Below are 48,769 nucleotides of genomic sequence, written 5' to 3' on the forward strand. Positions count from 1 at the left end.
ACACTCCTATTCATCCCCCTGCGCGCGTCCATCGGAGTGGGCCACCCACCTATCAACGACCACACCCGCGGCGGAACGAATTGCCCCGTCCATGGGCGCGGCGGTGGCTACGGCTAGGGTGTCCGACCCATTGCGACAACTTGCGTCGAATAGAACATATGTTCGATACTGGCGACCATGCGTGATGACGGCCCGCGTTGGCATCCCCAACTCCTTGCGCGCGAGACCTCGCCGGCTCGTTGGGTAATGCTGGATGCCCGCGATCAGGTAGCGGGAACGATCGAGCTGCGCCGCACGGATGACGGGCCACGTTACCGGGTAGAAGTAGCCGGCGGCGAGGTGCTCGGCTGGGCGACGTCGCTCAAGACGGCCACGGAGCGTCTGCACCGCGTCATCATCTCCGCGAACGTGCCCGGCGGCGGCATCAACGGGTCATGACCGTCGACGAGACATGAGGGGCGGCGCGTGGTACAGGTTTGGTCTCCGATGTCGCAGCTGCAGCGCTCCCCAGAGAAGGGCGTGTGGTTCATCTTCGACAGAAGCAAGCGGATCGCGATCGTGCGACTCGTGGAGGTGCATGGGCGGAAGCTGCTGCGCTCGGTGACGTTCCACGATGACCCGGCTCAGCGGCAACTGATCGGCTACTTTCCCGAGGACGCGATGAAGCTTGCGGTCGAATGCACCTGGTCGGAGTACGTCAAGCAGACCGGTCCGTCGACGAGTAACCGGAAGTAGGTCACACGGATCGAACGTGCAGGAGTGTCCAACCCTCGGGAACGGCGGCGCGTAGGCCGCTCATGTCGGGTGCTTCGATCTGTCTGGCACCGTCGCGTCGCGCGAACGTGCCCGTCGCTGCGAGAAGCGTGGTGCCGTTGGACATCTTCACGGCCGCGGACGTCATCTGGGGCACCTTCCTTGTCGGGGCGCATGTCGCACCAGTGATCGTCATCGTCCACGACGACGACCGGGGCCATGCTGTAGCCGAGTCCTTCCGTCACGTACTCGCGTGCGCGACGGCGTAGTCCGCCGGTCTAGGTGGCGACCAGCTCTTCAAGTCGTGGTGGAGGTCGAGGCCGAGATCGATCGGCATGTACCGTCCCTTCCACTCCCCCTCCACCCGCAACGTGATGTCCAGCTCCGTCCAGCTGGCTCCGATGTCGTAGAGCGTCCTGGAGTCGATCAGGCCAAGTCGCGAAGGGCGCCGAGGGCGGCTCGATATGGCGCTAGTAGCTTGTTCACCACCGCTTTCCCAATGCCGGCGAGCGGGTTTCAATGATCAGCGACAGTTGCATAACTGTTGCGTAACATCGCGGCTACATGGACGTTTATTGGCGCCAACACAGGCGTCACAATAACGTCGACCAGACGCTTATGTTAAATATGTCTTGTCCAACTGTTGGGTTTGCGTTGTGTTCAAGAAACAAGACCTATGCATCACTTCAATGTCCAGGTTGCGCTGGAGCAGAGCAACGCTTCGGCAACAGTTATTTATGGTCGATGTTTATGTATTTCGTACAGAGATAGGTTATGTGCGTCTAATACTGATGTGTCGTAACTGTTACGTACACCAAACATCGCAGCAGCGGCGTGTCGCAGACGTGCTCATCTTCTTGTGCCACTACGTTGGCGTTCGGGTTAGCTAACACCGCCACGACACATAGGCGGATGCGCTGTTGACCCAACGCATGTGTTTCGCATTGCAGGCGTAACAGTTACAGAACAGCAGGGGAGTGATCTCGTGAAGGTCATCGCAGTGTGCGGGCAGAAGGGCGGCATCGGCAAGACGTCGGTGTCGATGAATCTCGCCGCCGCCATGTCGAAGCACAGCAAGATCCTCGTCATGGATGTGGACCCGCAGGGTTCGACGATGTTCTGGGCGGAGACGGCGGACGACGTTGAAAACGAGCTCCCGTTCGACACCTCGCCGTCGACGGACCCCGAGGCACTCCGTCACCTGAAGAGCCTGAACGAGTACGACGCGATCATCGTCGATACCCCCGGCTCGCTGAGGGACGAGGATGTCCTGGGCGCCGTGCTCGACCTGGCTGACTTCGCTATCCTCCCGATCACCACGTCCACACTGGACTTCCCGGCGATAACTCGGACGTTGAACGAGTTCGTCATCCCTAGGGGAGTGCCTTACAAGCTCCTGCTGAACAAGGTCGACACCCGCCGCGGACAGAAGCGTCTGGACGGGTGGAAGCAGGCCATCGACGAGGGAGAGTTCGTCGCCGACCGCATCGGTGTACCGCGGTTCAACCACCACATCCGTCTGTCGTCGACGGTGGAGGACATGCCGATGGAGGGCAAGGTTGTCACCCAGTACACGGATACCCGAGCGAACCAGAACGCGATCTTCGATTACACGGCGGTCGCGCTCGAGCTCACGGCGCAGTGGTACGAGGAAGCGAAGGTCAACTGATGGCAAAAATGGATCTGACCGCGCGGTTGAAAAACTCTGCGAAGCGTGCGCAGGATGTCACCGCGCAGGCGCACCTCGTGGCAGTTGAGGACTTGGTTGAGCCGCCTGTCACAGAAGCCCAACCGGATAGCTCGGCGCCCGCTGTCGAGCTTACGCAACCCGCCGAGCCTTCGGCTGTTGCGACGGACGAAGCAGCTGGCAACGAGGCGACACCGGCACAGAAGCAGGTGTCCCGTCGGCGCCCGGCGCCAGCGGAGCCGCGCCGCGCGCCGGCTAGGCCGTCGACGACTCCGGACAGCGTGGCGGGGGAGTCGGTGAAGGGTCTCGCCCTTGAGCTGCCGAAGTCTCTGAACGCCCGTCTCAACGCTCATCACACGCAGACAAAGATGAGCTTTGTGCTGACCGTGATGACGGCCGTCGAGGTGGCCTACCCCCGGCTTCAGGAGCTGATCGACAAGAAGCTCGGTCGTCATGACGAGCCGGCTCGGGTGTCACTGTTCGCAAAGCCGACACGGCAGCGAATCTCGCGCGACGAGGAGACCGAACGGCGGACAATCCGGATGAGCGCCGGCGGTCTTGAGGTGCTCGACGGACTGGTCGAGGAGTTCGCAGCGCCTTCGCGCACATTCCTGGTCATCGTTGCACTCGACACCTACCTCCCCGCCCAGGACTGACGTGCACGGCCCTGCGTCCGGGCCTCGGCGAGAACTCCTACCTTGCGCTCAGGACCGACCTCGCCGCATCCCAGACCATCGCAGCGCCTGAGACGTTCGAGGGGCGGCCTGAGGCCTCGACTCGGCTCTGCCAATCGAGCCCACCATGGAATCTGCAGCACGGCAAAAATCCACCGCCGCCACGACTCCAACCGGTCCTTCGTCGTATCAGGCCGCCAGGGCTAGTCCCCGCTCGAGGTAGCCGGCACGGACCAAATCACGAGCCTTCCTGTGGTCTCGTCGCTTGGTGGGCCCTCGGGGGTACGCAGCATAGTCGGGCCGGTCGGACTCATTTGAGTAGGACTTCTTCCCTCTCCGGTGTTTCGCGCGTCGTTCCATCCAGGTGATCTCAGCAAGCCACCATGCCCACACAAGGCGTTCCTCGTCGTATCTGGCGCCGCGCTGCTCCAGGTAGCCGTCAACACCGCGTCCGCGGGCGACGAAGTCACGAGCGGTGGGGGAGAGGCGTCGCCAACCTCCAGGGGTCCTCTCGATGAGACCCGATGCGCTCAAATCGTCGACGCGGCGTCGGACGACGTCGGGGTCCAGCCCTGTTCGACGGACGAGCTCGGCGAAGGTGGCGCTGCCCCCTGCCGGCGTGTGCTTGTAGATCAATCCCGCGTTCCTGCCCATGCTGCGGGGTGCGGTGAAGACGTCGTGTGCGAACAGTTCCAGCCGGGTGCTGATCTCTCTGATGAGGGCTTGGGAGAGTGGGAGGGCGTTGGCGATGGCGCGCATATGCGCTTGTGTCCGCTCTCCTCCTGACTCCTCTGTGGAAAACCGAGAGTCGAGTCGGTAGCGCTTTGCGTGCACTCCTTCGGCCTCCGTCACGACGGCGAGCCAGCCGCCTGCGCCGTCTTCCCCAGTAAGCGCGCGGAGGGCACGGGAGACGGTGGTGCGCCCGTAGCCGGTGTCGGCGCTGAGCCGGCGTACGTCGGCTTCAACGGTGTGCTGGGAGCTCTGCAGCATGTACAGGCAGATGGCGTCCAGGACGACGCGCTGCGCGTGGGAGCCTTCGACCCGACTGTTGTGTGTCGCCCAGATACCGGGGAGGGCGTCAGCGCGTGTGAGGGCGCGTTGCACGGCGGCGGCAACGCTCGCGGTGCGCTGGCGGTAATCCTCGTCGTCGCCCGAAGCGCTGAGTGGGTGAGCGGCTACGAAGCGGACGGCGTACTCCCATGCAGCGGTCAGCACCTTATCGATCTGGTGTTCGCTCCGCCGCTGGCGTGTGGCACCGACGCGCCGCGTGCGGGCGTGTTCGAGGCCCGGGGAACTGTGCACCTGCTCGCGGAGGTCCTGATAGCTCCAGCGGGCATGTGCGGCGGCCGCGAGGATCCGCACCAGCGTGTGCGACGCGTCGGGACCGGCTTCGCTGTGCAGCACCAGGTCCATGGCCATCGACAGGGGCCGACGGCGGCCGCGGATCCGGGGCCTTCCGGCATCATCACGGACGACGTTGTGCAGGTCCTCGGTGGACGGGGCGGGCAATTCCGCGCCGAGGTCGACAAGCAGCGCATGCAGCTGGCCGGGGACGTCTTCGTCGGCCGCGTGGTCGGTGATCGCAGCCAGGTCACCCACCGGCGCCGAGTGCCCACCGGCGCGGTGGGGAGCGTAAGGCGGGCGGACGCAGCCGGCTTTGGGGTTCGTCAGCGGCGCGAGGTCAAGAGAGGGGAACAGGCTCCTGGTCAGGTAGGCGATGTCGCGGACGGCGTCAGCGTCAGCGGGCACGTCGAGGTGGACCCAGACGTGACGTCCGCCGGTAGGACCGGACAGGCACAGCAGATGGGGGACGTTGAGCTGCTCGAGCCAGTACGCGAAACGGTCTGCATCGCTCGCGGCGTCCCCGACGGATGCATCGAAGTCGAAGCAGAGGTAACGGAAGCGGAGGTCATCGTCGGCCAGGAACATCGCCCACGTCGTCGATGGCGGCGCCTCGTTGAGGGGCCAGAGCTTGTCGTAGGCGTTGAGTACCTCGCCGCTGGCGGCTCGGGCAGCCGCGCGGACGTCATCCCTGGGGGAGAGGCGGCGGGTAATCGCCCACACCTCGTCAAGAGAGTAGGGCGACACGCCGGTGGGGTCGACGAGCGTCAATACTCGTGCGCGCCCCCGGATGGGGGTTACCATGGCGACATCACCTCCTCGGAGGTACGACAAACGCCCCTCGCCAAGGGGTTGCAATCGAATACCTGCTCTCTCCGACTCCCAGTCGCCAAACCTTCGGTTGGAGTGAGTGAAGCTCTTACTCCAGGCCCACGCGCTACGCCAATAGCGCGGAGGGCCTGATGTCATTTACGGGCGCGTCACATGACGAGCTCCTTCCATCACGGTGGGGGACGGCCGGCGGGACGCCGAGCCGAAAGTACGGGCCCCATTGGTGAGACTGGTCTGGGTGCACGCCGTAGCGCGGTGGGGGAGAGGCATGTGGCCTCGATCCGCCGGAGTCGCCTGTGAGGGGCCGGGGGCGATGCTCGACCGGGCCATGCTGAGGGGATGTTCGCGTGACACGCCGACGTTGGTACGCGAATCCACCCCGCCGCGCGGGGTTTCGGTTAGCATGAGAGCACCTCCTGAGGAAGCTCGGGTGGGTTCCAGACTCTGGTTTGGTCGCTAAGGTCTGGCGAACTACATCGAGGGGCCCCGTCGTCGGACGGGGCTCCTTTTCGTTAGCTGGCGATCTGCGTCTGCGTCGGCAGCTCCCTCGAGGATGGGCGTACCAGGGCGAGCGGCGACACCGGCGCGACCTGATCGACTTGGGGGAATGATTCGACGAGCAGCTCTTCGAGCATGTCGCCGGTCACTCCGGGCTGGGGTGCAAGCTCGGGCATACCGAGCTGGTGCGCCGCGAGATGAACGAGGTAGTCGCCGTAGCTCATGTGCAGCAGGTCCGCGTTCGCGCGAATGACCATGCCAAGTGGCTTAGCGGGCTTCGCCGTGATCTGGTCACGTTCGCCTTTGCTTGGTCGTCCCATGTGTCCAAGCATGCCCCGTGATTTCTTAGGTACCTACGATTGCCGTTCGGCGTGTCGAAACGTAGGTGCCTAGGAAATCTGCCCGCTTGAGGGCCATACGCCGGGGGTCGCGGCATTGCCACGAGGGGACCATTGGCGCCGAAATCCGCAGGCGCAGCCCGCCGGGGGAGCGGGGGCGCTCCTGTCACCCTCTCGCACTCCGCCCGCGTTGCGTTAGCGCCGCCGCCGGCCGGGCGCGCCCGCGTTGCGCCCAGTTCCGTCCGCCGCTTACGCGCCCCACGACGCGGCGTCACGCCTCGCGGCCGCCACAACGCCGGCGACTTCTCCAGCGGCGAGGCGGTCGATGTGTCGCCGCTCCACTCCATCCCCGCCGTGGAGGGGCGTGTTGAGCCACTGCGCCCATGTCCACGGGTCGTCGACGCCCACCCCGAGGATGGGCAATACCTCGCTCAGACCCGGCACCAGCGCGCCGTTGCGCACCTGGAAGGCGGGGTAGAGCGTGCGCTGGTCGGAAGTGTCGAGGCGGAGGGCGCGGCGCTCACGGACGGCTTTGGAGAGGGCTGCGCGCCCGACGCCGAGCTCTTTCTGAAGCCCACCGCTCGAATAGCACGGGCCGACAATGTCCGCCCATGGATTCTTGACGAGGCCGAGGCGGGCGACGATGTCGGCGGCTACGGTGTCGGGGGAGCCCAGCGCGCTGACCTTCGCCCCGTCGCGAATGAGGCGCTCGAGCCGGGCGCGTACAGCCTCGAGGAGCTCGTCGGTGGCCGCGTTCTCCCGTTGGTGTTCGTCTTGGTCGCTCGACACCGAACCCTCCCCGTCAACTGCGTCAACCCGTACGCTGGAGCGGGGGTGTCAACTTTGTCAACTCAGTATGCCGCGACAGGGGAGCAGCTTCCAACCTTCAACGTCGGGTCGAACCTCACCAAATAACCGCCGATACCAGCTCGCACCCATCCGAACGCCGGTATGGCGGCGCCGCAGCGAGTGTCGGGCCGCACCCCGTCAGACGATGTTCATACCTCCGGTGACGGGGGTGTTCGCGACGGTCCAGCCGAGCGCCCGGCACGCATCTTCGCCGCTCAGGTGGCGAGTCGCGGTGTGCCCGGCATGTGCGCTCGGTGCGCCGGCGTCGCCGAAGAGCGCGTAGGCGTCGGGGCTTCCCGTGGTGAATGCCGAGCCGTAGAGGACGCCGCCGTAGCCTGCGTCCTCGAACGCCTGCGCCCACGCTTGCGGGATCGAGTAGTCCGACATGGTCGTCAGCTCGCGCACGATGCCGTGCTTGGCTGCGGCGACGTCGTTCACCGCAGCGCATCGGTGTTCGGTGGGCGCGCTGACGACGGAGACAACGAAGGAGTCAGCGAGGGCGCGCGACACCACGCCTTTCCGCGACACTCGACCACGGATCCTCTCTCGCACCGCCGTGTCCACGCTCAGTGCGGTGCAGCAGGTCCCACGGGCGCCGTGCAGGTTAAACCGCCCCTCCACGCCATTGTCGTAGTACCAGGCTCCGTGCGCTGTTCCGTGGGAGCGGTACATCGGAGCGCCCGCGGCCAAGGTGGCCTCCGGAAACGCGCTGAGGACTACCCCGGCCGGCGGGGCGCTCTGCGAGGCGGTCACGCGGCCCAGGCCGCTGCGTCGTGGCGCGCCTCGACGAGCACGGTCTCCAGATCCCCGTTGGCGAGGAGGTCGATGGCGCGCGGCTGGTCCTCGCCGTTCTCGTCCGCCAGGGGAGTGTTGAGCCACTGCGCCCACGTCCAGGGGTCGTCGATGCCGGACTGCAACACGGTGAGCACCTCTTTCAAGCCCGGCACGAGCTGTCGGTTGCGGACCTGGAAGGCGGGGTAGAGGTTGCGGCCATCGGCGGTCGGGAGCCGGAGTGCGCGAAACTCCTTCACGGCACGAGAAACCGCGCCGCGTTCGACGCCGAGCTCGCGCTGGAGGCTGCCGCTGGTGTAGCAGGGCCCGACGATGTCTGCCCAGGGGCTCTTCGTCACACCGAGGCGGTCGACGATGTCCTGGATGACGGTCTCGGGCTTGGTGATGACGCTGACCTTCACGCCGCCGCGCACGAGCGCGTCGATCTTGCTGCCGAACAGGTCCTTCAGCAGGTTCGCGGCCTGCTCTTCCTGTCGCCGCTGCGGGTCTTCGGGTGCGAGAGTAGTCACCGTTCCTCCATGTGTACCATGTCTACCACTCAAGTATGCGCGTGTATGTCGACCATGTCTACCACCCCAATAGGCGAGTGCCGGTACACCATGACACCGAACGGAGGGGGAGAAGCGACCACCGGCAAGCGTCGGGAGCGCCGCGGTCAGACGCCGTGCACCTTCGCGATGGTCCGGGCGGCGAAGTCGATGAGCGGCTCGGCGATCTCGCGGGCGGCACGCCGGCAGGTGTCGTCATCACGTGAGGCGTAAGACGGCATCGCGCCGTGAGAAGCAGAGCCGGGTCGCGTCACCACCTCGGTCCAGCGCGTTCCGTTGAACCGCTCGACGAGGGCGCGCGACTGCTCGGCATAGGCGTCTACCCGGACGGTAACGCGCAGCACGGACACCGGCTCGTTGACCGTGATGATCCGCACGAGCTCGTAGGACTGCCGAGTGCGGGAGAACGTAGTCTGGTCGATACTCATGCGTACCCACATGCGCGGTGGCGTCTCACCGTGAGGACCGCTCACACCCGGCAGTTTCTGCGGCAAGACGGTATCGAGCAAACGCCGATAATCAACGTTATGTCAGTTTACTTGCGTAGCTGGCGTCGTCTACTCGGGCGGAACGGCACCTCCATCACGACCCGAGCAATCTTCTGACTCTCAAACGAGGGCGCGACACTCCATCGTGCAGGTCAGTACGCGATGCCGTGCGCGATGAAAATCTCCTCGATGGATTTCCCCGCCTGAATCGCTGTACGAATCTTGGCACGGACATGGTCGTCATGGACGGGCAGGAACATTGCCTTACCCTGCACCTTCGTAAGTGGTGCGATTCCGCGGAACTCGACCGCGTGCTCCTCGGCATAGGCAAGATAACCACCCAGCTTGTCAATCCAGTCGGTGAGGTGGATGCCGTGAGGGTCGACGATAGACGGTTTGAGGCCATCCGGGGTGTCGTGAAAGAAGATAAAGTCGGGGAACAGCCGGGACCATTTTCGGGATCCCTTCACTTGATAGGGGATGCACAGGGCACGGTCACCGCCGACCGGGTTGCGGTACCAGGCCACCATCAGACGATTCGCGAGTTCTGATTCGAGCACCATACGCTCCAAGCCGTCGGAGTCCTGCGGCTTCTTCCAATACATGCCGTCTGCGGCGGCTTGGTAGATATGTCTAGGCCAGCGATTCTCAGTGTCGGCGGCAATGGTCGCGCGCAACTGCTCGTCGCTGAGGTCACTGCTCGCGGTCTGCAAAATAGCGTCGACGACAGTGCCTCCAACCTCGATCCTCGGTACCGGTTGAGGGTCGCGCGCCTCGGACTGCAGTCTCACATATCGGGCGCGGGCCGACTCGGGCTCGAAGGATATCTCCTTGGCATGGGACCTGAGCCAATCTGAGTTCATCGAAGCAGCAGCGGCTTCTACGTTTCCCACTACCTGTGAAGATAGACCGAGAGCGGCGACGGTGATCTTGGCCTCAATAGGATCCTCATCGGGATCCTTCCCCACCAAATACGCCCAGTAACTCTCGGCAGTGCCATCCTTGAGCGCCCGGGAAGCGCGGCGGAAGACGTCGTCGATGTTCTTGGCGTCCATACGCGTTCCCGCGAGAATCCGTTCGCCGTCGATCACCGAGCCATCGAGCGACACTTGTAACTCGAAGACGGATGCGTTGGAGACGGCATCGCGGCGCTCGTCGAGCTCGCCGGTTGCACTTAGTTTGGCCGCTTCCAAGTCAAGGACGCCGTTGAGGAACCCAGTGGCATTTGCGACTGCCCCCGGCAGCAGACCATCATTCTCGAGGTAGGTCGCGAGGGTGTGCAACCGCTTGGTCTCAGACGAGGAGATCTGGGATGGCACGGAGTACGACGGTAAAGCGGAGAGCGCCTGCAGCGCAGGCTGCATCGCGTTGGGAGCTTGATACACAAGCTCGAGACGGACGACTGCAGCAGAGGCGGCCGCGTCTCCTCCCGAGAACTGATCGACGACCGACATCACACTCTTGCGATCGAAGCGCGGCAAGTAGGCATGAACATTGTTCAGGGTCTCGTCCAGGGCAATTCGCCGAGCCATCGGCTGTCGCACGATGCGTCCAATGAGCTGCGCAATAGGCGTGTAATCGACTGAGGCCCGCAGGCTTACCAGTACCTCAGCGCGTGGGCAGTCCCAGCCCGTCGTAATTGCGTTTTTGGCTAGGACGACTCTGACCTCGGTGGCGTCCTGAATGTCTTGCGGGGCCATGTACCGGATAGCACGGCCGCCCCCAAGATCGATGGGCGCATGCTCGCCGAACGTGTGCACAATTTGAAGAGCGATCAACCCGGGCCATTGCTGCAGGACGCTGTCGACCACGCTGCGTAGTAGCGTCTTGAATGAGTCATCCTCGGAACGCTCGTCAGGCAGTTGGATTACCATCGCCGGGGTTACCGCAGGCTCGCCCTGCGAGGCGGCGTATTCCGTCCATCGGCGCTCGTACTCAAGTGTCTTGTCTACGCCGAGCCGGATGAACGTGGTATCGGCAACAACTTCGCCTGCGACCGCAGCAGGGGCGAGCGTGATCCGATCTTTCACGAGCCCCGACCGGCGGACATCTTCGATCGGGACTGAAACATTGTATCTGCGCCGATTCTGTTGTTCGAGGGCTTTGTTCAAGCGTTCGGCCGTCGCTGAGATGCCAATGAAAACGGGAACGGGTTTTCGCGGCGCAGTAGTCGAATCCATTCCAGGATCACCGTTAAGAATCTTATTGATGATCGTGGGGGTGCTGCCGGCTTTGTCGGTAACGCCATAGTGCGCTTCGTCCACGATCACGAGAAAGCTTGCCCCGAGTTGGTCTATTGTATTCTCAATTGTTTGCCAAATTGTCCAATCCTGGCCATCCCCCTTTCGCGTGATGCGGGCGGAGGCGGACGCCGCCTGTGTGTTCAGGAAATAGATGACCCCCGGCTCAAAGATTTCCTGATTGAACGCAGCCCCCTGCCCCAGCAAACGAATATCGTTGATCCGCTTAGAAGCATCCTGCATCTTACGGGCTGTTTGCGCATTCAAGCTGGGGTCGTTCGTGACCCAAAGGACCGTTGTACCCGGAACCGGATCGGTCGTGTCGGACCCGAACATCAGCTGTTCGATGACGGAGGTGGCGATCACGGTCTTACCGGCCCCAGTAGCAGCCTCCAGAACGATCGCGGAGATTAGGTCGCCCTTGAAGGCATAATTTTCTTGCGCGTCCTTAATGTGCGCGATCAGTTGCGTGGCGGCACCCTGCTGAAAGTCGGTAAGGGTAATTGTCACGATCAGCCCTTACCATTGATCTCGAAAGAATGTAGATAGTCGGAATACAGGCGGGTTGTGGAAAATCGAAGACTCGGGGGGAGATACTGGACCGCCGCCTGAAACGCGCTCTCAGCGTCCGTGACGACGTACACGTGCTGGATATTGCCCTCGCGAGCCGTCACCGCATCGGCAAAATTGTGCGCGGCCGCGACGTCGAACAGAACTCCGTACGTGGCGTCCTCTGGCAGAGCCCAGGCGTCGTCACCGCGGTGCACTACCGCGCCTCGAGCACCAGATTTCATCCAAAGCAGCGGAGCGATCGCATGGAAGCGACGGTCCAACGCAACCTGGTTCTCGTCCTCGTAAGTCAGCTTGTAGAACGACACGTTCTCTGCCAATCCATCCGAAACGCGCTTGCCATCGGCCCGGAGGCCGGTCACGACGGTTTCAAGACGGGGTCGCGTGATCTTCTCAAATACACCCCCGACCTCCCACTCCGGGTCGCCCGGGAAGCGACCAGCGAACCTCAACGCGTCACTAGCCGCCCGGCCGAGCTCGTTGTTCGTCACGGTGATTGACTGACGTCGCCCGCCGTCTGCGGCGTTCATCTCCATAACGGCGTGGGAGGTGCTGCCGGAGCCCCCGAAAAAGTCCAAAATTATGGTGTCGGGGGCGTTGTTGGCCCACTTGATGAGCTGGCTCATAAGCCGGACCGGTTTCTTCCCGTTCGTGAACGCAACGCCGCCTTCCTTCGAGACGTTACCCATGTCTTGGTAGAAGCCTTTCCAGAGGTCGCCGCGGATCACGGTCCGCCCAAATTTGGGGCGATAGTCGTCCGACATGCGGTAATTGCGCCGGAGTGAATAGACCTGGTTCAGCGTGCCTGTGCGCAGTTTCGTAAGTAGGTAGGTTCGGTGATCCGCCTGAACCTCAACCCATCCGTCGACCGGCGCCTCCATCCCTCGGCACGAAGCGGGAAGGTTGTCGAGACGTGCGATTCGATCGAGGTTAGAGGAGACGAACCGATTGGCCGCGTCGGAAACCGCGAGCAACTTGTCCATGCTCGCCCCAATATTGAACTTTCCTGCGCTGCGGCCGCTCACTTCAAGAAGGCCGAACCTCCGAATGTCCGCGCCGACTTCGTTGTCCTCGAGCATCACCTCGGCGAAGCTGAGCAGCTGGCCGTCATCGCCGAGCCATTGCGTATAGTGCGTGTCCCACTGCGGAGTGCTGTCATATAACGGGGAGTGTCGGACTAGGTCGAAGTCAGCCGATCTGCGGAAAATGTGCACGAACTCAACATTCTTCACAATAGTTCCCTGCTGAGCGTTCGTCACTTTCGGGCCGGAGGTCGTAGACATCTCAACCACAATCGTGTCGACAAAGTTTGATGGCCCAAAAATTTGCTCCATGAGAAGCTTAAGATATGCCTGTTCATGGTCGCTAATCGAGACGAATATGACACCTGTGCTTTTTAGGAGACGGCGTGCGTGATGCAGGCGCCGCTCCATAAACGACAACCACTTCGAGTGGGCAAAATCATCACGGCGGTCCACGTAACGGTCGTTGTACTGCCAGTCGTCGGAGCCAGTGTTGTAGGGCGGGTCAATGTAGATCACATCTACTTTGCCAACGTGCGTATACAGCAGCGTCTCGAGCACATAGTAGTTCTCGCCGTTGATTACGATATGAGAAGGCTTGTCGCCTCCACAGCGCAGCTCGTTGACCAGCTGGAGGCCCGGGTAGATCGGATAGTCAAAGTCCTTCACGACGACGAGCTCATCGAACTCTCGCTCCTCGGGGACAGCCCCAGAAACGACCTGACGACCTGAGTCCAAGGGCAACAGTGACGCGCGCCCGGCCCGGGTACTTCGGACCAGGTAGTCCTTCTTGGTCGTGTCACCCCTCAAACGCGCTCGATCGCCGCGGCGCGGCTTGACCCCAGGAGTCTCGACGTCTTCGGGCTGGTGACGCTGAAAGACCAGTCCGAAGTCTTTACGCTCGACAAGCTTGGCGATCTCATCGGCGATCTGGGAACGGAGGGCCGGATCAGCAATCCGATCCACGAGGTTGTCGATGTGCGCCACAGAACGAACCTACCTACTGCTGTGGTGGCCAGCGAACGTAAGGCGTGCACTCCACGACGCCTACGACCCCACGGGCCGGTTGACTTCTAGCCAGCGGGGCTCCAGTCAAACAGAGGCGCTCCTCAGTGTCACCCTGAAGTGTTTGACGCCGCCCATGAGGGCGCATGCTGTAACAGGAACCTACGTGTCCTACACGGCAGGCGGGGTCTCCACACGTTCGAGCGATTTGCGGCGGCGGGCTTGCTCAGTCAGATCTGAATTTTGTTCTCCCAGAGACGCGACTATGGCGCCACCGACTGCCGCCTCCTCCGCCGCGCCTGGAGGGTCTCGGACAATTCTAACGGTCGTGTTAAATTTACCAACATGCGTACAGCGGTCCACAATCCATTCCAGCCAGGGTCCGATGTGGTTCCCGAGATCTGGGCTGGGCGTACAGAGCAGCTCAGTGATTGGCGGGATGTGCTGCGCCCGCGTCTTCAGGCGGGCCTATTTGAGCGCGGTCGAACCGTGCTGGGAGAGCCGGGGCTGGGAAAGTCGTCGCTAGTTCGGCGGATCGCGATGCAGGCGGAGCGAGCGGGCGACTGGGTTACCCCGCAGATTCGTCTCGCTCTGGGTACCGATCCGCTGAAGCGAATCGCTGCCGAGGTGTTGAAGCTGGCGGATAGAGCAGGACTTCCCGCCGCCCGTGAGAACCGGATCTCGAGTTTGCTCGAGCGGGTCCAGACGGTCGCCGCAAGCGGGGTATCACTGGGTCTGCGCGATCGTGAAGGGGTGGAGCCTCACACGGCCCTAACGGAGTTGCTGGTGGAAATTGGTCACGCTGCGATCCGGCAGAACCAAGTCGTCCTCATCCATGTCGACGAGGTGCAGAACATCACCGACGAGAAGCTGTTGTCGCAGGTGTTGATTGCGTTAGGCGACGCGATTACCCGGGAGGTGGACGTTACTGTGCCGGCGGTGGGGACCATAACCCGGTCCCTCCCCATTGCCGTTTATCTGACGGGCCTACCCGAGTTCGACGACAGATCAGGGTCGCGCAAGGGCGCGACCTTCGCGCGCCGGTTCGCCACCACGACGTTGGAGCCCATCAATGACGATGACCTGCGTAGCGCTCTGCGGCCGCTCGTGGTCACCGGATGGGAGACGCCGTCCGAGGATGGATCCATCGTCGCCGTGAGGTTGGCGCCGGATGCCGCGGAGACCATCGTCGATGTCTGCCGTGGCGAACCGTTCCTGTTCCAACTCGCGGGGCAGCGTGCGTGGTACGCGGGATCGGGGGACGTGATCACACGACCGGAAGTTCTCGCCGGTTGGGGTCAGGCGGAGCAGGAAGCAACTTCTCACGTCGAACGGATCCTCGAGCGCCTACCCCCACGTGAACGGGAGTTCCTCAGCGCGATGGCCGAGTTGCCTCCGTGGGAGCGTAGCCAAGGACAGATTGCGGCGAAGGCAGGTTTTGCCAAACCCACCGACGCCGGCACCACCTCCCAACGCCTCGACCGGGTCCGCGGGATTATCGGGCGCGGAAAGGTGTACACCTTCCGTCACCGCGCAATTGAAGCGTTTCTCACCAGCGACTGGCCCTCCTTGGAGCAGTAGCGCCGCCACGACGTCCCACGGTGTGGGCTACATACTCGAGCTGGTCGATGAGGGTGGTAGTCCAATCGCGCGTTGGACTATTGCGGCGAGGTCTGGCCCACCTTCCGCAAAGCGGCGGATGTAAAACAGCTCTGTCACCGCCCTACTCCCCACTCGCAGTTGGCTGGCGTGGGAGAATGGGCGCATGGCCACAAAGCACGTCACGCATTTGATCGACGACCTCGACGGTTCCGTTTTGGAAGACGGTGCCGGAAAGACCGTGTCATTCTCAGTCGACGGGAGGGCGTACGAAATTGACCTTTCCAAGGACAATGCGAGCAAACTTCTCGACGCGTTCGCCCCGTACGTGAGTGCCGCTCGCGTGACTCACTCTGGGAACAGCGCCCGTGGCGGTCGCACTTCTGGACCCCGCCGTGACGTCGATTTGAACGCGGTACGCGAATGGGCGCGAGCGAACGGACACACCGTCAGCGATCGCGGTCGCGTGGCCGCGACCATCGTTGAGGCTTACCAGGCCGCGGTGTCATAGCCCCTCCCCCGGCGTCGCCCGGTTCTTCGAGACGGGTCAGGGCCGTTCTTCGAATGCGAGCGTGATGGTGCACTCGACGTCCCCGAAAAGGAGTCGCGTTCCACTGTCGATGAGAGTCGGTTCGCCGGCGATGAGTTGTCGCGGTGAGGCGTCGAGGATCGTTACGCCGTTGAGTGTTCCCAGATCGGTGACGCAGATGCGGCTCATCTCGTCGACGTCGATTGTGGCGTGCGTGCGAGAAAGCTCGCGTCCGGGGCTCACCGCGGCGACCGGGTGACGCCCGTCAATGGGGTCGGGGTTTCGTCCTAGAACGACTCGTCCGGGCACCCGCATGCTGCGCTTCGCATCGAAAGCGAGCAGAAGCGTCGCCGTCCGCAACGTCGCCGTATCAGTGCTCGCCCCAGATGCCAGGTGTTCGTGGGCATTTGCCGTGCTCGCGCCCCCGACCGCGGCCAGGGCGTCGACTTCTGTGACTGTTTCGCGCTCCGGGCTGGCTTGCCGTTCGGCTCCTGTAGGCGCCTTGACACTGAACGGCTCGCGCACATCGCAGGCGCTGCATGTCTCCAAGGTGACCGGCTGTGCGTGTCCGCATCGGCGGCAGGGCCCTTCGCTGACGAGGAGGTTTTCGTGGAGGTTGATGGTGCCGGTGTCGCTCAGCAGCTGGACGTATCCCTCGGGGCGGATGGCGAGGCGGTAGGCGTCGGGACCGTCCGTGACGTCCATCCGGACGGGTCTGCGGAGTGTGCGTGCGTAGGTGACTGCTCGGGCTGTCATGCCGGTTCGCAGCGCGTCGACGCTGGCAGCTTTGCACGGGTGATGGGTGCCGTTGACGATCAGTGTTCCTGTGCCGTCGGGGTTCACGACAGCTTTGAGTCGCGGCCATGCCTGCACGCGGTAGTCACTGGCGTCGGCTCGTGTGTGGTGCCGTTCGGTTGCGTGGTTGGTTTTTGTGCTGTTCATTCGGGTCTCCTCGGTTATTGCCCCAGGGTGATTCCGACGGCGGTCATGAAGGGGGCCGGGTCGACATTCTCGCCGTTGACGAGCACCTCGAAGTGCAGGTGGCAGGCGGTGGAGGATCCGCTGCTGCCGACCCGGGCGATCTGTTGACCTGCGGCCACTTCGTCTCCAACGCTTACGAGCATTCCGGAGTCATACATGTGGAGGTAGCGGGTGGTGATGCCGCTGCCGTGATCGACTGCGATCACGCCGTTTCCGCCGGCGTCGAATCCGCGGAAGGTGACGGTGCCGGATTGCGCGGCCCAGATGGGGGCCTCGCAACCGGGGCCGAGGTCGGTCCCGGCGTGTAGGCGCCGCTCCCCCGTGATCGGGTGGATGCGCATGCCGTAGGGGCTGGTGACGGCTCCCTTCGATGGGAGCGACCAGCCCTGTGCGTTGGGGATGCCGGGGGTGAGCGGATCGCAGGTGCCGCCGCTGGCGCTGCTGTCGCTGGGGTTGAGGCCGGTGTCGACGCCGGTCAGTCCCTCGACAATCTGAACGGCGCCGTCCCAGAAACGCTCATAGTGGTACGGGTCGGCGTTGACCTGTGTGCGGTGGGCGACGATGGTCGGTTCCAGCGATTCCCGGTCAGGAACCTTCTGGATCATCACCTGGAAGAACTTCGTCGACGCAATGTAGGGGTCCAGCCGCTCCTCGCTGGTCCCCCACCCGTCCTGCTGCTGAAACAGGCCAATTGAAGTCGTGCGGGTGCCGTCGGGATTGGTGACGCCGCCGGTCTCCCAGTCGCCATAGTCGATGTTGCGCAGGCTCGATTCGCCCATCGCCGTCATGACACCGATGGTCTGGTCGCGAGCGTTCAGGCCGAGGTCTTTGCCGGCCTGGATCACGTTCGCGGCATTCACGAGCTGCTCGTGGCCGTAACCGGCAATCTCCGTCCGGGGAACCGAGTCGAGGGCAATGGAAAGGCTCGATCCGGGGCCAGCGGCGGAGGCCGGTGCGCAGTCATCGACGCCGATGACGACGAAGCCGAGCAGGAGGCCGATGACCAGCACCGGTGCTGCTGCGATGGCGTAGGCCCCACCCCTCTTGGGCCCGCCCACGCTAGTTCACGCCCTCGGGAACGACGAAGCGGCTTGCCAGCCACGGGCTGTCAGCGTCAGCACGGCTGAGAATGAGGCTGTAGGTGCCAGCGTTGGTGGGAACGTCGACGTAGGCGACGTAGCCGCTCGACTCGTCCGTGATGACACCAGAACCCGTGACGCTTGACGCGATGATGCGTGATGGGTCCATGTAGGCGTAGTCGGCGGTGGCTTTCTGATCGAGAAGTGGTTGGAGCTGCGCCCACCATTCGTCGAAGCCAAGATCGGGGCGAGCGTAGGCGCGCATGACGGTATCGGCGGCGGCGATTGCGCTTTGGCGCGATGCGTCGTCCCATACGGGCACCGGACGCGGGCCATGCGTTTCGCCGGAGTCCTCGTCGATGACACCGCTCGGGGCAGGAGTCATCGACGAGGTGCCAGGGAAGACCGGGCCGGACGACACATCCATATACGTCGCCTCGGGCTCGGGAGTGCTGGCGGTACCGCTACACCCGGCGAGGATGACGACAGTGGCCACGACGAGGGCGACCCGGCTCTTCCTCACACTCACTCGCTTTCTGACACCTCCGGGTTGATGACAACTGCGGGGCCGTCGCCGCGTGGCTTGTTGGCGCCCGCCCGCAGGGTGTCCTTCAACTCGTTGACGATCACGAACCATGACGTGCCGACCTTGTAGCCGGGGATGATTCCGTCTCTCAGCCAGGTGTAGACGGTGCGCGTTGTCGTGTTGAGTCGAGCAGCAACCTCGGTTGGCCCGATGGTCGGCGGGTCTGATTCGAATAGTTGGTCGATCGCGTCGGTCACGGCGGTATCCCTTCGTGCCCCCTCAGGCAAGGATACGGGCCGGTGCGCGGACGAACATTAAATGTTTCTAACGTCGCATTCTTCGTAGCTCTTCCTATGGCGCATTAGCGTGGCAATGGCCACATTCGCTAGTTCACGGGGGTCACGATGAGCGAACGAGCCAATCCCTGGCTGTCTAGACCAACCACGCCAAGTGCCGTTGCTCAGCCACCCGTCCTGGCTGCGCCGCCGACTTCCGGGCCGGTTGCACCGCAGCGTGGCGTTCCCGCGCCCGACCAGGTCGACCGTCTGCCTGTTCGCGACCAGAGCGCGACACCTGCAGTGTGGTGGCTTGGTGTGCATGGCGGCGCAGGTGAGTCGACGCTTGCGGCTCTGAGCCCAGAGCGATCCGCAGCCGCCGGTCACGCTTGGCCGCGTAGTACCAGCGGCAATCAAACACCCGTCGTGCTGGTCGCACGATCGAACGCTGCCGGGCTACGCGCTGCCCAGAACGCGCTCCGGGAGTGGGGCGCCGGGCTCACCCCCTCCAACGTCTTGGGCTTGGTCGTAATGGCGGATGCACCTGGGCGCATGCCCCGCGCGCTACGCGACCGTCTCACCGTCGCCGCTGGCGGCGGCCCCCGCACCTGGACCGTGCCATGGGTCGACGCCTGGCGGTTTGAAGAACCAACCAACGTCCCTATCCCGCGCGACGTTCAACGAGTTTTTGACGAGCTCAGCGCAGTTATTGGAATAGGTGCCTCGAGCACCGTCAACTGAAAGGCAAGACATCTTCGTGATTGATGTGTTCCACACCGCGGTCGACGCCACCGTGAACCTGACCGGCGTCATCCCCAACCCCGCGCCGCAGCAGCCTCCCGGCACCGAAGGCGTGACCACGATCCTGGCGTGGCTGAAATGGATCGGCTACGTCGTCGTCGGCGGCGCGATCATCGTCGGCGGAATCCTCATCGCCGTCAGCTTCCGCCGCGGCGAGGGCCACGACGCCCTCCCCAAGGTCATCTGGCCGATGGCCGGCGCGATCATCATCGGCGGCGGTGCCGCCCTAATCGGCATCCTCGCCGGGGCTTAAGGAAGCGCCATGGCTGAAGACGACGACACCCAGCAAAGCCCCTTCGCACGCCCGGGTTTCATCATCGGGGCGGTCGTAGTGGCCGCACTAATAGTTGCCGGCATCTTCCTTACGGTTCTCAACCTGAACCGTGAGCCTGACGCGGCTCCGCCGGCCCCTGATCCGTCGTCCAGCGCCACGACCAGCACCGCTCCGTCCCCGACTGCGTCCGGGGGCACGGGCGGCGCTAGCGTCTGCGGCCTGGAAGGCCAGGTGCTTTCCGGCACCGTGACGACGGCACCCGCTGCGACCTGGGCTTACCAGGACGTCTATGCATACCCGGAGTCGGCCACGTACGGCCCCGGGGCAACCGCCCCTCAGGGCTACCGGTATTGCTTCCAGCGCAGCCCGGAAGGCTCGGTATTCGCTGCCGCGAACATGACAGTCGGGCTCCTCGGTGACGTCAATACGCGCAGCACACTCGCTGAGTACGCGCTAACCAGCGGCACCTATCGCAGCCAGCTCCTATCCGAGGTTGGATCATCGAGCTCGGACGTGCGCGCCTCGATCGCCGGCTTTCGCCTGCTGTCATACGACGGGGACTCAGCGCGCGTCGATGTAGCTTTCCGTGGCTCGACCGACGGCCAAGCCGTGAATGGCTCAGTCGTTTTCGATCTGACTTGGTGGCAGGGCGATTGGAAGATCAACGCTGACAATGCTCAGCCGCTGCGCATCTCGCAGCTCCCTGACCTTTCGGGCTACATCGCGTGGAGGGAGAGCTGACGCGTGGCGTCTAACGGTGGCGGAGACTGCGGCCTACTGGATATCGGCTGCCACGCTGAGGAGTGGGTGAACAGCGCAGTCGGTGATGCGATCGAGAACCTAGCTCGAGCTGTTCTCGAGGCCTTCGGAAAGGCAGTCGGTTCGCTCGGCACCCTTTGGGTGAATGTCGGAACGCCCAACCTCACCGGAACGGGTGGTGGATCGTCCATCGCCGCGGGCTCATCGGCCCCCAACTCTGAGGGCATCATCGCCGTCCTCAGCTACGTGACGTGGGTCGCGATCGTCATCGCCGCAATCTCGATCATTCTCCTCGGGGCGCTCATCGCTACGCGCATGCGCAACGGTGAAGGCTTTCAGGCGTCGGGTCGTACTGGGATCGTGCTTGGTGCGATCTTCCTCATGAGCGGCGCGACCGCGCTCGTTTCGGGACTGCTGCCGCGCGGGCCTCAGGGCGCGGGTGGTGCGGTGCTGTTCTTGCAGTCGTCGCTCTGGTGGTACATGGGAGCGGCGGCGGTGGTGTCGGTCATCATCGGCGGCGTCCGCATGGCGTGGGAGCAACGCGCCGAACCCGGAAAGGAGACGGTGAAGAGTCTGCTGACTCTCATCGTCGTTGCCGGTGCCGGTGTGACGATCGTCGGCCTCCTCGTGTCGGCCTTCGACTCGTTCTCGGTGTGGATTCTCAACGGCGCGCTGAGCTGCGACGTGGGAGCCGACTCCGCGTGCTTCGGTGAAAACATCGCGACTCTGCTCGCGCTGACGACGAACCCGAACACGGGCGGCCTCGGTGCCCTGCTCATCATCATTCTCGGCATCATCGCGATTCTCGCGACGGCTGCTCAGATTGTGTTGATGATCGCCCGCGGCGGCATGCTCGTGATCTTGACGGGCATCCTGCCGCTATCGGCATCGGCCACGAACACCGAAATGGGTAAGGGCTGGTTCAAGAAGAACGTGGGGTGGCTCGTCGCGTTCATCCTCTACAAGCCCGCCGCGGCGATCGTCTACGCCGCGGCTTTTCAGCTCGTCGGAACCGATGTGTTCTCGGATGACGGAACAGGCTTCATCGCTGTGCTGACGGGCCTCATTCTGATGGTGCTCGCGCTGTTCGCGATGCCCGCTCTAATGCGGTTCGTGACGCCCCTCGTCAGCTCTTTGTCGGCGGGTGCCGGCGGCGCGCTGGGAGCTGCGGCGATCATGGCGCTGCCCTCGGGTGCTGCTGCTGCTGGTCGCCTCGCGACCGGCTCGGGCGGTGGCTCGCCGGCGGGTGGCGGTCCCGGCGCCACGGGCGGGCAGGGCTCGACCGGCGCCGCTGGGCCCTCAGGCTCGAACGGTGGCGGCGGGTCAGCCCCTCAGGCTTCTAGCGCTGCCGGTGCCGGTGGTGGCGGCACAACAGGGGCCGCGGCCTCCTCGGGTGCCGCTGGCGGCGGCACGGGCGCGGCGGCGGCATCTGCCGGCGGTGGAGCTGCCGCGGGCGGCGCTGCGGCTGGTGGAGCTGCTGCCGGCGGTGGAGCTGCCGGTGGAGCTGCTGCCGGCGCTGCCGGTGGCCCGGTTGGCATGGCCGCGGGCATCGCAATCGGCGCAGCGGCTCAGGGCGTGCAAGCGGCCACGGGGGCCGCGAAGAACGTAGGCAATCAAGCAACGGGTGAAGGGAGCGGGACCTGATGGCAACCGTGGAGACAAGCCGTAAGGGCGTCCGCACGTACGGGAACTGGCGTCAGCCGACGTCGCCGGGGCTCCTCGGCCTCGGCACGGTCGGCACCGGCCTGATGTTCGTTGCGCTGCTGATCGTGATCGTCGTCCTGATGACGACGAACATCCTCAACGCCGTCATCACCGCCGCGGTGTTCGGCGGGATGATCCTGCTCCTGACCGTGCGCGACGGCGACGGTCGTAGCGTGCTCTCGCGCACGGCCAACCGTGTCGCGTGGTCGTCGACGAAGCGACGCAAGGCGAACGTCTACCGTTCCGGCCCCCTCGGACGCTCCGAATGGGGCACGAACCAGCTCCCCGGCCTGGCGGCACAGTCCCGCCTCTCCGAGCACGAGGACTCCTACGCCCGCCCGTTCGCGATGATCTACAACCCCCACGCGAAGACGTACTCGATCGTCATCGGCACCGAGCCTGACGGCGCGGCCCTCGTCGACCAGGAACAGGTCGACCTCTGGGTGGCCGATTGGGGTCACTGGCTGCGCAACCTGGCGGATGAGCCGGGGATGGAGGCCGCTCAGGTGACGATCGAGACGGCCCCCGACTCGGGCCGTCGTCTGCGCCGTGAGGTGGAGACGAACACCGATCCCGACGCACCGGATTTCGCGAAGGCGATGCTCGGTGAGGTGGTCATGAACTACCCCGCCGGCTCGTCGACGGTGAAGGCGTACGTGGCGCTGACGTTCTCGGCGGCACCACGTAAGGGTGCCAAGCCGCGCACGCCTGAGGACATGGGGCGCGAGCTGGCCGCTCGCCTTCCTGGCCTCACCGCGACGCTGCAAGCGACCGGCGCGGGAGCGGCGCATCCGCTGACGGCTCAGGAGCTGTGCGAGACAATCCTCGTCGCGTACGACCCGGCGGCGGCGTCCCTGATCGACGACGCTCACGCGAACGGCGAGGTGCCCGATCTGAGCTGGTCCGACGTCGGCCCCACGGCAGCTCAGGCCAACTGGGACAGCTACCGGCATGACTCGGCAACGTCGGTCACCTGGCAGATGACTCAGGCTCCTCGCGGCCTGGTGCAGTCGGGTGTGCTGGCGCGTCTGCTCGCCCCGCATCGCGACATTGCGCGTAAGCGCGTGACGCTGCTCTACAAGCCGATCGACCCCGCTCGGGCGGCGGCGCTCGTCCAGGCGGACGTGCGAGCTGCGGAGTTTAAGGCCACGTCTAGCCGGAAGCCGGTGGCGCGTGACTCGCTCGCGCTGCGCTCGGCTCAGGCCACGGAGTCGGAGGAGGCATCGGGCGCGGGCCTGGTGAACTTCGGCATCCTCGTGACCGCGACCGTCATCGACCCGAGCAAGGAGGCCGACGCTCGCGCGGCGGTCGACAACCTCGGCGCGACTGCGCGTCTGCGGCTGCGCCCGGTGTACGGATCACAGGACAGCGCTTTCGCCGCGGCGCTGCCCCTCGGGCTTGTGTTGACCAAGCACGTAGCTGTCCCGGCGATGCTGAGGGAGGGGATCTGATGAGCCCTGATCTGATCGCGCTGCTCGCGCTGGGCGGGCTGGTCCTGCTCGTCGTGGTGGGCGCGCTCGTCTTCATCCGCACCGGACGGAAGAACACCGCCACGGGCGCGTCCGCGTCCGGTGGGTCGCTCACCTCTCGGGGGTGGAGCGGCGCCGGCGGCGGCATGTCGACGTACCTACAGCCCGTCCCGGAGTGGCGCGGTACGACGGTGCAGACGTGCGGCCTGTGGCCGTACGCGATTGGCGCCGGTACGCCGATGGTGGGCGTCCCGCTGGGCCGTCATATCCACACGGGGGCGACGCTCTGCGCCGACCCGATTTCGTGGTTCCAGCGGGCGAAGCTCATCAGCAACCCGTCTGTGTTCGTGCTCGGTAAGCCCGGGCTCGGTAAGTCGACGGTTATCGCTCGCATGGCGACGGGGCTCGCCGGCTACGGCGTGCAGCCGCTCGTGCTGGGTGATCTGCGCCCCGACTACGTGGAGGTCATCCGCGCGCTCGGCGGTCAGGTCATCACCCTCGGCCGTGGGCGCGGATACCTCAACGTGCTCGACCCGGGCGAGGCGAAGGAAGCCGCTCAGCGCCTCATCGACGCCGGCTTCCAGAAGGAGGCCAACGAGGTACTGGAAGACGCCCACGGTCGCCGCTTGGCGATGGTGTCGTCCCTGTTGACGATCCAGCGCAAGTCTCCGCCGACCGACGTCGAGGAGTCGATTATCGACCAGGCCCTCCGCGTGCTCGATCGCAGCATGGAGGGCATTCCGGTGCTCTCCGACCTGCTGGCCGTCGTGCAGGAAGGTCCGACCGAGCTGCGTCAGGTCGCCGTCGACCGCGGCGATTTCAAGAAGTACCAGGAGATTACGCGCGGCCTCGAAGCGTCGTTGCTGGCCCTGGCGACCGGTAGCGGCCGCCTCGGCGGCGTGTTCTCCCACCACACGACGAACCCCATGGCGCTTGACCGTCCGGTGGTCTACGACATTTCCGCGATCGGTGAGGCTGAGGGCGATCTGCGCGCGGCCACGCTGCTCGCGTGCTGGTCGAACGGCTTCGCGACGGTGAATATCGCCAACGTCCTCGCGGACGCTGGCCTGGAACCGCGCCGGCACTACTTCGTCATCATGGACGAGCTGTGGCGAGCCCTCCGCGCCGGAAACGGCATCGTCGACCGCGTGGACTTCCTCACCCGACTCAACCGTCAGGTGGGCGTCGGCACGGCGATGATTTCACACACCATGGCCGATCTGAGCGCCCTCCCGGAGGAGGACCGTTTGAAGGCCAAGGGCTTCGTAGAGCGCGCCGGCATGGTCATGTGCGCGGGTCTGCCGTACACCGAAATGCCGGAGCTCACGACGGTCATCCCGTTCTCTGAGGCTGAGCAAGAGCTGCTGACCGGGTGGCAAGACCCGCCCGCGTGGGACGCCGCCACGGGCCGCGAGGTCGACCCTCCCGGCCGCGGCAAGTTCCTCGTGAAGGTCGGCACCCGACCGGGCATCCCGGTACAGGTGCAGCTCACGGAGGCGGAGCGCTCCATCCGCGACACGAACCAGCGGTGGTACGAACAGTCCCGCACCGCCCGCCGTGCGGTGCGCGCGGTGGAGGAGCTGGTGGAGGAGCACGAGGAGCGCGAGAAGGAGACGGTCTGATGAGCACCCCCAACAACCGCCGCCGCGATCCGGGCGGCTTCGGCGGCGAGACGCTGATGCTGCTCGTCCTGATCGTCGTCGTCGTCGGGGGCTTGGTCGTGACCAACGTCGCGGTGCGCCTGGGCGCGCAGCTCGACGGCACCGCGGCCGAGCTGCCGCCCGACCCGTTTGGGCTCACCCTCGGACTCATCCTCGGGCGCGTGGCGTGGCCGGCATCCGCGACGTGGATCGTCGCGGTTCTCGGCGCGGTCCTGCTCGTGCTGACGGTCCTCGTGATCGTCGGTGTCGTGCGTTACCGGAAGGGGCGGACCCGCGTCGACCGCGCCAGCTCGTACATGGGCCGCGGCAAGAACGTCGCCGGCCTGAGCCGACAGAACGCCGTGCAGTCTGCCGAGCGTCTCGGCGTGAAGGGCGTCGATGGTAAGCCGGTGCTGGGCGTACCGATCGGGAAGACGATCGGTGGGATGCCGCTGTGGGGCACGTGGGAGGACATGCACATCGACATTTGGGGGCCGCGTACCGGTAAGACCACCTCCCGTGCGGTGCCCGCGATTCTCGACGCCCCCGGCGGCGTGCTCGTCACCTCAAACAAGCGCGACGTGGTGGATGCCACCCGCGACGTTCGCGCGGAGGCCGGCCCGGTGTGGGTGTTCGATCCTCAGGGAATCGCGCTCGAGAATCCGTCGTGGTGGTGGAACCCGCTCAGCTACGTCACCGACGAGGTGAAAGCGGCCAAGCTGGCCGATCACTTCGCGTCGGGCTCGCGTGATCCCGGAGCCAAGACGGATGCCTACTTCGACCCCGCGGGGCAGGATCTCCTTGCGGGGCTCCTGCTCGCCGCGGCGCTCGATGGTCGACCGATCACCGACGTCTACGCCTGGCTGACGCGCCCCACGGAAGACGAGGCGGTGTCGATCTTGAAGCGGCACGGCTACAAGCTCACCGCTGACCAGGTGCGCGGCGTCATCACTGCCCCCGAGAAGCAGCGCGGCGGCATCTACGGCACGGCGCAGCAAATGGCGTCGTGCCTCACGAACCGTCAGGTTGCGTCGTGGGTGAACCCCCTGACGCAGACCGATCTTCGCCCTCAATTCGACCCCGCCGCATTCGTGCGCGGCGGCGGCACGCTCTACTCGCTGTCCAAGGAGGGCCGCGGGACCGCCGGCCCGCTCGTGACGGCGCTGACCGTGGCCGTCGTCGAGGCCGCGGAGGAAATCGCCGCGGCATCCCCCGGGGGCCGTCTCGCGGTGCCCCTGCTCGGCGTGCTCGACGAGGCGGCGAACGTCTGCCGCTGGCGTGAGCTGCCGAACCTTTACAGCCACTACGGCTCGCGCGGAATCGTCCTGATGACCATCCTGCAATCGTGGTCACAGGGCATCGACGTATGGGGAGAGTCGGGCATGCGCAAGCTGTGGTCGGCGTCCAACGTCAAGGTCTACGGCGGCGGTGTGGCCGAAGAAACCTTCCTCGAATCGCTCTCCAAGCTGATCGGTGACTACGACCGTCAGGCGTCGTCGGTGTCGTCGGGTCGCGGTGGGCGCAGCGTGAACCAGCAGCTCCACCGTGAGCGCATCCTGGACGTCGCGGACCTGTCCGCGATGCCGAAGGGTCGCGCCGTGGTGCTGTCGTCGGGGAACCGCCCGACGCTGATCCGCACGCAGCCGTGGATGACCGGCGCGCACGCCGAGAAGGTCAAGGCGTCGATTGCCGCGCACGACCCGGCGGCGCAGCGGACGATAAACGAGGCTCAGGAGTCCGTGCGCGCCGTGGCCCGCGCGGAGAACGATCGAGAGGCCGTCTGATGAGCGACAACTGGGGCGACGACGACGGGATCGAGGCCGAGCCGTTCGACGTCGACGACGAACCGACCGCGGAGCGCGAGGAGCGCGAGCCTGGACGCATGTTCGGACTCGACGTCGCGGAGGTCGTCGAAAGCATGGCGCGGCCGGCGATCGCGCGGACGCTGCAGAAGGCCGTCCGCGACGTCGTAAACGAGGTCGTCGACGCGGAGGTGACCGAACAGCTCGACCCCTCCGTAATCGAGGAGCTGCAAGCGCAAGCGGCCACCGCCGCGCGCCGAGCGGTCGGCGCCGCTCTCGACGAGCTGGACGAGGAGCCGGCCAACGAGGAGCCCGAGCTGTACTTCGGGTCGGTCGACGAGTTCGTGCGGGGTTTCCTGCTCCCCAACTACAAGCGCCGTGTGGACGGTCAGCGCGTCATGTGGGCCGCGGAGTGGTGGAAGTACGCCGAAGCCGTCGCGCGTCTCGACGCGCTCTGGCGGGCGTGGGAGCACCTGCGACAGGACGCGCAGACGGGTATGTCGGTGTGGTTCCGTGACCACGCCGAGCACCACATGTCGATTCTGCTCAGCACGGATGGTCCCTTCGCCGCGGCCGGCGAGGGCAAGAACAGTGAGAACGTGAACGACAAGGGCGAGCAGCTGCCGTACATTGCACCTCCCGAAGGGCTGTTCCCGGACGTGCGCGAGGTGTCGGCATGAGCGCCGTCACGACCCGCCGGGAATCGTGGGTGCGCTCATACGCCGCACCCTTCACGATGCGGATCGCTGTCGTCCAGACGGCGTGTGCGCTCGCGCTACTCGCCGCGGCGGGTATCGTCGCGCTTCTCTCAGCCGACGCGATCGCGCAAAGCGTCGCGGCCGGCGCGGCACTCGTCGCCGCCGTCGTGCTGTTGGCCGCGGTCATCGGCTCGATGTTGCACCTCGCGGCGCTGCGGATGCTGCCCCGCTTCCCCGTTCGCGACGGGGGCGGTCCCGCGCGGCCCTCGGCTGCCGTCCTGGAACGGATCGAGCGGCACAGGAGCGATCACGGGGAGACGCCCCCTGAGCCACGCTGAGACGCAAAGAGAGAGGGAGCGGGCCAACGGAGGCCCGCTCCCTCTCTCGTCGGCTCAGACGGGCGCTCGACGCCCACGCTCGGCACCATGCACTCAACGACACGCACTTGAACCAAGGTGGACACCCGTGATTGAGCGAAAATCAGGCTGATCAGGCGGTGAAACGACGAACGCCCGAAGCATTCGCTCCGGGCGCCGTTGAATCCACCTGTTAGGATGAGAGATGGAGTGTCGCATCTTGCGACCTCACCGTCCGGCCAGACGGTCCACTTCACAACCTGAGGAAGACTGAGATTACTTCTAAAGCAAATACCAGCGTACGTGCTAATTCAGTTTCTCGCAAACTAGAGAACCTGGATAACCCCCCAGTTCTTCCTCGGCATCAGTCGAAGAAGGAGGGGGTCATGAACGCACAAGACGTCATGGCGTTGGTGACGATGTTCGCCACGCTCGTCAGCGCTCACGCTGCACTCAGTACCCGCAGCAAGCGGTAAGCGCGCGTAGCGCCCCCCTTGTGGGGGGCTCTACCGCCCACCCTTGCTTCCGACCCGCAGGGGGCACGAAATCTATCGCGCTTCTGCCCGACACGAGAGAGGGACCGGCCAACAGGCTCGGTCCCTCTCTCACCCCCTCGGACGGACGCTCAGCGCCCCAGCTCGGAGCGTTGCACGCGCGCCGCGGCCGACCTTGCCGGCTTCACCTTCGTCGCGGTCGCGGGCGAGCCCTTGACGGCCTCCGTGGCCGGCTTGGCGTTACCGACGTCGGCGTGCACCTTCGCGGCCACGGCCTCCTTCTCGATGCCCTTGCCTTCGAGCTTGTTCGCGTCGTTCTTGCGACGCTCCGCGGAGTCGTACTTGGGGCCGGCCTCGGCTCGTGCGGACTCGGCCGCGCGCTCGTGGCTCTGGGCCTCCTCGCGCGCCTGAATGCGCTCCTCGGAGCCCTCAGGGGCGTTCTCCGCGCGCTCATCGGCCCGGTCGGCCTGACGGTCGGCGCGGTCGGCTTCGCGCATCAGCAGCGCCGCCTCTGCCTCCTCGGAGCGCGATCGCTGACGCTCCGTCTCGGAAGTGATGCGGAGGAGTTCTGCGTCGACCGCGGCCTGTGTTGCGGGGTAGTCGCCCGCGGACTCCGACAGGTCGATGCCGTGCCGTTTGCGCAGCTCGGCCCGGGTAGTTTCTGCCAGCGTCGCGGCTTCGTTCGCTCGCGTCAGCTCCGCTGAGCGTTCCGCCTCGTCGGGACCGAATGTGGCGCCGTAACGATGGTCGCGCACGTCGCGCTCGGCCACGGCGACCTGGTGGAGCAACCGAGCGGTGTCGGCCTCGGCCGTGGCGTCCGTCGTCTGGGGCGCTACGGCCATGTCGGGACCGGTAGCGCTCTCCACCTGGCGGCGCTGAACCTCGGCGTCGACGGCCGCTTGCACCGCCTGGGGGTCGCCGCCGGCCTGGACGACGTCGACGCCGTAGCGAGTGCGCAGCTCGTCGCGCATGTGCGCCTCGGCGCGCACGGCCTCGGGGTCTTCGTTGCCCCACGCGCGCGCCGTGGCGAGCGTCGTGCCGATCTGCTCGGGGGTCGCGCGCTCCCACCAGTCGTTCCGGTAGACGCTGCTGAGCTCAACGCGCGCCGACTGCCGTTCGGCGGCGAACCGGGACGCCAGCTCGCGGGCTTGCTGCTGGCTCTCCGCTTGCGCTCGTCGAGCTGCTTCCTCGCGCTGTCGGGCGAGGATTTCGCCCACGCGGCCGGCGGCGGTCACCGCGACGCGGAGCTGCCCCTCGAACGCTTCGGAAATGCCGTCGCTCTCATCGGCCATGGCGTGCTCCTCTCATCGTTCCGGGCCTCGGTCAGGCCGCGGGGTTGTGGGCGTGCGGGGTCGGGTCGGTTCGATCGTCGAGGGGAGCGGCGAGGTCGTTCCCTTGCGACGGTTCTCCTCGGCCCGGTTCATCTTGTTCAACGCCTCGCGCGTGGCCTCGTCGATCACCGAGGACATGTCGATGCGGCGCGGTTCGGTCTTCGTGGCCGTGGGCGCGGTGGCCGTCGTCGACGTCGCCGGCAGGGCGGCACGAACGCGGACCAGCCGTGTTCGAACATCGGTGGCGATCGCTTCCGCGTGCCGCGCCTGTTGCGCCGCCTTGGCGGCGTCATAGACCGCCTGGGTGAGGTTCATGAGCTGGCGCAGCATCGCCGCTTGCGCCGCGGTTCCCTGACCACCCCGGATGGCGCTCGCGAGGAGCATCGCCGCACCGCCGGCCGACACCCGCCCCGCCTTCTGGGGCTTTGCCTGGCCGCGGTAGGTCTGCGCCGACTTTGCCAGCTCGTCGGATGCCGCGGCGAGGTCGCCGGGTACTTCCTCGACGGCATTGGACCAGGCCGCGAATGCGCCCGACGTCTGCCGTGCGACGCGCGCCCATGTGTCGCGGTCGTCGAGCGGAACAGAGCGCAGCGTCTCGCGCAGCTCGCCCAGCTCGGCGGTGTACCGATCCCACAGCTCGGGGTCGGGCTCGGTCGTCTCCCGTCCCGGTGCGACGGGTCGTTGGTTGCGCTTGGCCGCGTTCCACTCGGCCGCGGCGTCCATCGCGCCGGTCGCGCTGTCGGGCCACTCGGCGCGCAGTCGCGGCAGGGTGAGGTCGCGGCCCATGTGACCGCCGCCGTACCAAATGGGACGCTCGCCGGCCGCGGGCTTCGCGGCCACCGAGTAGCCGGTGATGACGTCGGTCTGACCGTCCGCGTAGCGGGGTCGGACGACGACACCGGAGCGGCGCAGACGGCGCACGAACTCGGCTTCGTTCTCGCTCGCGCTCGCGCACGCGCGCACCTTCCGGGCGAGGTCGTTGCGCGGTGCGTTGAGACGAATCTCGGCGGTAATCCGCGTCTGACGTTCGCGCGGGTCGAGCTGGTGCCACGGCATGACGTCGCCGCCGATCTTCTCGGCGTGCGCTTCGTACTTCCGCTGTGCGAACAGCGCGGAACGCTCCTCAACCTTGGCCTGTTCGGCGGGGCTGAAACCGCGCGTCGCGCGCTCGCCCTTGGTCGACTCCAACAGCTCTAGGCCGTGCTTTACTTCGAGCGCTCGTGCGGCGTTCTGCGCACGCACGTAGTCGAGGTGAGTCGATGCCTTCGTGCCGTCCTCGCGCACGAGGTTCACAGCGATGTGCACGTGGTCGTTACCGGACTTCGACAGGCCGTGACGGACGGCGACCCAACGGCACGGTGCCTTGGTGCCGTCGTTGTCGTCCAACCCCATCGCGGCCACAAAGTCGGTGGCAATCGCGTTCCACTCGGCGTCGGTCTTGATGCCCTCCTCGGCGCGCAGCGAGAGGGATGCGTGCCAGACGTGCCCGCCCTTCACATCGACCCCGAGCTGCTTGTGAGGACGGTCCAGGTGACGCGCGATCGCCAGGCCGCTCTCGCGGCTCAGCTCGGCATCGTCGTACCACGCCATGAGCGCATCGTCACCCGCGACAAGGTGCGGCTCCGTGTGCTCGTTGTGACGACCGCCGCCGACGAGATACGTCACGAGGCCCGACATGCGATCGCCGCGCGTGATGTTCGGCATCACGTCAAGCTCAACTCGTCGGTCAGCTCGTCGATCCGCATCGCTGTCTTGCGCACCGCAGCGAGCGTCGCGAACGTCTCGGGGCGCAGCTCGCGCGTGGCGTTGGTGGCCTTCGCGATCTGATTGACGTTGTTCGAGATAGCGGCGAGAAGACGGTGCAGCTCGTACAGCTTCGTGATCATTGCGCGCCGCTCGGAGGCCGTCTCGCCGGCATCCTGCGCAAGCGCGCTCTCCACGAGAAGGCGCGGGATTGTCACGCCCTGCGCGAGGGCCAGGCGCAACAGCACGCCCTCCTCCTCGGGGCTGGCTCTCACGACGTGACGCGCCACGCGACCGCCGGCCACATTCGGGCGGCGACGACGCTCGGACGGGCGAGGCGTAGGCATCTCCTCAGACATGCTCACCCTCCCTTCGGCCCAGCGCAGCGACCCCGCCCCTGCGGGGACCGCACACATCAAGTGTGCCGCACCTTTCGACGCAAGTCGAGAGGTCAAGTCCGGTTAGGGCACCTAACTGTATAGCTTGCTCCGTCCGGGACTCGATTCGAGGTCGCTCACGGCGACAGCCGGGAGTGGTCGCGGCTTCGCCGCGACGGTCCTGCTGCAAGCGCGAGGAACCTCGCGCGGACGGCGCCGCATCCGTAGGCTGCTCGCATGGCTAAGGAACTCTCCCCCCAGGAAGCAATCGAGCGCGCACAGCGCGCCCTCGACGATCGACTGACGTCGGTTCGCGAGCTGGCCGAATCGCGGCAAAAGCTCGCGGACGTGCGCGAAGCATCCGCCGCGCGGATCGCTTACGTTGAGCGCGAGGAGCGCGAGAAGGTCGCCGCTGCCGAGCGTGACGACGCACGCGCCTACAGCGCGACGATCGACGCCGGATGGACCCCCGCCGAGCTGCGCAAGATCGGTTTTGCGGAGGCGGGTCAGAAGCGCGCACCGCGTAAGCGTCAGGCGCGCAAGTCGACGTCGAGTGAGGCCGCGGCGACGCCGCCGGCCGACGCCGCCGACAACGGCGGCGAGGGACAGTCCTACGGCGGCTGACGTATCCCCCTGACCACCTGTGGACGGCCCGAGCTACCTACGGGCTCCACCCGCCCACAGGTGGACAGCGGGACCCTAGTTATCCGACCGCTACGCGGCCTCGTTAGGAGGACTCCCCCTCCCCCTAATGCCCGGGATTGTGTCACAGCCCAACACCCCGTCAAGGGCGCTTCGCGTCACTCCGTGATGCGGCAAGCCGCACCCTTGACGGGGTGTCGCGCTGTGAAGGGCGGCATCTATCAGGGGGACGGGGAAAGAGTGGCGATGAGATACAGGACGTGCCTACTTTGACGCCGTCCGCGTCTTTGCGTGGCGACGTCGGTAGTGCGCGCTGAGCTGTATCTCGCTGTTGACTTCGAGGGTCCGGGCGAGGCGACGAATGATGCTGCGGTGGGTCTGATCCCTGCTCGTGTAGGCGTAGGCGCGAGCCCCCCAAACGAGCGAGATTGCCACAAAGTAGAGCAACGAATCAGCGGGGATTGCCGCCGTCGCTTCGGGTAGCCGGTACGGCAGCGAACCGCTATCCCGGTCAGCCTCTTTGTAGTACAGATCCGAGACGGCAAGAGACGCGTGACTGTAGGACGACATGACGCGGTAGTAGATATAGGCATCCACGCCGGCTGGCGTCAGATCGAGACAGATATCGCGGAACTGCCGTGCGTTGTCATTGCTCGCCAGGTCGTCGCGCGCTTCGACGTCGGCAATCTCACCCGCCGACTCGCGGAACGTGGGCGACTCCGCCTTCTCGGCCTCTCTCGCGAACGCTCGACGGGTACGCACATGCTCGCTGATGATCGCGCGCACCCCGTGCTGCTCCTGACTCTGCACGACCCACACAGCACTCAGGGCGCACTCGTACATCTGACGCACGAGAGGCAGGGCGGCATTGGTCATTCCGTTGTCGAGGAGTAGCACGACCGCTTTCGCGGTCTCGTGCAGGTGTCGTGCCCAGCCATGAACGATCGCCACTCGTGCAACATCTTCGGACGTGAACGGACGATCGCGCCGCGCGGCGGGCTGGTGCAGCAAGTCGGCGTCGCCGTGCTCTCGCCACGCATCCTGGAGCTCGTCGATAACGTCGCGCAGCTCGGCGTCGCTGAGCTTCATCGAGACGCCGCCGGCTCCTGTGCGCCAACGGGCCGGCTGAGGTCGGCGTAAGCGCGCGAGGCGGTCGACTTATCGACGCCGAGCACGCGCCCAATGTGCGCGAAACTCAGGCCCTCGTCATCGCGCATCCGGCGTAGCTGAGTGAGCTGGTCGGCGCTCAGCTTCGAGGGTCGACCGATTGCCTTGCCCTGCGCGCGGGCGTGGTCCATGCCACGCTGCGTGTTCTCCCGAATCGTGTCGACGCGCAGCTCTGCGAACACGGCGACGATCCCGAACAGGGCACGGCCCATCGGGGTTGTCGTGTCGATCTGCGGTTCTGTCAGGGAGCGAATGTCGATGCCGCGTTCGCGCAGCTCGTTCAACGTGTCAAGAATGATCCGCTCACTTCCGCCGAGACGGTCAAGGCGGCGCACCAACAGGGTGTCACCCTCACGGAGGTAGTCGAGGCACGCCACCCACTGCGGGCGCGCAGCGATGCGACTGGACTCGCCATGGTCCACGAACACACGAGTAGCGCCGGCCGCGCGCAGCTCGGCCTCCTGCGCATCCGGGTTCTGCTCCCGGCGCGAGACGCGCGCGTACCCGATCACGTTCGTCACGCTGTCGCCTCCGCTTCGATGCGGTCGGCCACCTCGTCAAACAGGGCATCGTCGATGAGGCCCTGACGTAGCGCGTGTTCCACATCCGCGAACGATCCCGGTGGGTCAACTAGTAGGTCATCCAACTCGTCGGCCGGCCTTGCCTGGGGTGCGTAGTTCCATCGCACCAATTCGTCGACGAGCTGGGCGCGGTCGACGGCGCCGGCAGCGTAACTCTGCAAAAGGTCGTCCAGCGTCATCTCTCGAGCCCTCCTGTCGGGAACCGGTCGGACATATACCCCGGGCCGCTGCGACGCGCCTGGGGCGGCTGCTGGCCGCTCTGGCCGGCGCCCCGGGTCGCCTCATTCGGGGACCGCTGGTAGCTGCCGCCGATGACGGCTCGGACGTCTGCGAGAGGGTCGGCCGCGGGGGCCGGCATCTCGACGCTGATCGCGTGGAAGATCGGCACGAGCGACGTCGGATCGGGAGCGTGCTTGTCGAGGTCGGGCCGGCTCATGGCCGATCCCTGGTTCCACTGCTCGGGCGTCACCCGGTCGAACTCGAACCGAAACGGCGAGCCCGCGGCCACATCGTGCATGAACTGCTTCGAGGTGCGACCGTTGCCCTCGCGGAACGGGTGCGCCTGGTTCACATACGCGAACACGGTGGCGCTGGTGGCAATGAAGTCACTACGGCTGATCGAGGCCCAGTCCGTCGACGTCGCGACCTGGTGCACCTCGGACAGGTAGCGGTCCACCTCGCCGTTGTCGACGCGACCAAACTCCCGTCCCGGACCCTTCGACATGTTCACGGTGCGGTACTCCCCCGCCCACTCGTAGACGTCTTGGAACAGGTACCGGTGAATCGCCTTCAAGTGCTCCGCGTCGAACGTCTTCGGGATATCGACCATCCCCGCTTCCAGCTCGAAACCGCGGCGAGCTGTCTGCCCGTACTCGCGGTCTTTCAGCTCGAAGAAGTCGCGCTCATCGAACTTGTTGCGCAGCGTCCCGTTGCCGAGCTGCGGGCTATACGTCTCGGGGTAGAAGTACGACTCCCAGGTGTCAAAACCCTCGGGCACGTCAGGCTGCGCCGACGATGCCGGCGGCTCGTCGAGACGCCTCGGCCGCGCGGTGAGCTGCTGCCGCCGAACGTCGGTCGTACTCGGCCGCGTCGATCGCGCCGCGCGCGTAGTCGGTCAGGTTCTCGACGTCCTCACGCGTGGGCTCCCAGCCCTCGTGCCAGCCGGCGGCGAGCGACTGCACCACGGCGGAACGCTGCTTGTCGTTGAGCTGGGCGAACAGCTCCGGGTACTGCTGCTCGATCTTCATCTGCGACTCGGCCACGGTGGCTCCCCTCGGTCCTCACCAATTCTATCGAATGATGCAAAAGGGCTCTACTCAATTTCGCATCAATTCGGATTTTGCAACGGGTTTTTGCATCGCGCCGATCCGCGACATTCCGGCACCTCTGTGAATTGCAGCGATAGATGTCGCGGTTGTCGCGTCGTTCAGTGTCCGATGAGGAGGGCTTCCTGGGCGGCGTCGACGGCCTCGGGCGTGAGGTGGGTGTGCCCGTTGATGTCAAGAACACGTCGGATCTGAGTGACGAGGCGATCGGCGAGGCGGAAGTTCCCGTTCGTGGCGCGCACGATCGCGGCGAGGGCGGCGGTGTGAGCGAGCCCTGAATCACCGGGGTCTGGTGCGGGGAGGCGTTGTGTGACGACGGCGGTGAGTTCGTCACTGCGGAGAGGACGGTATTCGTGGGCGAAGCCGATGCGGCTGTAGAGCTGGGGGTAGCGCGCGAGGCGTTTTTCAATGCCGGGCATGCCGATGAGGATGACGCCCATGTGGTGGCGGTCGTAGAAATCGCGGACTTGTTCGAGGCCGACGGTTTTGAGCCGATCGGCTTCGTCGATGATAAGCAGTTCTGTGTTCCCGCTGTGTTGGGATTCGGGATGGACGTAGGGGTCGACGTGACCGTACCGGGCATAATCAATGGCCCACGAGACTTGTTGGCACGCGCGGGGCAGGCCCTGGTCGATCTGCTTGATGGTGGCGGCGACGGTGGGGGTGAAGAACGCCGTTCGACTCTGCTGGACGCCCTCGGGGACGGGAGGGAGCAGGCCACCGTTTCGGGCGAGCGGGTACCACTGTTCCCAGTCGTCGGTGCCGGCGTAGTGGCGGGCGGAGAGAGTCTTGCCGACGCCGGGCGGACCGTAGCAGAGGCCGATGTAGCGGTGTGAGCGTACGGTGTCGGCGAACTCCACGAATCGTCGGTGCTCTCGGGTGCTGACGAACGCGGGGCGGGTGTCGGTGTGTGGTGGGGGCGCCTGGGTGAATTCGTCGAAGGTGCCGTTGAGGAACCGTCGCCCGTCGTCGTCCGTGCCGACGAGGACGGACACCGGCTTTCCGACGGTCGGTTCAGTCGCTGGCATAGGTCCTCAACCCGTGTCTCTTCGATTGCGGGGCTGGCGCGTCGGGCTCGGAGGGAGAGTGAGGCGCGGCCGCGGGTCGGTGCCGAGTGTCTTCCGGCAGTGAGCTGGCGACGTTGCTGAGGGAGCGAAGTTGTTGCTTCAGCGCCCGACGCCGGGTGTTCCTCGCGCTCTGCAGGTCGGCGAACGTGATCGTTTCGGAGGAGCGTTCAGGGGCGATCGCGCGGCATAGGAATGCGTTGTCGTGAAACAGTCGGATCTCGCCGAGGTCGCGGGGGTCGTACCGGACGGTGACGTCTTCACCGACGTAGGCGGCGAGGACGGGCGAGACGTATCGGGTGGAGGCGAACCGGATGCCGTCGCGCTGCACTCGTCTGGTGGCGGTGGCGGTCAGCAACAGCGCGTCGAGGTCTTCCGAGTGTGCGGGCATACGCGGGATGAAGCTCCCGCTGCGCCAACGCGCGTGCGGTGCCGTCCCGGTCGCGGAGTGCGGGCGCTCGTTGTACTCGTCGACGATGAACCGCTCGAGGACGTCGTCGAGCTGGTGCAGGGTCAACATGGGGGCGCTGGTGGGTGTGCCGCCGGTGCCGTGCGGGATGAAGCCAGGTAGGTGCGGGAGCAATTCGGTCGTGATGGTGCGGTAGAACCGCTCGATCTTGCCGCGTCCTTGCGGAACGCCGACCCGCGAGTGAATGAGGCGCACGTGCAGATCCAGACATACCTGTTCGATGCGAGCAGAGGTGAAATCCGACCCGTGATCGCTGTAGAGAACATCGGGGAGCCCCGACACCACCCACGAGGCATGTCGTTTCCGGCTCGCGGCCTGGTGAAACGCCAGTGCGGAGCGCTCGGACGTGGGCGCCGAAACCGCTAAGGCGTATCCGGCGACGGCACGGGAGTAGTCATCGAGCACGATCGTCAGCCAGGGGCGCACAGACGTCTGCTTGTCGTCGAGGATCATCACGTCCAGCAGCGTGTGGTCCATCTGCCACTGCTCATTCGGGGCGGTTGTCGTACGCCGGTAGACGAGCTCGAATTTGTCGCGATAGGCGGCGTCACCGCCCTCAGCGAGAGCTGTCAGGCCCGGGTCGATAGCGTGCACGATTTGGCGAACGGTCGTGTACCCGGGAGCTGGCAAACCTCGATCGCGCGCGATATCGCCGACGCGCCGATGGATGTACGCAATGGTGGGAGCCGGCCGGCGCACGGCCAGCGCCTCGATCGCCGTGACCAGTTCCGTGGGGATACGGGAGGCACCTTTATCTCGGCGAGGCGGTCTTGCGAGCTGCCCCGCACCGATGCGAGCGGCCCATCGTTGCAAGGTTCGCACCGTGACGCCGGAGTGCTCCGCGATCCGCGTCCACGGCACACCGTCGAGGTGTTGGCGCACAAGCTCGGCTTTCTGCCGGTCGCTGAGGTGCGCCATGATCCCTCGTCAGGCCCGCTCGACGTGATCGGCCAGGTGCCGGTAGATCGTGGGCCGGGATACCCCGAAGGTGTCGGCGATCTCTTGCACGGTGTGCGCACCCTCGTCGTACATCGCGCGGGCCTGTCGAATCTTCGTCGGCGTCATCTTGAACTTTGGGCCGCCCTTACGCCCCCGAGCTCGCGCCGCCGCCAGGCCATCATGCGTCCGTTCCACAATCAGGTCGTGCTCGAACTCGGCGATCGCGGCGAGCATATGGAAGAACAACCTCCCGCCCGGTGTGGTCGTATCGATGCCCTGGGACAGCGCTCGAAAGCCCACCCCACGTTGCTGCAGTTCGTCGGCGATCTGCTTGAGATTGCGTACGGATCGGCCAAGCCGGTCGAGCTTCGTCACGACGAGCGAGTCCCCCTCCCGCAGGTAACCGAGAGCATCGGTCAGCGCGGGTCGCTTCGCCAGGGCGCCAGAGGCGTGCTCGACGAAGATCTTGTCGCAGCCGGCCGCTTCGAGCGCGTCGGTCTGACCGTCGGGGTTCTGCTCGCGCGTCGAGACGCGGGCGTATCCGATCGTGGCCATGCCCTCAGAGTAACGCGAACGCCGCGTCCGTTACATAGTCTGCGGACACGGGTTATGAGACACGACTCGCGGACGTCGCTCGGTGTGAATTTGGTCGATCCGTGTCGGCAGTTTGCGTGGGCAACGTGTCGCTCCCGGGCCGGTGGGCTGTTCGGAATCAGCACTGAGGCTCTGCCGACTTCGTATGGCAATGCTGGGTCCTACGCGTGACGATCGGGCTGGCTTGCTTCGGGTTGTACGGTCCAGCTCGGCGCGTGGTCAGTACCGATGGACTCATCGTTTTCCGCGTCGGTGCTCGTTACCTGGACGGTTCCGGCGGCGTGGTGCACCGGTGCGTATACGGTGTACAGGCGTAGCGGTTGATTGCCCGTATTGCGGACGTCGTGCCACGTTCCGGCAGGTACTTGAATTGCCCACCCATCTGAGACGGCCTGTTCGAAGTCGAGTTGGTCCTTGGCGCTGCCCATGACGGCTTGGCCTTGACCGGCGTCCACGCGCAGGAACTGGTCCGTATCCGGGTGGCATTCCAGGCCGACGGACTCGCCAACCGGGATGGTCATCAGCGTGACTTGCAGATATTTCCCGGTCCAGGCGACAGTGCGGTAGTTCTCGTTCGCTTGGGTCGCCGCCTCGATGTCGAAGGCGTGCGGGCGCGGGCCGATGTCTGTTGTATCCATGGTTGTTCTTCCTTTGTCGAGTGCCGAGGTGGAGCGATGGTGACTGATTGAAGGCAGTACATCCCGGTGGTGGCGATATGTGGGGCTTCCGCGATGCGGCTTAGATGAGGCCGGTTGTGCCGAGGAGGGTGCCGACGGCGAAGGTGGCGATCAGGGCCAAGGCCCCGCCGGCGACGACCCTGAGGGTTGCCGTCAGTGGGCGGCTGCCGCCGAGGAGGGCACCGATCGCACCGGTCCCGGCGAGGGCGATGAGTACGACGACGAAGGTCACCGGCACGCGGATGGTGTCGGGGGTCAGCAGGATGGCGAGTAGAGGAAGTATTCCTCCGATGAGGAAGGCTAGGGCCGAAGCGCCCGCTGCGTGCCAGGGGCTGACGACGTCAGCCTCATCGATGTTGAGTTCCATCGACAGGTGCGCTTTGAGGGCGTCCTTGGCCGTGAGCTCGAGGGCGACTTGCTGCGCGGTGTGTGGCGACAGCCCTCGGGCCTCGTAGAGCGCAGAGAGTTCGGCGAGTTCGCCTTCGGGATCGTCCCGCAGTTCGGTCCTTTCCTTCTCGATCAGGGCACGTTGGCTGTCGCTTTGGCTACTCACGGAGACGTACTCGCCTAGCGCCATCGAGATCGCACCGCCGACGAGAGCGGCAGACCCGGCGGCGACTATCGCGGCGGTGGAGGAACCTGCGCCGGCAACACCGACCACGATGGCGGCAACGGAAACGATTCCGTCGTTCGCGCCGAGCACCCCGGCGCGCAGCCAGTTCAGCCGGCCGGCCAGGCTTCCCGAGTGCGGCTCATCGCGCGGGACTGCGGACTCTGTCGGTGCGTGTGTCATCAGTTTTCCATGTCCCCTGACCACACGGCTGTCGCGCCGCTGTGGCCGATCAGGATGGCTTGCACTGTCGTGCCGCCGGATACCACAAGGGCGAGCACCAGGAGGGTCGCGGGGATCCATCGCATTCTTCCCTTCACCTCCGGTCGCGGCGCGACTGCGGAATCTGGCGCACGAACCGCGGCGGCCTGGGCACGCTTTTCACGGATGTTCCACCAGAGGAGTGCCGCGGCGATGAGCACGAGACCACCGACCCAGGGCAAGAGACCGTCGGCCAGTTCGGCGTGAGTTTCGATCAGCGCGTTCTCCCCGACGCGCGCTTCCAACTTTTCACCGGATTGGGTGGATAGCGGCACGAGGGCAAGTGCGAGGAGGCAGATACCCAGCGTGAGATAGCCGGCCCATCGGCGAAAACGCGGCCACGCAGCGGTGAGAATGACGAGCACGGCTGCCAGCGGGACGATGACTTCCGTGGCGTGTACGACGAGGGGATGCAGCGGGAGGCCGAAGAACGTGTCAAACATTTTGCTCCTAGGGAGGGTGGGCGACGGTTCGCTGTCCTCGCGGGTAATGCTAAGCCGCGAACCCTCGAGCCACCACGGAGGGTAGCCTGCGCTTTGGTGGGAATGGCGGCCGGATCTACCAACGTCCGGAGACCTCCTTTCCCCGCAGATGGCCAAGACTTTCGGTTTGGGTAGTTGAGGTTTCCCCGAACGGTGGTTGCCGGCGATGGCGCTTGTTCGCCGCACGAACGACGGGTCTTGCGTGTTAGGTCACGGCTGACAGAATCGCCGCAGACGCTGTTGACCTCAGTTCACCCTGCGGATGTGGCCGCCGCTAGGGGCGAAGGTCCCGCGCGAACCAGGCGCACAGTCATGGCGATCGTTGTCGCACCGCTTTCTGGTGCAGCACCGGTCATGCACGGGTGGGCTGGGCCCGCTCGAGGCACTGGCGCTTCCTCGGAAATCAAAGGCGAGTCCTATGAAGTTGCTGTGGGCGGACCATTCTTAGAGCTGTCTCAGCGGCCGGGTCGGACGATTCAGATATGACCAGCCTTGCCACTAGACCCACCCGCTCGACGCCTCGCGTCGCGTCGCACGCAACACGGCCCGTGCTGTGGCGGATGGGCGCGACCACTGTCATCTGGTTGACGAGTCTGTTCGTCGTGGCGTTGTGGGTCGCGGGCGGTGGTGTAACGAGTGTCTTCGCCGTTAGCGGAGAGACATTGACGACGCTGGGCCGGCTGGCCGGCCTGGTTTCTGCAAACCTGCTGCTGTACCAGGTGCTACTGATGGCGCGGGTCCCCATTTTTGAGCGCGGTTTCGGACGTGAGGCGATCACGCGGATGCACCGGTTCGTCGGCTTTTGGTCGTTCTGGCTCCTCGCCGCACACATCGTGCTGCTTGTGGCCGCGTACTCGGTTGCCGCGAATGTGAATCCCCTCGCCCAGTTGTGGGACTTCGTGTGGAACTACCCGGGGATGTTGCTGGCAACGGCAGGCACGCTGGCGATCCTCATGGTGGTGGTGACCTCGATTCGACGCGCCCGCCGCCGCCTCCGCTACGAGTCCTGGCACCTGCTCCACCTGTACGCGTACCTCGGTGTCGGCCTGGCACTTCCGCACCAGCTGTGGACGGGGGCAGACTTTCTCTCCACGCCGGTGGCGACCGCGTACTGGTGGGCGCTGTGGGCGGCAGCTGCAGCATCTGTCCTGGTGTATCGGGTCGGCGTACCGCTGTTTCGATCGTGGCGGCACGGGATCCGTGTCAGCGGTGTCGACCTTGACGGTGCACGCGGAGTGACCGTACGCATGTCCGGCCGGGCGATGAACCGGCTGGGTGCGCGTGCCGGGCAGTTCTTCATCTGGCGCTTCCTCGACGGCCCCGGGTGGACACGCGGTCACCCGTTCTCACTCTCCAGCGCGCCGACCGGGGACCGGCTGTCGATTTCGGCGCGGTTCGCGGGGGATGGCACCCACCGACTGGCCACACTGCACCCCGGAACGCGTGTCCTCATCGAAGGACCCTACGGTCATATGACCGGTGCGTTGCGGACCGGATCGAAGCTGCTGTTGTTCGGTGCGGGAGCCGGTGTCGCCCCACTCGTCTCTCTCCTGGAGGCGGAAACGTTCCAGCCCGGCGACGCGACTCTCATCACTCGGGACTCGGATCCGGCCGACGGTCTCCGGCAGTCCGTTATCAGAGACCTGGTCGCTCACCGCGGGCTTCGACACGTCCCGTTGCCCGGGCCGCGCTCCACAGGCAGCTCACCCTGGATGCCCGCAACCCACTCTGCATGGCAGGGACCGGACCTCATCCGGCACCTGGCCCCCGACATCACGTCGTACGACGCGTACCTCTGCGGGCCCATTCCCTGGATGGCCGACCTTGAACGCGACCTCCGGCACGCCGGGCTCGCGCCCGAACGCATCCACTCCGAAGCGTTCACGATCTGACACGGAGGACCCCATGAAGAAGATCATCTACGCGCTCCTCACCACGCTCACCGGGCTGGTGCTGCTCTTCAGCTACCGGACATCTCTGGACGCCATCCCACCGACCGCGACTGAACCCGCCGTCAGCGGATCCACGACTACCGGGACCACCGCCAGCGGTGGAACTACCGGGGGCGATGCCAATCTCAACGGCAGTGCTTCCTCACCCCCGAGCCCGTCTCCGACGGCCGCGTCGTCGCTCGCTGATGGCACGTACACGGGCGATTCAACGGGCACGCGATACGGGCCCGTGCAGGTGCAGGTCACCGTCGCGGGGGGTCAGATTAGTGATGTGCAGGTGGTGGACTACCCGGACGGCAACGGTCGTGACCGTCAGATAAATCAGAACGCGATCCCGCAGCTTGTCAGCGAAACGGTGCGAGCGCAGAGCGCGCAGATCGACATGGTGTCAGGTGCGACGTACACCAGTCGCGGCTACGTGACCTCTCTGCAAAGCGCGCTCGACCAGGCGCAGAGCTGATGCGCGCCATCATCCCTCCCCGCCACGTGTGGGTCGAAGAGATCATGGGGATACCGATCAGCGTCCACGTCCGCTCCCGCGGCCCGCAACCGGCCACCGGCACCCGGCGTGCCGTGGACGCGTGCTTCAGCGAGCTCCGCGACATCGACCGTGTCTTCTCCACCTATCGGGACGACTCCGATATCAATCGGATCCGCAGGGGCGAGCTGACCATCAAGGACGCGGACCCCAGGGTTTCGCGAGTCGCCGAGCTGTGCTGTGAGGCCGAGCGCGAGACGAATGGGTTGTTCTCGGCCGACTGGCAGGGCTGGTTCGACCCGACCGGCCTAGTCAAAGGGTGGGCGGTGGAAATAGTTGCGCGCACACATCTCGCGTCGTTGGTCCCGCAGGACATCGCTGTTGGCATCAACGCGGGCGGCGACATGCAATTGTTCACCGCCCCCGACACCGACTGGCGCTGGAATGTCGCGATCGCGGACCCGTGCCACCCGGGTGAGGTAGCGGCGACCATCACTATTGAGAACGGGGCTGTCGCCACCTCAGGAGTCGCGGAACGCGGTCGGCACATCGTCGACCCGCGAACAGGCAATCCCGCAGTCACGGTAGCAAGCGCAACCGTTGTAGCCGATGGTCTCGCCCAGGCGGATCTCTGGGCGACGGCGGCGGTGGTCGCCGGCTACGCGGACCGGTCGTGGATTTCCCGCGCAGAGACTCGCACAGGCCTCATCATCGCGGCGGACGGGCGAACCTCACGTTGGCTCGGGAGAACGTGCGTTGACACGGTTGCCGTGTGATCAGGCCGCAGGCAATCGCACCAAGAAGGTCGTCCCTCTATCGGAAGTTGCTTCCACCTCGATGGACCCGCCCGCCCTGACGGCGATGTCGCGCACGAGGGAAAGGCCGAGCCCGAACCCACGCCTGCGGCCGCTGTCCGCCGAGCGGGCGAAACGGTCGAACACCCGGTCGACTGCGATCCCGGAAATGCCGCCACCTTCGTCGGCGACCCGGATGAGCGCGAACGACTCCGCGCTTCTGACGGTGATGCGAACGATTCCATCCTCGGGGGAGTGTTGGACGGCGTTGTCGACGAGAGCGACTATCGCCCTCATCAGCGTGACCGGCGGCACCCGCACCGCCACATCCTGGTCGGCATCGACGATCAGGGTCACGGATGCCTGATCGGCAAGCGCCTGCAGGGATGCGGCGGCAGCCTCCGCGGCGACAGACACGAGCGCCGGACCTGCTGCGGCGGGTGTGTTCTGCTCTGCCGATATCAAGAGGTCGTTGAGCACGTCGTTCATCATGGTCGCATCCCGACGCAAAGCCGCGAGGTTGTCCTCGATCGGCTCACCTCGCGCATGTCGACGCTGCAGGACCTGTATTCGGCTGGTCAGGGTGGTGAGTGGGGTGCGCAGCTCATGGCTGGCGTCTGCAACGAAATCTTGCTGAAGGCGGAGGGCATCACTGAGAGGTTGCACAGATCGCCGCGCTGCGAGCCACGCGACGACCGCTAAGAGCAGCACACCGACGACCCCGAGGAGGATCACAGCCGGCAATACCTTATCGATGTCGACGACGAAGTCGTCGCCAGAATGATCACCGCCTACCCCCGGGCCGTGTTCTGCCCCCTCCCGGCGAGAGGTGAGCAGGATCACCAGAACGAGGAGGCCCACACCTGCGGCGATGATGAGTGCCGACGCGACTCCTACGTACAGGCCCACGGCGCGGGACGCGCGGCGAACATAGAGGAAGTCGTTGCTCATGACGGACTCCCGGCCCGGTATCCGCGGGAACGAACGGTCTCGATCATGTCGGGAGTGGACTTACGCCGCACGTAGTGCACGTAGGTGTCGACTGAGCTCGTTGTCTCGCCATCAGGAAAGACCGCGCGGACGATCTCTTCACGACTGAACACGTGGTCGGGACTGCTGGTGAGGAGTGCGAGCAGAGCAGATTCAGTCGCCGTGAGCGAGATCCGGAAGCCGGACGGGTCGTAGAGCGCCTGCGACTCCGGGGTGAAAACCCAGTCCCCGATGCCACGCCGTTCGCCGTCTGCGCGGAATGCGCGGCGCAGGGCACGTAGCCGCGCGAGCAACTCGCCATAGTCGAACGGCTTCACCAAGTAGTCATTGGCGCCGCCATCCAACCCGGATACTCGATCGTCGATTGTTCCGAGCGCGGTCAGCATGAGAATCGGAGTTGTGATCCGGGCAGCACGGACTGACCGGATGAATGCCACGCCGTCCATCCCCGGCAGTCGACGATCCACCACCATCACGTCGTATGGACGGCCGAGCGCCTTTCGAACACCCGACTCCCCGTCCGTCGCGAGATCGACGGTATACGCGTCGGACAGCATCTCCACGGTAAGAGCGGCGATCTCTGCGTCGTCCTCGACGTAGAGAAGTGAACCCCTCTCGGTGCCCGGAGTGCGGTCCATGCGCCCCCTCCCCGAAGTGATTCTCCAGCTTAGGCGCCAGGGCATGTATCGCGACTTGTGCGGCGGCCGAAGGCTCCCACCCGCGTACCCGCATCACGCACGAGGGTCTCAGTTAAGTACAGCTTTTCAAGACATCGGCCCCCACCTTTCGCCCCGGTCGGCGTCAGCGTGATTCCGCGGCGCGAGTCGTCTCGGAAAGTTGTCTTGCCGTGATCTGTCTTACCCCGCTGCGTTGCTGGGTTTATTGAGGCACACTGGCGGTATGAGGCTTTTGGGATACACGCGAGTGAGCACGTCCAGTCAGGATGCGCAGCTGCAGCTCGACGCGCTCGTCTTAGCCGGCGTGCAAAAGCGCGACGTGTTCGCGGACGTCACGTCGGGAAGTCGGGCGGCGATCGAACGCCCCGGGATGAAGAAGCTTCTCGAGCATGCTGCCGAGGGCGACACGGTGGTCGTCTGGCGGGTTGACCGTCTCGGCCGTTCTCTGATCGACGTGCTGAACACGGTGAACCTGTTGCGCGGGCGGGGCGTGCACGTCCGATCCATCTCGGACGGGATCGACCCTGCGACATCGACCGGGCGGTTGATGTTGAACATGCTGGCCACCCTCGCGGAGTACGAGCGCGAACTGATCGTCGAGCGAGTCACCGCCGGGATAGCGGCCGCCCGACAAAACGGGACACGGTTCGGCCGCCCCGTGTCCGACCCCGCGGTGATTGCGGACAAACTTCAGCTGGCAAGGGAGGCGCGGGCGAAGGGACGCACCGCTGAGGACGCTGCCCGCCTGGTCGGGTGGAGCCGCGCCACTCTCTACCGTCACCAGCAAGCGGACGCTGCGCGCGGAAGCGCCGCGATGTAGGTGAGGCGTGGACGCCGAGGAGCGGTGGCGGGTGCTTCGACTTCATGTCGAAGACCAGGTTCCACTCGCGGCCCTCGCCCGCGACACCGGAATCAGCGCCCGCACACTGCAACGCTGGCACCGCCGCTACCTGGACGGCGGGATCTCCGGACTGGACCTGCAGCCCCGCATCGACGCAGGAACCCGGCGCACAGCTCCCGAGACCGTCGCGTTCATCGAACGGCTCGCGCTGACCAGACCACGGCCGAGCCTCGCGACGCTTCATCGGCTGACCGTTGCGGAAGCGACCCGGGAAGGTAGGCCGGTCCCCAGTTACGCGACGGTGCGAGAAGTCGTGCGCGGGCTTGATCCTGCGCTTGTGACGCTGGCGCTGGAGGGGCCGGCGTCGTACCGCGACCGGCACGAACTTGTCCTTCGCCGTCGTGCTGACCGGCCGAACCAAACCTGGCAGTCCGATCACACCGAGCTAGACATCCTCATCGTCGGCTCCGACGGGAAGCCGGATCGACCATGGCTGACGACGGTAATGGACGACTACTCTCGTGCGATCTGCGGATACACCGTCTTCACCGGGGCACCCTCGGCGCTGAACACGGCACTCGCGCTCCGTCAAGCGATCTGGCGAAAGACCGACCCGGCATGGGCCATGTGCGGTCTCCCCGACATCCTGCACGTCGACCACGGCTCTGACTTCACCAGCCACCATCTTGAGCGCACCGCGATCGCGTTGCACATCCGCATCATTCACTCGATCGTTGGCCGCCCTCAGGGTCGAGGCAAGATCGAACGATTCTTCGGCACGATCAACACCGAACTCCTCGCCACACTCCCCGGCCACCTCGGACCAGGCAGCCGCACCCCTACACCGTCGATGGATCTACCCGCGTTGGATCAAGCGATTGGGGCGTTCATCACCGTCTACAACGACCGACCGCACTCCGAGCTTGGAGTTTCGCCGAGGGACGCATGGGTCGCCGACGGCTGGCTTCCGCGGATGCCCGACAGTCTCGAGTACCTCGACACACTCCTCCTTACTGTGCCGAAGAACCGGATCGTGCAAAGAGACGGGATCCACTTCCAAGGCCAGCGCTACCTCGCTCCCACCCTCGCCCCGTTCGTGGGACACCCGATCACGATCCGGTACGACCCGCGCGACATCTCCGAGATCCGCGTCTACGACCACGACACCTTCATCTGCGTCGCCATCGACGAAGCCCACCCGAACCTCAGACTGAGTCTCCGCGACGTCGAAACCGCCCGACGAGCACGCCGACGCGAACTGCGCAAGATCATCAACGAGCGCATCCCGACTACCGCCGCCCGACCTGAACTCCGCCGCGCACCTCAGCCGGCGCGGCGGAACAGGCTGCGCACCTATGAAGAGGACGAGTGATGGGCCAGGCATTCATCGTGACCAAGGAGCACCGACGCTTCATCGAGTTCGCGAATGCCGTCCGGAAAGAGCGAACCATCGGCATCTGCCACGGCGACGCTGGCGTGGGAAAGACCCAATCCGCCCGTAGATACGCCAACTGGGACACTCTCGAGCCGTACATCGATGAGTGGGGACCGCGCAGCGATGCGGACGATGCGTTTTACGCTCTGGCCAACCGGTCCCGCACTGTCTTCTACACGCCAGAAGTTCTGCCTCGACCAAAGGAACTCGTCCGCGAGATCGGTCATTGGCAGATCAAGGTGGACATCTGCGTGGAGGAACACCAACGCACGATCGGTAACGTCACCGGCCAGCGCTCACACAAGAATTCCTTCGTCGAGCTGCTCATCATCGACGAAGCCGAACGGCTCACCCCGATGGCCCTTGAACTGCTCCGGGACCAGCACGACCGCACCCACCTCGCCATCATCCTGGTCGGCATGCCCGGCATCGACCAACGCTTCAGGCACTACCCGCAGCTGTACAGCCGGCTCGGGTTCTCCCACCACTATCGAGCGCTGGGACGCGACGAACTGCTCTTCGTCCTCGACAGACACTGGAAACGAATCGGACGCACCCTCGACCCTGAAGACTTCACCGACGCCCAGGCCATCGCCGCCATCGAACGAATCACGCGTGGCAACTTCCGGCTTCTCGAGCGCCTCTTCCCCCAGATCGCCCGGATACTCAAGATCAATCAACTCGAAGCCATCACCGACGACGTCGTCGAAGCCGCCGC

At 65.5% G+C, this 48,769-nt stretch carries 50 protein-coding genes; 22 read left to right on the plus strand and 28 right to left on the minus strand.

The window, feature by feature from the left end; translation table 11 throughout:
• The first annotated feature begins 177 nt into the window (after positions 1–177).
• The 4 genes from D8Y23_RS08955 to D8Y23_RS08975 all read left to right on the plus strand — a co-directional run bounded on the left by D8Y23_RS08955 (position 178) and on the right by D8Y23_RS08975 (position 3,096).
• Positions 178–438: a hypothetical protein gene (locus tag D8Y23_RS08955; RefSeq protein ID WP_108317201.1), complete on the plus strand. Its 261-nt coding sequence runs from the start codon at positions 178–180 to the stop codon at positions 436–438.
• Positions 439–486: 48 nt separating this feature from the next.
• On the plus strand, positions 487–735 hold the full coding sequence (locus tag D8Y23_RS08960; RefSeq protein ID WP_128217813.1) for a hypothetical protein: 249 nt from the start codon (positions 487–489) through the stop codon (positions 733–735).
• A 1,003-nt stretch (positions 736–1,738) separates the two neighbouring features.
• Positions 1,739–2,422, plus strand: a complete 684-nt coding sequence (locus D8Y23_RS08970; protein WP_108317200.1) for a ParA family protein — start codon at positions 1,739–1,741, stop codon at positions 2,420–2,422.
• Positions 2,422–3,096 (plus strand): hypothetical protein, encoded by a 675-nt coding sequence (locus D8Y23_RS08975; protein WP_128217814.1) that lies wholly within the window; start codon positions 2,422–2,424, stop codon positions 3,094–3,096. Before D8Y23_RS08970 ends, D8Y23_RS08975 begins: the two co-directional genes overlap by 1 nt.
• Positions 3,097–3,303: 207 nt before the next feature.
• Here D8Y23_RS08975 and D8Y23_RS08980 read toward each other — a convergent pair whose 3' ends face one another.
• The 8 genes from D8Y23_RS08980 to D8Y23_RS09015 form a co-directional block, all read right to left on the minus strand.
• A complete protein-coding gene (locus D8Y23_RS08980; protein WP_128217815.1) occupies positions 3,304–5,259 on the minus strand; it encodes a MarR family transcriptional regulator in 1,956 nt (651 codons plus the stop codon).
• Positions 5,260–5,798: 539 nt separating this feature from the next.
• Positions 5,799–6,041, minus strand: a complete 243-nt coding sequence (locus D8Y23_RS08985; RefSeq protein WP_108317197.1) for a hypothetical protein — start codon at positions 6,039–6,041, stop codon at positions 5,799–5,801.
• A 330-nt stretch (positions 6,042–6,371) separates the two neighbouring features.
• Positions 6,372–6,911, minus strand: a complete 540-nt coding sequence (locus tag D8Y23_RS08990) for a hypothetical protein (RefSeq protein WP_108317196.1) — start codon at positions 6,909–6,911, stop codon at positions 6,372–6,374.
• Between the two features lie 198 nt (positions 6,912–7,109).
• On the minus strand, positions 7,110–7,643 hold the full coding sequence (locus tag D8Y23_RS08995) for an RES family NAD+ phosphorylase (RefSeq protein WP_240663852.1): 534 nt from the start codon (positions 7,641–7,643) through the stop codon (positions 7,110–7,112).
• 77 nt (positions 7,644–7,720) lie between these two features.
• Positions 7,721–8,272, minus strand: a complete 552-nt coding sequence (locus D8Y23_RS09000) for a hypothetical protein (RefSeq protein WP_108317194.1) — start codon at positions 8,270–8,272, stop codon at positions 7,721–7,723.
• Between the two features lie 146 nt (positions 8,273–8,418).
• A complete protein-coding gene (locus D8Y23_RS09005; RefSeq protein WP_128217816.1) occupies positions 8,419–8,739 on the minus strand; it encodes a hypothetical protein in 321 nt (106 codons plus the stop codon).
• Between the two features lie 212 nt (positions 8,740–8,951).
• The gene (locus D8Y23_RS09010; protein WP_164878186.1) at positions 8,952–11,549 is read right to left on the minus strand and encodes a DEAD/DEAH box helicase; all 2,598 of its coding nucleotides are present in this window, start codon (positions 11,547–11,549) and stop codon (positions 8,952–8,954) included.
• 2 nt (positions 11,550–11,551) lie between these two features.
• A complete protein-coding gene (locus D8Y23_RS09015; RefSeq protein ID WP_128217818.1) occupies positions 11,552–13,618 on the minus strand; it encodes a site-specific DNA-methyltransferase in 2,067 nt (688 codons plus the stop codon).
• A 405-nt stretch (positions 13,619–14,023) separates the two neighbouring features.
• Here D8Y23_RS09015 and D8Y23_RS09020 point away from each other — a divergent pair, with 405 nt between their 5' ends.
• Both D8Y23_RS09020 and D8Y23_RS09025 read left to right on the plus strand, forming a co-directional pair.
• Positions 14,024–15,217, plus strand: a complete 1,194-nt coding sequence (locus tag D8Y23_RS09020) for an ATP-binding protein (protein ID WP_240663846.1) — start codon at positions 14,024–14,026, stop codon at positions 15,215–15,217.
• A 184-nt stretch (positions 15,218–15,401) separates the two neighbouring features.
• Positions 15,402–15,746 (plus strand): histone-like nucleoid-structuring protein Lsr2, encoded by a 345-nt coding sequence (locus D8Y23_RS09025; RefSeq protein ID WP_128217820.1) that lies wholly within the window; start codon positions 15,402–15,404, stop codon positions 15,744–15,746.
• Between the two features lie 36 nt (positions 15,747–15,782).
• Here the strand turns inward: D8Y23_RS09025 and D8Y23_RS09030 are convergent, their stop codons facing one another.
• The 4 genes from D8Y23_RS09030 to D8Y23_RS09045 form a co-directional block, all read right to left on the minus strand.
• Entirely contained in the window at positions 15,783–16,706 is a 924-nt protein-coding gene (locus tag D8Y23_RS09030) for an FHA domain-containing protein (RefSeq protein WP_128217821.1), read from the minus strand.
• 14 nt (positions 16,707–16,720) lie between these two features.
• A complete protein-coding gene (locus tag D8Y23_RS09035) occupies positions 16,721–17,755 on the minus strand; it encodes a M23 family metallopeptidase (RefSeq protein WP_240663847.1) in 1,035 nt (344 codons plus the stop codon).
• A 49-nt stretch (positions 17,756–17,804) separates the two neighbouring features.
• Positions 17,805–18,251, minus strand: coding sequence for a hypothetical protein (locus tag D8Y23_RS09040; protein WP_164878187.1), 447 nt, complete (start codon positions 18,249–18,251; stop codon positions 17,805–17,807).
• A gap of 98 nt (positions 18,252–18,349) precedes the next feature.
• On the minus strand, positions 18,350–18,607 hold the full coding sequence (locus tag D8Y23_RS09045; RefSeq protein ID WP_128217824.1) for a helix-turn-helix domain-containing protein: 258 nt from the start codon (positions 18,605–18,607) through the stop codon (positions 18,350–18,352).
• 147 nt (positions 18,608–18,754) lie between these two features.
• On the opposite strand from D8Y23_RS09045, the gene D8Y23_RS17275 reads away from it, so the two are divergent.
• The 9 genes from D8Y23_RS17275 (at position 18,755) to D8Y23_RS09085 (ending at position 28,110) form a co-directional block, all read left to right on the plus strand.
• Positions 18,755–19,366, plus strand: a complete 612-nt coding sequence (locus D8Y23_RS17275; RefSeq protein WP_342672112.1) for a DUF6668 family protein — start codon at positions 18,755–18,757, stop codon at positions 19,364–19,366.
• 16 nt (positions 19,367–19,382) lie between these two features.
• Positions 19,383–19,679: a hypothetical protein gene (locus D8Y23_RS09050; RefSeq protein ID WP_240663848.1), complete on the plus strand. Its 297-nt coding sequence runs from the start codon at positions 19,383–19,385 to the stop codon at positions 19,677–19,679.
• Between the two features lie 9 nt (positions 19,680–19,688).
• A complete protein-coding gene (locus tag D8Y23_RS09055; protein ID WP_128217825.1) occupies positions 19,689–20,441 on the plus strand; it encodes a hypothetical protein in 753 nt (250 codons plus the stop codon).
• A 159-nt stretch (positions 20,442–20,600) separates the two neighbouring features.
• On the plus strand, positions 20,601–22,103 hold the full coding sequence (locus D8Y23_RS16790; RefSeq protein WP_164878188.1) for a hypothetical protein: 1,503 nt from the start codon (positions 20,601–20,603) through the stop codon (positions 22,101–22,103).
• On the plus strand, positions 22,103–23,614 hold the full coding sequence (locus D8Y23_RS09065; RefSeq protein WP_205796970.1) for an SCO6880 family protein: 1,512 nt from the start codon (positions 22,103–22,105) through the stop codon (positions 23,612–23,614). Before D8Y23_RS16790 ends, D8Y23_RS09065 begins: the two co-directional genes overlap by 1 nt.
• Positions 23,614–25,254 carry an ATP/GTP-binding protein gene (locus D8Y23_RS09070; protein WP_128217826.1) on the plus strand — a complete coding sequence of 547 codons (1,641 nt, stop codon included), beginning with the start codon at positions 23,614–23,616 and terminating at the stop codon, positions 25,252–25,254. The genes D8Y23_RS09065 and D8Y23_RS09070 overlap by 1 nt, the downstream gene beginning before the upstream one ends.
• The gene (locus D8Y23_RS09075; protein WP_128217827.1) at positions 25,254–27,056 is read left to right on the plus strand and encodes a type IV secretory system conjugative DNA transfer family protein; all 1,803 of its coding nucleotides are present in this window, start codon (positions 25,254–25,256) and stop codon (positions 27,054–27,056) included. The genes D8Y23_RS09070 and D8Y23_RS09075 overlap by 1 nt, the downstream gene beginning before the upstream one ends.
• Entirely contained in the window at positions 27,056–27,754 is a 699-nt protein-coding gene (locus tag D8Y23_RS09080; protein WP_128217828.1) for a DUF4913 domain-containing protein, read from the plus strand. Before D8Y23_RS09075 ends, D8Y23_RS09080 begins: the two co-directional genes overlap by 1 nt.
• Entirely contained in the window at positions 27,751–28,110 is a 360-nt protein-coding gene (locus D8Y23_RS09085; RefSeq protein WP_128217829.1) for a hypothetical protein, read from the plus strand. The genes D8Y23_RS09080 and D8Y23_RS09085 overlap by 4 nt, the downstream gene beginning before the upstream one ends.
• A gap of 643 nt (positions 28,111–28,753) precedes the next feature.
• Here the strand turns inward: D8Y23_RS09085 and D8Y23_RS16970 are convergent.
• From D8Y23_RS16970 to mobC, 3 genes are read right to left on the minus strand one after another with little or no spacing between them, the layout of a single operon-like run.
• Positions 28,754–29,914: a hypothetical protein gene (locus D8Y23_RS16970; RefSeq protein ID WP_205796973.1), complete on the minus strand. Its 1,161-nt coding sequence runs from the start codon at positions 29,912–29,914 to the stop codon at positions 28,754–28,756.
• A gap of 12 nt (positions 29,915–29,926) precedes the next feature.
• The gene (locus tag D8Y23_RS09095) at positions 29,927–31,657 is read right to left on the minus strand and encodes a relaxase/mobilization nuclease domain-containing protein (protein WP_342672113.1); all 1,731 of its coding nucleotides are present in this window, start codon (positions 31,655–31,657) and stop codon (positions 29,927–29,929) included.
• Entirely contained in the window at positions 31,657–32,043 is a 387-nt protein-coding gene (mobC, locus tag D8Y23_RS09100) for a plasmid mobilization relaxosome protein MobC (RefSeq protein WP_240663849.1), read from the minus strand. The genes D8Y23_RS09095 and mobC overlap by 1 nt, the downstream gene beginning before the upstream one ends.
• A gap of 267 nt (positions 32,044–32,310) precedes the next feature.
• Between mobC and D8Y23_RS09105 the strand changes: the two genes are divergently transcribed.
• Complete coding sequence (locus tag D8Y23_RS09105) at positions 32,311–32,697, plus strand: hypothetical protein (RefSeq protein WP_205796976.1); 387 nt, start codon at positions 32,311–32,313, stop codon at positions 32,695–32,697.
• A gap of 282 nt (positions 32,698–32,979) precedes the next feature.
• On the opposite strand, the gene D8Y23_RS09110 is transcribed toward D8Y23_RS09105, so the two are convergent.
• From D8Y23_RS09110 to D8Y23_RS09160, 11 genes are all read right to left on the minus strand, one after another.
• The gene (locus D8Y23_RS09110) at positions 32,980–33,804 is read right to left on the minus strand and encodes a DUF5677 domain-containing protein (protein ID WP_128217832.1); all 825 of its coding nucleotides are present in this window, start codon (positions 33,802–33,804) and stop codon (positions 32,980–32,982) included.
• Complete coding sequence (locus D8Y23_RS09115; protein WP_128217833.1) at positions 33,801–34,403, minus strand: recombinase family protein; 603 nt, start codon at positions 34,401–34,403, stop codon at positions 33,801–33,803. Before D8Y23_RS09115 ends, D8Y23_RS09110 begins: the two co-directional genes overlap by 4 nt.
• Positions 34,400–34,642, minus strand: coding sequence for a hypothetical protein (locus D8Y23_RS09120; RefSeq protein ID WP_128217834.1), 243 nt, complete (start codon positions 34,640–34,642; stop codon positions 34,400–34,402). Before D8Y23_RS09120 ends, D8Y23_RS09115 begins: the two co-directional genes overlap by 4 nt.
• Positions 34,639–35,460 carry a Fic/DOC family protein gene (locus tag D8Y23_RS09125; RefSeq protein ID WP_128217835.1) on the minus strand — a complete coding sequence of 274 codons (822 nt, stop codon included), beginning with the start codon at positions 35,458–35,460 and terminating at the stop codon, positions 34,639–34,641. Before D8Y23_RS09125 ends, D8Y23_RS09120 begins: the two co-directional genes overlap by 4 nt.
• A 1-nt stretch (position 35,461) precedes the next feature.
• The gene (locus D8Y23_RS09130) at positions 35,462–35,725 is read right to left on the minus strand and encodes a hypothetical protein (RefSeq protein ID WP_240663850.1); all 264 of its coding nucleotides are present in this window, start codon (positions 35,723–35,725) and stop codon (positions 35,462–35,464) included.
• A gap of 164 nt (positions 35,726–35,889) precedes the next feature.
• Entirely contained in the window at positions 35,890–36,816 is a 927-nt protein-coding gene (locus tag D8Y23_RS09135) for an AAA family ATPase (protein ID WP_205796979.1), read from the minus strand.
• Positions 36,803–38,239, minus strand: a complete 1,437-nt coding sequence (locus D8Y23_RS09140; protein ID WP_128217836.1) for a Mu transposase C-terminal domain-containing protein — start codon at positions 38,237–38,239, stop codon at positions 36,803–36,805. Before D8Y23_RS09140 ends, D8Y23_RS09135 begins: the two co-directional genes overlap by 14 nt.
• Before the next feature lie 9 nt (positions 38,240–38,248).
• Positions 38,249–38,815, minus strand: a complete 567-nt coding sequence (locus tag D8Y23_RS09145) for a recombinase family protein (RefSeq protein WP_061681986.1) — start codon at positions 38,813–38,815, stop codon at positions 38,249–38,251.
• Between the two features lie 200 nt (positions 38,816–39,015).
• Complete coding sequence (locus D8Y23_RS09150; RefSeq protein WP_128217837.1) at positions 39,016–39,492, minus strand: cupin domain-containing protein; 477 nt, start codon at positions 39,490–39,492, stop codon at positions 39,016–39,018.
• Positions 39,493–39,592: 100 nt separating this feature from the next.
• Positions 39,593–40,324, minus strand: coding sequence for a VIT1/CCC1 transporter family protein (locus tag D8Y23_RS09155; RefSeq protein WP_128217838.1), 732 nt, complete (start codon positions 40,322–40,324; stop codon positions 39,593–39,595).
• Positions 40,324–40,845 carry a DUF2231 domain-containing protein gene (locus tag D8Y23_RS09160; RefSeq protein WP_128217839.1) on the minus strand — a complete coding sequence of 174 codons (522 nt, stop codon included), beginning with the start codon at positions 40,843–40,845 and terminating at the stop codon, positions 40,324–40,326. Before D8Y23_RS09160 ends, D8Y23_RS09155 begins: the two co-directional genes overlap by 1 nt.
• Before the next feature lie 701 nt (positions 40,846–41,546).
• On the opposite strand from D8Y23_RS09160, the gene D8Y23_RS09165 reads away from it, so the two are divergent.
• The 3 genes from D8Y23_RS09165 to D8Y23_RS09175 are packed head-to-tail and all read left to right on the plus strand — an operon-like array spanning position 41,547 to position 44,090.
• Complete coding sequence (locus tag D8Y23_RS09165) at positions 41,547–42,776, plus strand: ferredoxin reductase family protein (protein WP_240663851.1); 1,230 nt, start codon at positions 41,547–41,549, stop codon at positions 42,774–42,776.
• 13 nt (positions 42,777–42,789) lie between these two features.
• Positions 42,790–43,296: an FMN-binding protein gene (locus tag D8Y23_RS09170; protein ID WP_128217840.1), complete on the plus strand. Its 507-nt coding sequence runs from the start codon at positions 42,790–42,792 to the stop codon at positions 43,294–43,296.
• A complete protein-coding gene (locus D8Y23_RS09175) occupies positions 43,296–44,090 on the plus strand; it encodes an FAD:protein FMN transferase (RefSeq protein ID WP_128217841.1) in 795 nt (264 codons plus the stop codon). Before D8Y23_RS09170 ends, D8Y23_RS09175 begins: the two co-directional genes overlap by 1 nt.
• Here D8Y23_RS09175 and D8Y23_RS09180 read toward each other — a convergent pair whose 3' ends face one another.
• Together D8Y23_RS09180 and D8Y23_RS09185 are read right to left on the minus strand one after the other, a co-directional pair.
• Positions 44,091–45,059 (minus strand): sensor histidine kinase, encoded by a 969-nt coding sequence (locus D8Y23_RS09180; RefSeq protein WP_128217842.1) that lies wholly within the window; start codon positions 45,057–45,059, stop codon positions 44,091–44,093.
• Positions 45,056–45,736, minus strand: coding sequence for a response regulator transcription factor (locus tag D8Y23_RS09185; RefSeq protein ID WP_128217843.1), 681 nt, complete (start codon positions 45,734–45,736; stop codon positions 45,056–45,058). The genes D8Y23_RS09180 and D8Y23_RS09185 overlap by 4 nt, the downstream gene beginning before the upstream one ends.
• A 262-nt stretch (positions 45,737–45,998) precedes the next feature.
• Here D8Y23_RS09185 and D8Y23_RS09190 point away from each other — a divergent pair, with 262 nt between their 5' ends.
• The 3 genes from D8Y23_RS09190 to D8Y23_RS09200 all read left to right on the plus strand — a co-directional run.
• Positions 45,999–46,595, plus strand: coding sequence for a recombinase family protein (locus tag D8Y23_RS09190; protein WP_128217851.1), 597 nt, complete (start codon positions 45,999–46,001; stop codon positions 46,593–46,595).
• Between the two features lie 7 nt (positions 46,596–46,602).
• A complete protein-coding gene (locus D8Y23_RS09195) occupies positions 46,603–47,988 on the plus strand; it encodes a Mu transposase C-terminal domain-containing protein (RefSeq protein WP_128217844.1) in 1,386 nt (461 codons plus the stop codon).
• The coding region (locus D8Y23_RS09200) for an AAA family ATPase (protein WP_128217845.1) at positions 47,988–48,769 on the plus strand (782 nt) is incomplete at its 3' end. The genes D8Y23_RS09195 and D8Y23_RS09200, both read left to right, overlap by 1 nt.

Origin of the sequence: Microbacterium enclense, from assembly GCF_004022425.1 — a bacterium.
GTDB classification, from domain to species: Bacteria; Actinomycetota; Actinomycetes; order Actinomycetales; family Microbacteriaceae; genus Microbacterium; species Microbacterium enclense_A.

Bases quoted from the DNA above. Each gene is read 5' to 3' on its own strand.
- D8Y23_RS08955 (WP_108317201.1), top strand. From the start codon at position 178: ATGCGTGATGACGGCCCGCGTTGGCATCCCCAACTCCTTGCGCGCGAG.
- D8Y23_RS08960 (WP_128217813.1), top strand. From the start codon at position 487: ATGTCGCAGCTGCAGCGCTCCCCAGAGAAGGGCGTGTGGTTCATCTTC.
- D8Y23_RS08975 (WP_128217814.1), top strand. From the start codon at position 2,422: ATGGCAAAAATGGATCTGACCGCGCGGTTGAAAAACTCTGCGAAGCGT.
- D8Y23_RS08980 (WP_128217815.1), bottom strand. From the start codon at position 5,259: ATGGTAACCCCCATCCGGGGGCGCGCACGAGTATTGACGCTCGTCGAC.
- D8Y23_RS08985 (WP_108317197.1), bottom strand. From the start codon at position 6,041: ATGGTCATTCGCGCGAACGCGGACCTGCTGCACATGAGCTACGGCGAC.
- D8Y23_RS08995 (WP_240663852.1), bottom strand. From the start codon at position 7,643: ATGTACCGCTCCCACGGAACAGCGCACGGAGCCTGGTACTACGACAAT.
- D8Y23_RS09005 (WP_128217816.1), bottom strand. From the start codon at position 8,739: ATGAGTATCGACCAGACTACGTTCTCCCGCACTCGGCAGTCCTACGAG.
- D8Y23_RS09025 (WP_128217820.1), top strand. From the start codon at position 15,402: ATGGCCACAAAGCACGTCACGCATTTGATCGACGACCTCGACGGTTCC.
- D8Y23_RS09030 (WP_128217821.1), bottom strand. From the start codon at position 16,706: ATGAACAGCACAAAAACCAACCACGCAACCGAACGGCACCACACACGA.
- D8Y23_RS09040 (WP_164878187.1), bottom strand. From the start codon at position 18,251: ATGGATGTGTCGTCCGGCCCGGTCTTCCCTGGCACCTCGTCGATGACT.
- D8Y23_RS17275 (WP_342672112.1), top strand. From the start codon at position 18,755: ATGAGCGAACGAGCCAATCCCTGGCTGTCTAGACCAACCACGCCAAGT.
- D8Y23_RS09055 (WP_128217825.1), top strand. From the start codon at position 19,689: ATGGCTGAAGACGACGACACCCAGCAAAGCCCCTTCGCACGCCCGGGT.
- D8Y23_RS09065 (WP_205796970.1), top strand. From the start codon at position 22,103: ATGGCAACCGTGGAGACAAGCCGTAAGGGCGTCCGCACGTACGGGAAC.
- D8Y23_RS09070 (WP_128217826.1), top strand. From the start codon at position 23,614: ATGAGCCCTGATCTGATCGCGCTGCTCGCGCTGGGCGGGCTGGTCCTG.
- D8Y23_RS09075 (WP_128217827.1), top strand. From the start codon at position 25,254: ATGAGCACCCCCAACAACCGCCGCCGCGATCCGGGCGGCTTCGGCGGC.
- D8Y23_RS09080 (WP_128217828.1), top strand. From the start codon at position 27,056: ATGAGCGACAACTGGGGCGACGACGACGGGATCGAGGCCGAGCCGTTC.
- D8Y23_RS09085 (WP_128217829.1), top strand. From the start codon at position 27,751: ATGAGCGCCGTCACGACCCGCCGGGAATCGTGGGTGCGCTCATACGCC.
- D8Y23_RS16970 (WP_205796973.1), bottom strand. From the start codon at position 29,914: ATGGCCGATGAGAGCGACGGCATTTCCGAAGCGTTCGAGGGGCAGCTC.
- D8Y23_RS09095 (WP_342672113.1), bottom strand. From the start codon at position 31,657: ATGCCGAACATCACGCGCGGCGATCGCATGTCGGGCCTCGTGACGTAT.
- mobC (WP_240663849.1), bottom strand. From the start codon at position 32,043: ATGCCTACGCCTCGCCCGTCCGAGCGTCGTCGCCGCCCGAATGTGGCC.
- D8Y23_RS09105 (WP_205796976.1), top strand. From the start codon at position 32,311: ATGGCTAAGGAACTCTCCCCCCAGGAAGCAATCGAGCGCGCACAGCGC.
- D8Y23_RS09110 (WP_128217832.1), bottom strand. From the start codon at position 33,804: ATGAAGCTCAGCGACGCCGAGCTGCGCGACGTTATCGACGAGCTCCAG.
- D8Y23_RS09120 (WP_128217834.1), bottom strand. From the start codon at position 34,642: ATGACGCTGGACGACCTTTTGCAGAGTTACGCTGCCGGCGCCGTCGAC.
- D8Y23_RS09135 (WP_205796979.1), bottom strand. From the start codon at position 36,816: ATGCCAGCGACTGAACCGACCGTCGGAAAGCCGGTGTCCGTCCTCGTC.
- D8Y23_RS09140 (WP_128217836.1), bottom strand. From the start codon at position 38,239: ATGGCGCACCTCAGCGACCGGCAGAAAGCCGAGCTTGTGCGCCAACAC.
- D8Y23_RS09145 (WP_061681986.1), bottom strand. From the start codon at position 38,815: ATGGCCACGATCGGATACGCCCGCGTCTCGACGCGCGAGCAGAACCCC.
- D8Y23_RS09150 (WP_128217837.1), bottom strand. From the start codon at position 39,492: ATGGATACAACAGACATCGGCCCGCGCCCGCACGCCTTCGACATCGAG.
- D8Y23_RS09155 (WP_128217838.1), bottom strand. From the start codon at position 40,324: ATGACACACGCACCGACAGAGTCCGCAGTCCCGCGCGATGAGCCGCAC.
- D8Y23_RS09160 (WP_128217839.1), bottom strand. From the start codon at position 40,845: ATGTTTGACACGTTCTTCGGCCTCCCGCTGCATCCCCTCGTCGTACAC.
- D8Y23_RS09170 (WP_128217840.1), top strand. From the start codon at position 42,790: ATGAAGAAGATCATCTACGCGCTCCTCACCACGCTCACCGGGCTGGTG.
- D8Y23_RS09175 (WP_128217841.1), top strand. From the start codon at position 43,296: ATGCGCGCCATCATCCCTCCCCGCCACGTGTGGGTCGAAGAGATCATG.
- D8Y23_RS09180 (WP_128217842.1), bottom strand. From the start codon at position 45,059: ATGAGCAACGACTTCCTCTATGTTCGCCGCGCGTCCCGCGCCGTGGGC.
- D8Y23_RS09185 (WP_128217843.1), bottom strand. From the start codon at position 45,736: ATGGACCGCACTCCGGGCACCGAGAGGGGTTCACTTCTCTACGTCGAG.
- D8Y23_RS09190 (WP_128217851.1), top strand. From the start codon at position 45,999: ATGAGGCTTTTGGGATACACGCGAGTGAGCACGTCCAGTCAGGATGCG.